50 protein-coding genes (2 of these 50 only partly in view) are annotated in these 57,671 nt (G+C 57.0%); 9 read left to right on the forward strand and 41 right to left on the reverse strand.

Going from position 1 to position 57,671, the window contains the following annotated elements:
• From iolE to A4308_RS21045, 9 genes are all read right to left on the reverse strand, one after another.
• A protein-coding gene (iolE, locus tag A4308_RS21005) for a myo-inosose-2 dehydratase (RefSeq protein WP_045281138.1) crosses the window boundary here: on the reverse strand, positions 1-182 show its beginning. 709 nt of this gene lie to the left of the window's left edge; 182 of the gene's 891 nt are visible here — the first part of the coding sequence; its start codon is at positions 180-182; its stop codon lies beyond the left edge, outside the window.
• An 11-nt stretch (positions 183-193) separates the two neighbouring features.
• Entirely contained in the window at positions 194-2,098 is a 1,905-nt protein-coding gene (locus A4308_RS21010; RefSeq protein ID WP_023331065.1) for a bifunctional 5-dehydro-2-deoxygluconokinase/5-dehydro-2-deoxyphosphogluconate aldolase, read from the reverse strand.
• 12 nt (positions 2,099-2,110) lie between these two features.
• Entirely contained in the window at positions 2,111-3,244 is a 1,134-nt protein-coding gene (locus tag A4308_RS21015) for a Gfo/Idh/MocA family protein (protein WP_014884791.1), read from the reverse strand.
• A gap of 8 nt (positions 3,245-3,252) precedes the next feature.
• The gene (locus tag A4308_RS21020; protein ID WP_014884792.1) at positions 3,253-4,281 is read right to left on the reverse strand and encodes an ABC transporter permease; all 1,029 of its coding nucleotides are present in this window, start codon (positions 4,279-4,281) and stop codon (positions 3,253-3,255) included.
• A gap of 11 nt (positions 4,282-4,292) precedes the next feature.
• Complete coding sequence (locus tag A4308_RS21025) at positions 4,293-5,840, reverse strand: sugar ABC transporter ATP-binding protein (RefSeq protein WP_014884793.1); 1,548 nt, start codon at positions 5,838-5,840, stop codon at positions 4,293-4,295.
• 54 nt (positions 5,841-5,894) lie between these two features.
• A complete protein-coding gene (locus A4308_RS21030; RefSeq protein ID WP_008502118.1) occupies positions 5,895-6,824 on the reverse strand; it encodes a sugar ABC transporter substrate-binding protein in 930 nt (309 codons plus the stop codon).
• Positions 6,825-6,855: 31 nt separating this feature from the next.
• Entirely contained in the window at positions 6,856-7,842 is a 987-nt protein-coding gene (gene iolG, locus A4308_RS21035) for an inositol 2-dehydrogenase (RefSeq protein WP_045281140.1), read from the reverse strand.
• Between the two features lie 300 nt (positions 7,843-8,142).
• A complete protein-coding gene (gene iolD / locus A4308_RS21040; protein ID WP_045281141.1) occupies positions 8,143-10,068 on the reverse strand; it encodes a 3D-(3,5/4)-trihydroxycyclohexane-1,2-dione acylhydrolase (decyclizing) in 1,926 nt (641 codons plus the stop codon).
• Between the two features lie 11 nt (positions 10,069-10,079).
• The gene (locus A4308_RS21045; RefSeq protein WP_045281142.1) at positions 10,080-11,585 is read right to left on the reverse strand and encodes a CoA-acylating methylmalonate-semialdehyde dehydrogenase; all 1,506 of its coding nucleotides are present in this window, start codon (positions 11,583-11,585) and stop codon (positions 10,080-10,082) included.
• Positions 11,586-11,877: 292 nt separating this feature from the next.
• Here A4308_RS21045 and A4308_RS21050 point away from each other — a divergent pair, with 292 nt between their 5' ends.
• Entirely contained in the window at positions 11,878-12,711 is an 834-nt protein-coding gene (locus tag A4308_RS21050; protein WP_023333015.1) for a MurR/RpiR family transcriptional regulator, read from the forward strand.
• Positions 12,712-12,752: 41 nt separating this feature from the next.
• On the opposite strand, the gene A4308_RS21055 is transcribed toward A4308_RS21050, so the two are convergent.
• The 4 genes from A4308_RS21055 to A4308_RS22350 all read right to left on the reverse strand — a co-directional run bounded on the left by A4308_RS21055 (position 12,753) and on the right by A4308_RS22350 (position 14,425).
• Positions 12,753-13,064 (reverse strand): hypothetical protein, encoded by a 312-nt coding sequence (locus A4308_RS21055; protein WP_045281143.1) that lies wholly within the window; start codon positions 13,062-13,064, stop codon positions 12,753-12,755.
• A 342-nt stretch (positions 13,065-13,406) separates the two neighbouring features.
• Positions 13,407-13,628, reverse strand: a complete 222-nt coding sequence (gene yidD, locus A4308_RS23035) for a membrane protein insertion efficiency factor YidD (RefSeq protein ID WP_071890889.1) — start codon at positions 13,626-13,628, stop codon at positions 13,407-13,409.
• Between the two features lie 2 nt (positions 13,629-13,630).
• On the reverse strand, positions 13,631-13,864 hold the full coding sequence (locus A4308_RS21060; RefSeq protein WP_045260197.1) for a hypothetical protein: 234 nt from the start codon (positions 13,862-13,864) through the stop codon (positions 13,631-13,633).
• Positions 13,865-14,161: 297 nt separating this feature from the next.
• A complete protein-coding gene (locus tag A4308_RS22350; protein ID WP_045281144.1) occupies positions 14,162-14,425 on the reverse strand; it encodes a hypothetical protein in 264 nt (87 codons plus the stop codon).
• Positions 14,426-14,686: 261 nt separating this feature from the next.
• Between A4308_RS22350 and A4308_RS21070 the strand changes: the two genes are divergently transcribed.
• Positions 14,687-15,688, forward strand: a complete 1,002-nt coding sequence (locus tag A4308_RS21070) for a hypothetical protein (protein ID WP_045268337.1) — start codon at positions 14,687-14,689, stop codon at positions 15,686-15,688.
• Between the two features lie 224 nt (positions 15,689-15,912).
• On the opposite strand, the gene guaA is transcribed toward A4308_RS21070, so the two are convergent.
• Positions 15,913-17,490 (reverse strand): glutamine-hydrolyzing GMP synthase, encoded by a 1,578-nt coding sequence (gene guaA / locus A4308_RS21075; protein WP_006811514.1) that lies wholly within the window; start codon positions 17,488-17,490, stop codon positions 15,913-15,915.
• A 69-nt stretch (positions 17,491-17,559) separates the two neighbouring features.
• Positions 17,560-19,026 carry an IMP dehydrogenase gene (guaB, locus tag A4308_RS21080; protein ID WP_014884799.1) on the reverse strand — a complete coding sequence of 489 codons (1,467 nt, stop codon included), beginning with the start codon at positions 19,024-19,026 and terminating at the stop codon, positions 17,560-17,562.
• Between the two features lie 159 nt (positions 19,027-19,185).
• On the opposite strand from guaB, the gene xseA reads away from it, so the two are divergent.
• From xseA to A4308_RS21095, 3 genes are read left to right on the forward strand one after another with little or no spacing between them, the layout of a single operon-like run.
• On the forward strand, positions 19,186-20,559 hold the full coding sequence (xseA, locus tag A4308_RS21085; RefSeq protein WP_023331070.1) for an exodeoxyribonuclease VII large subunit: 1,374 nt from the start codon (positions 19,186-19,188) through the stop codon (positions 20,557-20,559).
• A gap of 58 nt (positions 20,560-20,617) precedes the next feature.
• On the forward strand, positions 20,618-21,637 hold the full coding sequence (locus A4308_RS21090; RefSeq protein WP_014884801.1) for a M4 family metallopeptidase: 1,020 nt from the start codon (positions 20,618-20,620) through the stop codon (positions 21,635-21,637).
• Positions 21,638-21,988 (forward strand): protealysin inhibitor emfourin, encoded by a 351-nt coding sequence (locus A4308_RS21095; protein WP_045281147.1) that lies wholly within the window; start codon positions 21,638-21,640, stop codon positions 21,986-21,988. It begins immediately after the preceding gene.
• On the opposite strand, the gene A4308_RS21100 is transcribed toward A4308_RS21095, so the two are convergent.
• The 17 genes from A4308_RS21100 to A4308_RS21180 all read right to left on the reverse strand — a co-directional run bounded on the left by A4308_RS21100 (position 21,985) and on the right by A4308_RS21180 (position 46,306).
• Positions 21,985-22,206, reverse strand: a complete 222-nt coding sequence (locus A4308_RS21100; RefSeq protein ID WP_045281148.1) for a zinc ribbon domain-containing protein — start codon at positions 22,204-22,206, stop codon at positions 21,985-21,987. The genes A4308_RS21095 and A4308_RS21100 overlap by 4 nt on opposite strands.
• Positions 22,207-22,256: 50 nt before the next feature.
• Positions 22,257-23,291, reverse strand: a complete 1,035-nt coding sequence (locus A4308_RS21105; RefSeq protein WP_023331071.1) for a hypothetical protein — start codon at positions 23,289-23,291, stop codon at positions 22,257-22,259.
• Positions 23,292-23,349: 58 nt separating this feature from the next.
• Entirely contained in the window at positions 23,350-24,894 is a 1,545-nt protein-coding gene (locus A4308_RS21110; RefSeq protein WP_023331072.1) for a peptide MFS transporter, read from the reverse strand.
• A 299-nt stretch (positions 24,895-25,193) separates the two neighbouring features.
• Positions 25,194-26,666: a ribosome biogenesis GTPase Der gene (gene der, locus A4308_RS21115; RefSeq protein ID WP_014884806.1), complete on the reverse strand. Its 1,473-nt coding sequence runs from the start codon at positions 26,664-26,666 to the stop codon at positions 25,194-25,196.
• Between the two features lie 112 nt (positions 26,667-26,778).
• A complete protein-coding gene (gene bamB, locus A4308_RS21120; protein WP_045281149.1) occupies positions 26,779-27,957 on the reverse strand; it encodes an outer membrane protein assembly factor BamB in 1,179 nt (392 codons plus the stop codon).
• A gap of 10 nt (positions 27,958-27,967) precedes the next feature.
• Positions 27,968-28,588 (reverse strand): YfgM family protein, encoded by a 621-nt coding sequence (locus A4308_RS21125; protein ID WP_014884808.1) that lies wholly within the window; start codon positions 28,586-28,588, stop codon positions 27,968-27,970.
• 13 nt (positions 28,589-28,601) lie between these two features.
• Positions 28,602-29,876: a histidine--tRNA ligase gene (gene hisS, locus A4308_RS21130; protein ID WP_023331073.1), complete on the reverse strand. Its 1,275-nt coding sequence runs from the start codon at positions 29,874-29,876 to the stop codon at positions 28,602-28,604.
• A gap of 80 nt (positions 29,877-29,956) precedes the next feature.
• Positions 29,957-31,075 (reverse strand): flavodoxin-dependent (E)-4-hydroxy-3-methylbut-2-enyl-diphosphate synthase, encoded by a 1,119-nt coding sequence (gene ispG, locus A4308_RS21135; RefSeq protein ID WP_023337626.1) that lies wholly within the window; start codon positions 31,073-31,075, stop codon positions 29,957-29,959.
• A gap of 26 nt (positions 31,076-31,101) precedes the next feature.
• Positions 31,102-32,094 (reverse strand): cytoskeleton protein RodZ, encoded by a 993-nt coding sequence (rodZ, locus tag A4308_RS21140; protein WP_045281150.1) that lies wholly within the window; start codon positions 32,092-32,094, stop codon positions 31,102-31,104.
• Between the two features lie 292 nt (positions 32,095-32,386).
• Complete coding sequence (locus A4308_RS21145; protein ID WP_045281151.1) at positions 32,387-33,553, reverse strand: bifunctional tRNA (adenosine(37)-C2)-methyltransferase TrmG/ribosomal RNA large subunit methyltransferase RlmN; 1,167 nt, start codon at positions 33,551-33,553, stop codon at positions 32,387-32,389.
• A gap of 169 nt (positions 33,554-33,722) precedes the next feature.
• A complete protein-coding gene (gene ndk / locus A4308_RS21150; protein ID WP_003860625.1) occupies positions 33,723-34,154 on the reverse strand; it encodes a nucleoside-diphosphate kinase in 432 nt (143 codons plus the stop codon).
• A gap of 121 nt (positions 34,155-34,275) precedes the next feature.
• On the reverse strand, positions 34,276-35,151 hold the full coding sequence (locus A4308_RS21155) for a 4Fe-4S binding protein (protein ID WP_045281152.1): 876 nt from the start codon (positions 35,149-35,151) through the stop codon (positions 34,276-34,278).
• A complete protein-coding gene (locus tag A4308_RS21160) occupies positions 35,151-35,939 on the reverse strand; it encodes a dimethyl sulfoxide reductase anchor subunit family protein (protein ID WP_063308764.1) in 789 nt (262 codons plus the stop codon). Before A4308_RS21160 ends, A4308_RS21155 begins: the two co-directional genes overlap by 1 nt.
• Positions 35,932-36,561, reverse strand: a complete 630-nt coding sequence (locus tag A4308_RS21165) for a DMSO/selenate family reductase complex B subunit (protein WP_014884815.1) — start codon at positions 36,559-36,561, stop codon at positions 35,932-35,934. Before A4308_RS21165 ends, A4308_RS21160 begins: the two co-directional genes overlap by 8 nt.
• A complete protein-coding gene (locus tag A4308_RS21170; RefSeq protein WP_045281154.1) occupies positions 36,558-38,936 on the reverse strand; it encodes a DMSO/selenate family reductase complex A subunit in 2,379 nt (792 codons plus the stop codon). Before A4308_RS21170 ends, A4308_RS21165 begins: the two co-directional genes overlap by 4 nt.
• A gap of 88 nt (positions 38,937-39,024) precedes the next feature.
• Positions 39,025-41,352, reverse strand: coding sequence for a peptidoglycan glycosyltransferase PbpC (gene pbpC / locus A4308_RS21175; RefSeq protein ID WP_045281155.1), 2,328 nt, complete (start codon positions 41,350-41,352; stop codon positions 39,025-39,027).
• A gap of 1 nt (position 41,353) precedes the next feature.
• On the reverse strand, positions 41,354-46,306 hold the full coding sequence (locus A4308_RS21180) for an alpha-2-macroglobulin family protein (protein ID WP_045281156.1): 4,953 nt from the start codon (positions 46,304-46,306) through the stop codon (positions 41,354-41,356).
• 287 nt (positions 46,307-46,593) lie between these two features.
• Between A4308_RS21180 and A4308_RS21185 the strand changes: the two genes are divergently transcribed.
• The 4 genes from A4308_RS21185 (at position 46,594) to A4308_RS21200 (ending at position 51,227) form a co-directional block, all read left to right on the forward strand.
• On the forward strand, positions 46,594-48,138 hold the full coding sequence (locus A4308_RS21185) for a PTS transporter subunit EIIC (RefSeq protein ID WP_045281157.1): 1,545 nt from the start codon (positions 46,594-46,596) through the stop codon (positions 48,136-48,138).
• A 12-nt stretch (positions 48,139-48,150) separates the two neighbouring features.
• A complete protein-coding gene (locus tag A4308_RS21190) occupies positions 48,151-49,518 on the forward strand; it encodes a 6-phospho-alpha-glucosidase (RefSeq protein ID WP_023331083.1) in 1,368 nt (455 codons plus the stop codon).
• Between the two features lie 90 nt (positions 49,519-49,608).
• Positions 49,609-50,457 (forward strand): 3-mercaptopyruvate sulfurtransferase, encoded by an 849-nt coding sequence (gene sseA, locus A4308_RS21195; RefSeq protein WP_032635841.1) that lies wholly within the window; start codon positions 49,609-49,611, stop codon positions 50,455-50,457.
• Entirely contained in the window at positions 50,457-51,227 is a 771-nt protein-coding gene (locus tag A4308_RS21200) for a MurR/RpiR family transcriptional regulator (RefSeq protein WP_014884822.1), read from the forward strand. The genes sseA and A4308_RS21200 overlap by 1 nt, the downstream gene beginning before the upstream one ends.
• 16 nt (positions 51,228-51,243) lie before the next feature.
• Here the strand turns inward: A4308_RS21200 and sseB are convergent, their stop codons facing one another.
• The 9 genes from sseB to iscS form a co-directional block, all read right to left on the reverse strand.
• Complete coding sequence (sseB, locus tag A4308_RS21205) at positions 51,244-52,020, reverse strand: enhanced serine sensitivity protein SseB (protein WP_014884823.1); 777 nt, start codon at positions 52,018-52,020, stop codon at positions 51,244-51,246.
• A gap of 96 nt (positions 52,021-52,116) precedes the next feature.
• Entirely contained in the window at positions 52,117-53,403 is a 1,287-nt protein-coding gene (gene pepB, locus A4308_RS21210; protein WP_045281159.1) for an aminopeptidase PepB, read from the reverse strand.
• 53 nt (positions 53,404-53,456) lie between these two features.
• Complete coding sequence (gene iscX, locus A4308_RS21215; protein ID WP_014171178.1) at positions 53,457-53,657, reverse strand: Fe-S cluster assembly protein IscX; 201 nt, start codon at positions 53,655-53,657, stop codon at positions 53,457-53,459.
• A gap of 1 nt (position 53,658) precedes the next feature.
• The gene (gene fdx / locus A4308_RS21220) at positions 53,659-53,994 is read right to left on the reverse strand and encodes an ISC system 2Fe-2S type ferredoxin (RefSeq protein WP_003860652.1); all 336 of its coding nucleotides are present in this window, start codon (positions 53,992-53,994) and stop codon (positions 53,659-53,661) included.
• 1 nt (position 53,995) lies between these two features.
• The gene (gene hscA, locus A4308_RS21225; protein ID WP_014884825.1) at positions 53,996-55,846 is read right to left on the reverse strand and encodes a Fe-S protein assembly chaperone HscA; all 1,851 of its coding nucleotides are present in this window, start codon (positions 55,844-55,846) and stop codon (positions 53,996-53,998) included.
• A 14-nt stretch (positions 55,847-55,860) separates the two neighbouring features.
• Positions 55,861-56,376, reverse strand: a complete 516-nt coding sequence (hscB, locus tag A4308_RS21230; protein WP_003860657.1) for a co-chaperone HscB — start codon at positions 56,374-56,376, stop codon at positions 55,861-55,863.
• A 76-nt stretch (positions 56,377-56,452) separates the two neighbouring features.
• Positions 56,453-56,776 (reverse strand): iron-sulfur cluster assembly protein IscA, encoded by a 324-nt coding sequence (gene iscA / locus A4308_RS21235; protein WP_003860659.1) that lies wholly within the window; start codon positions 56,774-56,776, stop codon positions 56,453-56,455.
• A 13-nt stretch (positions 56,777-56,789) separates the two neighbouring features.
• A complete protein-coding gene (iscU, locus tag A4308_RS21240; protein WP_003860661.1) occupies positions 56,790-57,176 on the reverse strand; it encodes a Fe-S cluster assembly scaffold IscU in 387 nt (128 codons plus the stop codon).
• A gap of 24 nt (positions 57,177-57,200) precedes the next feature.
• Positions 57,201-57,671 carry the final stretch of a cysteine desulfurase gene (gene iscS / locus A4308_RS21245; protein WP_008502157.1) on the reverse strand. 744 nt of this gene lie beyond the right edge of the window, so 471 of the gene's 1,215 nt are visible here — the last part of the coding sequence; its start codon lies off the right edge, out of view; it ends in the stop codon at positions 57,201-57,203.

The raw sequence follows: 57,671 nt of genomic DNA on the forward strand, positions 1-57,671 counted from the left end.
TGGCGCTGTAAAATCGGGCCGAGCAGGCGCGCCTCGCGCGGGAATTTATTGCCCAGTTCGAAACCGGCAAAACCGGCCTCTTTGCCTTCGCTCAGGCAGGTCTCCAGCGACGTCTCCGCGCCGAGAGAAGGCAGATCGTCGTTCGTCCACGTCAGCGGGTTAATGCCCAGTTGTACACTCATTGTCGTCTCCATTATGCGTGTCCGCGCTCGCGCCACCAGGCGATAAGCTGCAGGTAGTTGTCCCGGATGCGCGCCACCAGCTGCGCATCGTCAATATCGTGTTTCAGCCACGCGCGGGAGGCGTCGCCAAACAGCGTGCGCCCCACGGCGAAGCCTTTAACCAGCGTCTGCCCTGCGGCGGCTTTGAAGTCGGCACGCAGCTGCTCTGCCGGGGCATCCAGACCGAGGATCACCACCCCGCGGCAGTGCGGGTCCCGACGTTCGATAATCTCGTTCAGTGCCGTCCAGCCGCTGGCTGAGAGCGGCGGCAGTTTCCACCAGTCAGGGTAAATCCCCAGGTTGTAGAAACGGGAGATGGCGCGCAGGTAGAGCGCGTCGCTGCGCGGCATGCTGGCGGGCAATATCACCTCCAGCAGCAGTTCATGCCCGGACTGGCAGCAGGCGTGGTACACCTCGGCGATTTTCTGCTCCTGCTCAAGGCGCAGGCCGTGGGCATCTTCCGGATGGAAAAAGACCAGACATTTCACCACGTGCTCCTGCGGCCAGCTGATGAGCTGGGTGCCGATGTTACCGTGCTCCATCTCCAGCGGCCGGGAGCCCGGCAGCTCGATGGGACGACCAATCCACCACCCTTCTCCGGTGATAGCGTTTAGCGCATCCTGACCAAAGGTGCCGTCGCACAGCAGACCGGCTTTACCCTCCAGCCCGGCGCGGTTTGCCGCCTCGCGGCTGGCCTGGAGGATCAGTTGCTTCAGTGCCGGAATGCGCCCGATCGACGCACCGCACTGCAGCGCCATCTCTTCCAGCTGGCTGCGATGGTCGAAAGCCATCACGCACAGCTCCGGCCATTCGCGACGGCGGGTCGTCACCCGGTGGAGATGGTTAAGACGCGGGTCAAGATCCGGGCGCGGAACACGTGCGGCGCGGGAAAGATAATCATCCAGCTCTGTTTTGCTCGGCATCGCCGGAGCGCAGCCGTGGCGGGAGACCACCAGCGCACCGCAGGCATTGGCATAGCGGCACGCCTGCTCCCAGCCTTCGTCGTTCAGGTAACCGCGCAGCAGGCCGGACATAAACGCGTCCCCTGCGCCGAGGACATTCAGCACCTCGACGCGCACGCCGGTCACCGTCAGGCCGTCGTCCAGACGAGGCGGAATGGCATCGGTATAGACCGAACAGCCCAGCGCGCCGCGTTTGCAGACCAGCGTAGCCTGACTCACGCCACGCACCTGCGCCAGCGCCTGCAAGGTATCGGTGCTGCCGCCCGCAATGTGGAACTCCTCCTCGGTGCCGACAATCACGTCGAAGAGGTGCAGCACCTCCTGCAGCTCGCGGGTGACCTTATCGGCGGCGATAAAGCGCGTTTCCCCGTCACCTAAGGAGGTCAGCCCCCACAGCACCGGACGGTAGTCGATATCCAGCACCGTGCGCACGCCGTGGCGGCGGGCATAGCCCAGCGCCGTCAGCACCGCCTCGCGGGTCTGGGGATGAGAAAGGTGAGTCCCGGTGATGGCAAGACACCGTGCGGAGGCAATGTAACTTTCGTCCACATCGCTGGCGGTAATCGCCATATCCGCGCAGTTATCGCGATAAAAAATCAGAGGAAAAGTGTCCCGGTCTTTAATGCCGAGCAGCACCAGCGCCGTGAGGCGTTCTTTGTCGGTAATCAGATGGCTGGTATCGCAGCCCACCTGGTTTAACTCTTCCCGCAGGAAGCGGCCCATATGTTCATCGCCGACGCGCGCCAGCATCGACGAGCGTAACCCCTGTCGCGCGGTGCCGTACGCAACGTTGCCGGACGACCCGCCAAGATATTTGGCGAAGCTCGACACATCTTCCAGACGGGCGCCAATTTGCTGACTGTAGAGGTCTACCGCCACGCGGCCCATGCATATCACATCAAACTGCTTTTCCACGTTGAACCCTCTTCAGACAATGTCGTTCACGTTCAGCCAGCGGCCTTCCAGGTGTGAGAGTGCTATCGCGTCCAGCACGCGAGACACCTTCCAGCCCTCTTCGAAGTCCGGCCACATCGGCGCGTCGGCGGCAATCCCGTCCACCAGGTCACGCACCTCCACCGTTTTTTGATCGTTAAAGCCAATCCCATGGCCTGCCCCCATGCAGAACGCACCGTAGTCCGGGTGAGCCGGGCCGACGAGCAGCGTGCGGAACCCCTGACGGTTCACCGGGTCGTCATGCAGATAGAGCTTCAGCTCGGCCATGCGCTCCTGAGTGAAACTGATGGCACCTTTCGTCCCGGTGATGACATACGACAGCCCCATCTTGCGGCCGCAGGCGACGCGGGAGGTTTCAATGACGCCCTGCGCCCCGCCCGCAAAACGCACCATCGCGTGGGCCTGATCCTCGTTTTCGACGGCAATCATTTCTGCCGAACCCGCCTTCGCCGGACGTGCCGGGACCACGATCTTCAGGTCGCCGCAGACCTGCTCGATATCTCCCACCAGGTACTGGGCCATATTGACGATATGCGCCGCGAGGTCGCCCAGCGCCCCCAGGCCTGCGGTCTCTTTGAAGCAGTGCCAGTGAATGGGCGAGAGCGGGTCGGCCATATAGTCTTCGTTGTGAGTGCCGTAGAAGTGGATCACCTCGCCAATCTCGCCGCGCGCGATAATCTCCTTCGCCAGCTGCGCGGTCGGGTTTTTCATGTAGTTGAACCCCACCAGCGTTTTCACCCCTGCCCGCTTTGCGGCGTCGACCATTTCACGCGCGTCATGGGCGTTGAGCGCCAGCGGCTTTTCGGAGTAGACGTGTTTGCCGTGACGGATCGCCTCCAGCGCCATCTCTTTATGCAGATGGTTGGGAGAGCAAATATCCACCACGTCAATGGCCGGGTCGGCCACCAGCGCCCGCCAGTCCCCGGTGGAGCGGTTGAAGCCAAACGCCTGCGCCCGCGCTGCCGCCAGTTCCGGCGTAACTTCCGCCACCATCTCGCGCACCAGCCTGCCGCGCAGGTTGAACACCGTCGGGGCCTGGGCATAGGCGATGGCGTGCGCCTTGCCGATATACCCGGTGCCAATCAATCCAATACGAACCTCTTTCATCATGATCCTCACAGTGCGCCGCGACGGCTCTTGGCGTAGGTGTCAAACGCCACCGCCAGAACGATAATTAATCCGGTGATAATTTGCTGGTAGTAGGCTGAGACGTTCATCAGCACCAGGCCGTTAATCAGAATGCCCATGATGATGGAGCCGATAATGGTGCCGCCAATACGCCCGTAACCGCCCATCAGCGAGGTACCGCCGATCACCACCGAGGCGATGACGCGCAGCTCAAAGGAGATCCCGGCTACCGCCTCGGCGCTTCCCAGACGCGCGCTCAGAATGAAGCCCGCCAGCCCCGCCAGACAGCCAATCAGCACGTAGACGCTGACCAGTACGCGCTTGACGTTCACCCCCGCCAGGCGTGCCGCCTCCGGGTTTCCGCCAATGGCGTAGACGAAACGGCCCCAGCGGGTTTTATGCAGCGCCAGATACCCCCCCAGGGCGACGAGGGCGAATATCCAGATAGGAATGGAGATGCCGAGCAACTCCCCGCGCCCCCACCAGCGGTAACCCGGGTCGAAACCGGCAATCGGCGCGCCGTCGTTAATCACCAGCGTCAGGCCACGCCAGATGGTCATCCCGCCGAGGGTGACTATAAACGGCGGCAGGCGCAGGCGCGTGACGCCCAGACCATGCAGGAAGCCAATTGCCGTGCCCATCGCCAGACAAATCCCCAGCCCAATCAGCCAGCTCATGCCTCCCCAGGCGTTCGGGTCGACGGTGGTGAAGTTGTCGCCCTTGATCACGTACGCCGCAGTCATGGCGCACACCGCCAGAATGGAGCCGACGGAGAGATCGATCCCGGCGGTCAGGATGACGAAAGTCATCCCCACGGCCATGATCCCGTAGATGGAGACTTCAGTTAATATGTTGAAAATATTGCGTTCAGAGAAAAAGTTGCTGTTCTGCGACTGGAAGAAGATCAGCAGCAGGATCATGAAAATCAGCACCCCGAATCGCTCGAAGAAGGCGATGGGATCGATGCGTCCGGCGCGTTTGACCGGGGCCTGCGTTTTAGAAATCATCTGCGTCATGAGAAACTCCGTTATGCCGCGTTCAGGGCGTTGTGGTTGATGGCCATCATCGTCATCAGCCGTTCTTCGTTAGCGTCGTCACCGTGGATCTCGCCGGTCACCCGCCCTTCACTGAGGGTGATGATCCGGTCAGATACCGCCATCACTTCAGGCAGATCGGAGGAGATCACGATCACCGCCACGCCCTTTTTCGCCATCTCAAACAGCACCTGGTGCACTTCCGATTTGGTGCCCACGTCGATACCGCGCGTCGGCTCATCGACAATCAGCACCCGGGGATTGAGCGCCATGCAGCGCGCGAGGATCACCTTTTGCTGGTTACCGCCGGAGAGCTTGCGCACCTCCTGCGCGCTGTTGACCATTTTGATCTGCAGCGCCTGGCGGTAGGACTCAATCAGGTCGTCCTCTTTGCGGGTATTCACGAACCAGCGCCACTGCAGCAGCGAGGAGAGGCAGGAGAGCGACAGGTTGTCGCGAATCGACAGCCCCAGCACCGCCCCCTCTTTTTTACGGTCTTCCGGTACCAGCGCCACGCCCTGATCGAGGGCGTAGAGCGGGTCGCGCGGCTGGTACGGCACGCCGTCCAGCTCAAAGCTGCCGGAGGTAAAGGCATCTGCGCCGAACAGACAGCGCGCCACTTCGGTACGCCCCGCGCCCACCAGGCCAGCAATCCCTAACACTTCCCCGGCGTGGACGTGGAAGCTGATGTCGTGCAGGGCAATGCCGTGGGGATCGAGCGGCGGCTTCTCGCGGCTCAGCCCCTTCACCGCCAGGCGGACGGGTTTGTCTTCATGATGCGTTTCGCTGGCCGGACGACGATTAAAGGCCACGTCGCGCCCGACCATCAGGCGGATCAGCTGCTCAACGTTGGTTTCCGCCACCGCACCGGTACCGGTGAAACGGCCGTCCTGGAAAACGGTGAAGCGGTCGCAGAGCTGGAAAACTTCATGCAGACGGTGGGTAACGTAAATAATGCTCACCCCGCGGTTTTTCAGCTCACGCACCACGCGGTGCAGGCTTTCCACCTCGCTGTCGCTCAGCGCGGCAGAAGGTTCATCCATGATAATCAGCCTGGCGTTGAGGGTCAGCGCCCGGGCAATCTCCACCATCTGCTGCTGGGCGACGCTCAGGCGGGCCACCGGCGTGGTTGGCGCAACGTTCAGCTGCAGGTAATCGAGAATGACCTGCGCCTCCTGGTTAACCGCTTTTTCGTCGACGATCAGGTTACGTTTGCGCGGTTCGCGCCCGAGAAACATGTTTTCCGCGACGGTCATATTGGGCAGCAGGTTAAATTCCTGATAGATGGTGATAATGCCCTTGTTTTGCCGCTCAACGGGGGAATCATCCACCGGCAGCATTTCGCCGTTAAACCAGATATCCCCCCGGGTTTGCGGCTGCGCGCCCGCGAGCGCCTTCAGCAGCGTGGATTTTCCCGCTCCGTTTTCCCCCAGCAGGGCATGGATCTCCCCCGCGCCGACGGTCAGCTGAGCGCTGCTCAGCGCCCAGACGCCGGAAAAACTTTTGGCCAGGTCGGTCACTTTCAGTAAGGGTTGCGACATCGGTCTGCTCCTCCTTTAGAGTGCGCCGCCGCTCGCGCGGCGGCTGCGGATACGTCAGTTACCGGCCTCACCGATACGTTCTGCCTGCTGCAGATTCTCTTTGGTGATCAGCGTCGGCGGGTAGTCGGCCCCGGTGATGGCTTTCTTCTCGCGCACGTTGGCCACCAGCTGGCTCATCGCCGTCTGCACCGCAAAGCCCGGACGCTGATCCGCCGTTACCGCCAGCCAGCCGTCGCGCACGCGGGCCAGCGCTTCCGGTACCGCATCAAAACCGGTGACCAGAATTTCGCCCGGCTTCACGCCCTGGCTCTGCAGCGCTTCAATCGCGCCCAGCGCCATATCGTCGTTAGCGGAGAGGATCACCTGCGGGCGCTTCGGCAGAGAAGGCAGAACGCTTTCCACGATGCGCATCCCTTCCGAACGCATCCAGTTCCCGGTCTGATCGGCGACGATCTTGTACTTATCCCCGCCCGCCTTCAGGCTGTCGCGGATCCCTTTGGTGCGTTCAATATTGGAGGAGGATCCCGGCTGACCGGTCAGCAGAATAATCTCCGCCCCGTCGGGGAATTTGGTTTTCACGAAGTCGCCAATCGCCTGGCCGCCTTTGTAGTTGTTAGCCCCGAAGTGCGGAACTTTTTTCTGGCTGTCGACGGAGCGGTCAAGGGTCACCACCGGCAGCTTCGCATCCTGAATTTCATCTACCGCGCTGGAGACGGCGTTTACGTCATTCGGGGAGACGATAAAGCCCTGCGCCCCACGGGTGATGGCATTTTCCAGGTCAGCCACCTGTTTCGGTGAACTGCCCTGCCCGTCCAGCACCTGAAGCTTCACGCCCATCTCTTTTGCGGCTTTCACCGCCGTGCGCTGCATGTGTACTTCAAACGGCATGGCCAGGTTTGGCGTACTGAAAACAATTTGCTCGTTTTCGGCGAGGGCAGCCCCGGACGTCATGGCGATGAGGGCGGCTACGATCAGTTTTTTCATTATTATGTCTCTCTGTGTAGGGTGGTTGTGTTTAGAGGACGATCTCGCGCTGGCTACGCAGCGACTCCAGCGCTTTATCCGCGAGGTACAGCGCACGTTCACCATCATCACCGCTGCAGTCAGGCACCGCTTCGCCGCGCAGGACCGCAACAAAGTGTTCCCATTCCGCGGCGTAAGCGGATTTGTAGCGCTGCAGGAAGAAGTGTTCCGGCAGCGCGCTGGTGCAGCCCTGTTTGCCGTAGTGCTGCACCTGGTTTTCCAGAATATTGCCCGCGCACAGCAGCCCTTCGGAGCCGTGCAGCTCCAGGCGCTGGTCGTATCCGTAAGATGAGCGGCGGCTGTTGACAATGGTCGCCATCGCGCCGGAAGAATATTTCAGAACGATAAATGCGGTGTCGATATCCCCCGCCTCGCCAATCGCCGGATCGACCAGGTTACTGCCCTGGGCATAGACCGACACCGGCTCTTCGCCCATGATGAAGCGCGCCATATCAAAGTCGTGAATGGTCATATCGCGGAACATGCCGCCGGAGACACGCACGTACTCTGCAGGCGGCGGAGACGGGTCGCGGGAGATAATCAGCAACGATTCCGGCTTGCCGATGCGCCCGGCCTGGGCGTCGGTTTTCACCCGGCGGAACTGCGGGTCAAAGCGGCGGTTAAAGCCGATAAACAGCGGCACGTCGTACTCTTTGACCACTTTCAGGCAGTCGCGCACGCGGGCAAGGTCGAGGTGTACCGGCTTTTCGCAAAAGATGGCTTTGCCATGGCGGGCGGCCATTTCAATCAGGTCCGCGTGGGTATCGGTGGCGGAGGCAATCAGCACGGCGTGAACGTTAGGGTCGGTCATCGCTTCATCCAGGCTCTGCTGACGGGCCTGATACTGCGTGGCGAGACGGGTGGCAAATTCCTGATTCGGGTCAACCACGGACCAGAGCGTGGTCGCGCCGTGGCTGGCGATGTTAGCTGCATGTACCTGGCCAATTCGGCCAGCGCCCAGTAAAGCAATGTTAAACATAACGGCTCCCGGTGTTGGTGAATGCTGTGAACTAACGACCCTATAAATAAAACATTTATTTCATTTTTATAAATAGTGAAAATTATGTTTTTGAGTGCGGGTTAACACTTTTGAGATGAATGAGATAAATTTTGTTATCAATCTCACAACATGGGAGAAGGTGCTGCTAACCCCTCACCCCTGCCCTCTCCCCAAAGGGGCGAGGGAGAAAAGAGTGCACCACACCATCCCCTCTCCCCTTTGGGGAGAGGGTTAGGGTGAGGGGAAAATGAAATGAAAATTTCGTTAAGGCGGGAAAACTTAATACTGGCGGGCTTTTTTCACCTGCGCCTGCGTTTGCAGAGCGGCTTCACGCACGGCAGAAGACGCCGCCACCTGCGCGTCGCCGGTTCGCCACCACGAGGCGTAGTCATGGGTCATGGTCTTCGGGAGCACCTTGATGTCCAGCAGCGTCGGGCCCGGATGCGCGCGTGACGCCTCCAGCGCCGCCAGCAGGCTTTGCTCATCGTTCACCCGCCACGCGCGGCAGCCGTAGCTTTCCGCGTTTTGGGCAAAATCGACCTTCACCAGCGGCCCGTCCAGCCGTCCGGTTTCCGGGTTGCGATGGCGGTTTTCGGTGCCAAAGCTCCCCATGCCATGCCCCATCTGCAGATTGTTAATGCAGCCAAAGCTGGCGTTATCAAACAGCAGAACGGTGACCTTAATCCCCTCCTGCACCGCGGTTTGCAGCTCGGAGTGCAGCATCATGTACGAGCCATCCCCCACCATGGCGTACACCGGCTGGTCGGGTCTGGCGAGCTTCGCACCGATGGCCGCCGCAATCTCGTAGCCCATGCAGGAGTATCCGTATTCCAGGTGATAGCTATCCGGCGTTTTCACCTGCCAGAGCCGCTGTAAATCGCCCGGCAGCGATCCGGCCGCCCCCACCACGATGGCGCTATCTTCAATATGCTGGTTGATCAGCCCCAGCACCCGCGTCTGGGTCAGGCGAGTGTTGAGCGTTTCGCCATATTCCACCAGCTGGCTATCCAGGTGCCCTGCCACTTCGGGCGCATCAGCAGGATGCCACTGGCGATCCCACAGGCGACGGCACTCGTCGCGCCACGCGGATTTCGCCTGGGCGATCGCGTCTCCCCAGCTACTGCGATAATCCCTGAGCGCGTGGGTTAAGGCCTGAAGCCCGGTTTGAGCATCAGCGATCAGTGCGGTGGCGTCCAGCTTCAGGGCGTCAAACTCCGCCACGTTCAGCAACAGAAATTCGACGTCCGGATGGGAAAAGAGCGCCTTGGAGCCGGTGGTAAAGTCCGTGAGACGCGTGCCGATGCCAATCACTAAATCCGCCTGGGGCGCGAGCTGGTTGGCCGCCAGTCCCCCCGTCACCCCAACGCCACCCAGGTTAAGTGGGTGGTCACTTACCAGCGCCCCCTTCCCGGCCTGGGTTTCGGCAAACGGCAGCTGCAGCGTCTCGACAAATTCGCGAAACGCCTCATGCGCGCCGGAATAGCGCACGCCGCCGCCGCACACCACCAGCGGACGACGCTTGCGGGCGATCAACGCCCGCGCCTGCGCCAGACGCTGCGGGTCAGGCGGACGACGTTCGATGTGGTGCACGCGGCGCGCGAAGAAGCTCAGGGGATAATCCCAGGCTTCCCCCTGCACGTCCTGCGGCAGGCAGAGGGTCACCGCCCCGGTATTGGCGGGGTCAGTAAGCGTTCGCATCGCGCTTAGCATGGCGCTCATCAGCTGCTCGGGACGGTTGATGCGGTCCCAGTAGCGAGAGACAGGACGGAAGCAGTCGTTGGTACTGATGCTGAGATCGTGATACTGCTCGATCTGCTGCAGCACCGGGTCCGGCTGGCGGCTGGCGTAGATATCGCCCGGCAGCAATAACAGCGGAATGCGGTTCGCCGTAGCGGTTGCCGCCGCGGTCACCATATTGGCGGCGCCCGGCCCGACGGAGGAGGTGACGGCGAAAATGCGCTGACGGCGGTGCTGTTTGGCGAATCCCGTCGCCATATGGGCAATGCCCTGCTCGTTGCAGCCCTGCATCACCTGCAAATGGCCCGGATCTTGTTCCAGCGCCTGGCCGATGCCGAGTACGTTACCGTGCCCGAAAATAGTCGCCACGCCCTCCACGAAGGGCATTTCGTCGCCATCCACGCTGACGTATTGTTGATTAAGGAATCGGACCAGCGCCTGGGCCATAGTCATACGTTCGGTTTGCATAACGCCTCCTGTCAGCCCAGCGTTGGCATGGAGAACGCAGCGCCTGTCTCCTGCTGCATTTCCGGCCAGCGTGCGGTGATGGTTTTCATTCGGGTGTAGAAACGCACACCGTCGTTGCCGTGGACGTTGAGCGCACCAAAGATAGAGCGCTTCCAGCCACCGAAACTGTGGAATGCCATCGGCACCGGGATCGGCACATTGACCCCGACCATGCCCGCCTGCACCTCTTCGCAGAAGCGACGCGCGCAGCCGCCGTCACGGGTGAAGATTGCCGAACCATTACCATATTCATGGCGGTTAATCAGGTCCACCGCGCTGGCGTAATCTGCTACGCGCACCACAGAAAGCACCGGGCCGAAAATCTCTTCTTTATAGATGGTCATCTCCGGAGTGACGTTATCAAACAGCGTCGGCCCGACGAAATAGCCCTGCTCGTGCCCCTGCACGCTGAAGCTGCGACCGTCCACGCGAAGTGTCGCGCCCTGCGCTTCCCCGCTGTCGATATAGCCCAGCACCTTGCTACGGTGCGCCGAGGAGATGAGCGGCCCCATTTCGTTTTCCGGCGTCTGGTCCAGACCCGGCCCGACGCGCAGGGAGGCAATCTGTTTTTCCAGCCGGGCGCAGAGGTCATCGGCGGTTTTATCCCCCACCGCCAGCACCACCGAGAGCGCCATGCAGCGCTCCCCCGCCGCACCGAAGCCTGCGCCCATAATGGCGTTGGCGGCCATTTCCATGTCGGCATCCGGCATGAGAATACAGTGGTTTTTCGCGCCACCCAGTGCCTGACAGCGCTTTCCGTGGGCGGACGCGGTCTGGTAAATGTATTCGGCAATCGGCGTCGAGCCGACAAAGCTCACCGCCTGCACGCGCGGGTCGGTCAGGAGCACGTCAACTGACTCTTTGTCACCCTGCACCACGTTGAACACGCCGTCCGGCAGGCCAGCCTCTTTCAGCAGCTGCGCCAGCGCGAGCGCCAGGGAGGGATCTTTTTCTGACGGTTTCAGCACGAAGGTGTTTCCGGTCGCCAGCGCAATCGGGAACATCCACATCGGCACCATCGCCGGGAAGTTAAACGGCGTGATCCCAACGCAGACCCCGAGCGGCTGCATCAGCGAGTGGCTGTCAACGCCGGTGCCGACGTTGGCTGAGTGCTCACCTTTTTGCAGATGCGGGATACCGCAGGCAAATTCCACCACTTCCAGACCACGGGTGAGTTCGCCCACCGCGTCGGAGAAGACCTTGCCGTGCTCTTCGCTGATGAGACGGGCCAGGCGATCCATGTTCTCTTCCAGCAGCGCCTTGAAGCGGAACATCACGCGCGCGCGCTTAAGCGGAGCATGACGCGCCCACGCAGGAAACGCCTGCTGCGCGGCGGCAATTGCCTGCTCCGTTTCCTGTGCCGTACTCATCACCACCTGGCGGATCTGCTTGCCGGTGGCCGGGTTGAAGATCGCCTGAACGCGCTGGCCTGAACCGGTGACACATTCGCCGTGAATAAAATTCGCTACCGTCTCCATCCTTAACCTCTCGCTGTTGATACGTGACTGTTACCTGAACACTGTGTACCGAACACTATATATGAAACAAATATTCCATTTTAAGTTGAAATAAAATAAATGATGATTATTGTGATCAAGGATGGATTTTTATGTTAACAGCCAACAATACTGACGCAGCGTGCGCTATTAAGGCATTTCGGGCGTGGGAATGACTGAAGCTTCTGTTTCATTTTTGCTGCCAGATGGATGGCCGACATTTAAAAGACGCGGTTTTGCGTTTAGAATCACAGGACTGTATTTGGGGGATAACATGACGACAGCAACCAGCCTGAACGAACTGCAGCAGCAAATCCGCGATCGCTACGATAGCCTGAGCAAGAGGCTGCAGCAGGTCTCCCGCTATGTGCTGGATAATACGAACAGCGTGGCCTTTGATACGGTTGCCGTGATTGCCGAGCGCGCCGACGTGCCGCCCTCGACGCTGATCCGCTTCGCCAACGCCTTTGACTTCACCGGCTTCAACGAAATGAAACAGCTGTTTCGCATGAACCTGGTGGAGGAGACCGCCAGCTACAGCGACCGTGCCCGGCTTTTCCGCGAAATGGAGAGCGAGGCCGTGCCCGAAACCCCGCTCGACATCCTGCAGGAGTTCGCCCGTTCAAACGCCCAGGCGCTACAGCAGCTGGCCGCCCGCGCCGAACCGGAAATGCTGGAGCGCGCGGTACAGCTGCTGGCCGACGCCGACACCATCTACATCGCCGGACTGCGCCGCTCCTTTAGCGTCGCGGCCTACCTCACCTATGCCCTGAGCCACCTGGAGTGTCGCCCTATTCTGCTCGACGGTATGGGTGGGATGCTGCGCGAGCAGATCAGCCGCATTAAGGCGCGCGACATTGTGGTGTCGATTAGCTTCTCGCCATATGCGGAAGAGACGGTGATGGTCAGCGAAACCGCCGCCAGCGTCGGGGCGCGGCAGATTGTGATTACGGACAGCCAGATCAGCCCGCTGGCGACGTTCAGCGATCTTTGCTTTGTAGTGAAAGAGGCGCAGGTGGACGCGTTTCGGTCCCAGTCGGCGACGCTGTGCCTGGTGCAGTCGCTGGTGGTGGCGCTGGCGTATCGCCGGGATAACAGCGGAAAATAGTTCACGCCTCCGGCCCGGCACGCCGGGCCGCAGACTTTACGTTATTTTTTATATTCTTTTATTTTTGATAAATGTTCGAGCTTCTTTCGTTTCCACCATAAAGATAGCAATGAAGATGCCTCGTCATCAGTCTTATCCATAATGACTGGCTGATTGATAGACATGATGCTTAATGCCGAGGTAAACATAATCAATAAGCACACCGCAGCATTACCTTCATTATACCATGACCTTGTAAAGATCCCCGTGAGGTACAACCCGTAGCAACTACCAAGGAAAAGCATAGCATTAAGTAATAATGCAATAATTCGCCACTTTCCTAATAAATATAATTTAGCTTCAAAATATTCCATAGAGACTCCATGTTATTGGGGAACCAGATGCATCAGGCCACCATAATGTTTGGCTGAATTCTTATCTAGGAACTCTGCTCTACTTTACGCAGCGAGGCGCAGGAAATTCATTCCTGTATCTAAATAACTTTGCATATTGCCTATCCACTTTAGCCCGGCTTTGTTGATTACCGGTGAATGCAATGGCAGCACTTATGAGGTAGATAAATCATCCGTCTAAGTAGTCACCGCCAGCGCAATAAGGCTGCGGGAGAACTTATTTTATTCTTAATCGTTCTGGTACAGCATTATTCATTGTGACCAAAGCGTGACGCTTAGCAGGACATCCGAAAGCTAGCTCACTCAGTGACAACGGTGTGGTGGATAATCGATTCCACCGTTCGGCGGCCTGCAGCGCTGAAAACGCTTGAAGGCAATTTTCCATCCCCGGCAGAAACCAAAGCGCTTGATGCTGACAAACGTATATTTTGAACATGAAGGATGATAGCGACAGCGCCGTCTGACGTTGTCTGGTGCATGTTTGCGGTAAAGCAGTATCAGCCAGAAGCTCAGACTACGCAGCACAGTTACACCTCTTTCCTGAAGGTAATAACATAGTACTGCATAAATTTGACCTTACTGCCGCCAAAACAGCCTGGTCGTTCTTCAATACCGATAGTATCAACTCGCTGAAATTCCCAGCCCTGCGCTGCCCACTCGTTGACCACGTCCTCAAGGTATTGCGCAGCAATACCGATTTTGTTGTCTTTAGCCCTGACTGAAATGTTGGGTGGAACCTGGACCATTTTGTACTGAAACATTAGATTATAACCTTGTTGTTAACGGTGGCTGATTATTCGCTCTGCCAGGAATAGCGACAGAGGCGTTAAATGCCGCTGGACATTTATTGTTTGCATAAGCTGACTCTGTGTACAGTGATTGCTTTACTTAACTCTTCGCACATCTGCTGTAGTACCTTCAACCTGCATTTTGTAACCTGTTCCGCTATTGTAAATTAATGCCTCCGGTCTGTATGAATACTTGTATTCATAGTGGTAGGTGCATTGCTTCCACACCTGCCCGTTAGTGAGAGTGTAAACGGTTTCGCCTTCCCATCCTTAAAATTCGCCATCAATTCGTGATTGGATGACATCAGTGATTTGTCTGACGGGTACAACTTTGTCTTTCCCATCTATCTGCAGATAAAACCGCCCATTCGCTCGTAAGAGATTGACATCAGGTCGATAGGCATAATGATACCAGTACATGTATTGCGCCTGTATCCAGTATGTCCCGTCAACAAACCTGAATAAAACCTCGTCATCAAACCCTTCGAAATCACCATCGATTTTTGTTTTGCGTACAAGTTCATATGTGCTCATGGTCATTCTCCATTGGATATAACTTTTTCTCTACTACAAGCTACTCCTTTATTTGTGGTGATATCAACCGCAAATAGGAGCATGGTCTAAATATTTCGGCAAAATATTCATGACACGAATATTTTATTTTTTAAACATATCTCTTGTGAATTTTTTTATTATGGAATTCGAGGCGCGTCAAATAAATTCTGGTTAGTCCGTTACGATTATTACAAACCTGGCTTATATTGCTACCAGGCAGGGCTAACAGGAAACAGGGCGATGGGTTTAATTGGAAAACTACGCAGTATCTTAGGGCATCAATCTGGCAAGAGAGAACCTTCATCTACGCATGAACGCAACACGGAACTGGAGGGTAAATGGCTTACCGTGGATCACCCTTACTTCTTCGGTCACGCAAATATTTCGCCGGATAAGCGCTGGGTGGTGGGCTGCGATGATTCGGATGGTGGCAGCCTTGGAGGCCACAGGATGAAGGGCAATGGCCGTGTCATTCTTGTCGATTACCCCTCTGACAGGATTGTGTATGAGCTAAAATGTTTTGCACGCCCTGTCGATGCCGCTGTTTCTGATTCCGGTAGTTTCATAGTCCACGATTGTGGTTTCGGTAGTGCACTTAGCGGGGATGTCATCGCTATCAACACCAGCGGTGATGAAATCTATCGTCGGCATTACTGCGCCAATATCTTTAATATTGGTTTGTCCCAATGTGGCCGGTACGCAGCTGTCCAGACAGCAAATGCAGATAATAAAGACAGTAATATTTTGGAGGTTCTCGATCTTCAAAAAAGACAGCAAATGTTTACAGTTCGCCCCGTCGGGACCTGGGCAGATTGCTATTTATTCGATACAAACGCTGACGGAGAGTTATGCCAACTACGCGTCAATCTTCGTGATCTTGGATACTTCCGTTATTCCACCGCTGGTGAGTTCCTTGATGCTGAATCACTACAGATAGCCCAGTTGAACAAGGGTGATTACGCCACAAAGATTATGGCCGCGCAGGAGTTGCTTAAGACGGATACCACCGAGGAAAGCGCCAGGAAAGCTCTGAGCGTCGCTGATACAGCTCTTACGCAGGGAGCCCGAGAACGATATGACTGGGGAGCGCTAGCTCACAGGATCAGAGGGGAGTCGTTTGAATCGCTTGGGCAGTTATCTGACGCTTTGGAAGCCTATGAACAGGCACTTGCAATGAATCCTAAAGTGGGTGTATTGCGCCGGGCAACCACTCTGCGTAAAAAACTTTCTGCAAAGAAATAAAACGCCCTCCTAATACGGTGCAAGTAAAATAAGTAAAGGTGATGAGACGAAATGGCACGAAACTGTGATCATTTTAGCCAGCGCACAAAAACCGAACTGGCTCTTCGGGTCGGCTATCATTATTCAAAATGTAAATGTCCAACTATATGTACAAAAAAGCCCGCAGTTACGCGGGCTAAGAGTACTTTACTGTTTTTGCGCGCTGGCTATTGCCAGTCGTTAAATCATTCCCACTCAATCGTAGCCGGTGGCTTACCGCTGATGTCATACACCACGCGGGAAATACCGTTCACTTCGTTGATGATGCGGTTAGACACGCGGCCTAAGAAGTCATACGGCAGGTGCGCCCAGTGCGCGGTCATGAAGTCGATGGTTTCTACCGCACGCAGGGAAACAACCCAGTCGTACTTACGGCCATCGCCCATTACGCCGACGGAGCGAACCGGCAGGAACACGGTGAACGCCTGGCTTACTTTGTTGTACAGGTCAGCTTTGTGCAGCTCTTCGATGAAGATCGCGTCTGCGCGACGCAGCAGGTCGCAGTACTCTTTCTTCACTTCACCCAGTACGCGCACGCCGAGACCCGGGCCCGGGAACGGATGACGGTAGAGCATGTCGTACGGCAGACCCAGTTCCAGACCGATCTTGCGTACTTCATCTTTGAACAGCTCGCGCAGCGGTTCAACCAGACCCATCTTCATCTCTTTCGGCAGGCCGCCCACGTTGTGGTGAGATTTGATGACGTGTGCTTTACCGGTTGCTGAAGCAGCTGATTCAATCACGTCAGGATAGATAGTGCCCTGAGCCAGCCATTTAACGTCTTCCAGCTTCAGCGCTTCTTCGTCGAACACTTCCACGAATACGCGGCCGATGATTTTACGCTTGGCTTCCGGATCGTTCTCGCCTTTCAGCGCGTCCAGGAAACGCTGCTCGCCTTCCACATGAACGATGTTCAGACCGAAGTGGTCACCGAACATGTCCATCACCTGCTGGGCTTCGTTCAGACGCAGCAGACCGTTGTCCACGAAGACGCAGGTCAGGTTTTTGCCGATGGCACGGTGCAGCAGCATCGCGGTCACGGAGGAGTCGACGCCGCCGGAGAGGCCGAGGATCACTTTGTCATCACCAACCTGCTGGCGGATACGCTCCACGGCGTCGTCGATGATTTTTGCCGGGGTCCACAGCGCTTCACACTGGCAGATGTCGCGCACGAAGCGCTCCAGCATGCGCATACCCTGACGGGTGTGGGTCACTTCCGGGTGGAACTGCACGCCGTAGAAGCGCTTTTCTTCGTTCGCCATGATCGCGAACGGGCAGCTTTCGGTGCTGGCAACGGTCACGAAGTCAGACGGGATAGCGGTGACCTTGTCGCCGTGGCTCATCCACACGTCCAGCAGCGGTTTGCCGTCAGCGGTCAGGGAGTCTTCGATACCGCGTACCAGTGCGCTGTCGGTGACGACTTCTACCTGTGCATAACCGAACTCACGCTCGTTAGAGCCTTCTACGTGGCCGCCCAGTTGCATGGCCATGGTCTGCATACCGTAGCAGACGCCGAATACCGGCACGCCTGCTTCGAACACGTACTGCGGCGCGCGCGGGCTGTTCTCTTCGGTGGTGCTTTCCGGGCCGCCGGACAGGATGATGCCGCTTGGATTGAATTCGCGAATCTGTGCTTCCGTGACATCCCACGCCCACAGTTCGCAGTAAACGCCCAGTTCACGTACGCGACGCGCCACCAGCTGAGTGTACTGAGAACCAAAATCGAGGATGAGGATGCGATGTTTATGAATGTTTTCCGTCATTGACGCTAATTCCGAGGCAAGTGAAACAGATTAAATAAATCGCCCGACACGAGGTCGGGCGAAGAAAAATCAGGAGCCCAGACGATAGTTCGGGGACTCTTTGGTGATCGTCACGTCGTGAACGTGGCTCTCCTGGATACCCGCACCGCTGATGCGTACGAATTCCGCTTTGGTACGCAGCAGGTCAATGGTACCACAGCCGGTCAGACCCATACAGGAGCGCAGGCCGCCCATCTGCTGGTGAATGATCTCTTTCAGACGGCCTTTATAAGCAACGCGGCCTTCGATACCTTCCGGCACCAGTTTGTCAGCGGCGTTATCGGTCTGGAAGTAACGGTCAGAGGAACCTTTGGACATCGCGCCCAGGGAGCCCATCCCACGATAGGATTTGTAAGAACGGCCCTGGTAGAGTTCGATTTCACCCGGGGATTCTTCGGTGCCGGCCAGCATGGAGCCCACCATCACGGCAGCAGCGCCCGCGGCGATGGCTTTCGCGATGTCGCCAGAGAAGCGGATACCGCCGTCAGCGATAACCGGAATACCGGTGCCTTCCAGCGCTTCAACCGCGTCAGATACCGCGGTGATCTGCGGAACGCCCACGCCGGTGACGATACGGGTAGTACAGATAGAGCCTGGACCGATACCTACTTTCACCGCGCTGCAGCCGGCATCCGCCAGCGCACGAGCGCCTGCGCCTGTTGCCACGTTGCCGCCGATGATCTGCAGGTCCGGGTACTTAGCACGGGTGTCACGAATACGCTGCAGAACGCCTTCGGAGTGGCCGTGAGAGGAGTCGATCAGCAGGACGTCAACGCCCGCAGCCACCAGCGCATCAACACGCTCTTCGTTACCGGCACCGGCACCCACCGCTGCACCGACGCGCAGACGGCCATGCTCGTCTTTACAGGCGTTAGGTTTACGTTCTGCTTTCTGGAAATCTTTCACGGTGATCATGCCGCGCAGATGGAAGTTCGCATCCACAACCAGCGCTTTCTCAACGCGTTTTTCGTGCATTTTCGCCAGCACTACGTCGCGGGTTTCACCTTCGCGAACGGTCACCAGACGCTCTTTTGGCGTCATGTAGACGCTGACAGGCTGGTTCAGATCAGTCACGAAGCGCACGTCACGGCCGGTGATGATGCCAACCAGCTCGTTATCTTCGGTCACAACCGGGTAACCGGCGAAGCCGTTACGTTCGGTCAGGGCTTTCACTTCGTGCAGAGTGGTGGTTGGCAGAACGGTCTGAGGGTCAGACACAATGCCGGATTCATGTTTCTTCACGCGGCGAACTTCTTCCGCCTGACGCTCGATAGACATGTTTTTATGGATAAAGCCAATGCCGCCTTCCTGTGCCAGGGCGATAGCCAGGCGCGCTTCAGTCACGGTGTCCATTGCCGCGGAGAGCATAGGAATGTTCAGACGAATGGTTTTCGTCAACTGCGTGCTGAGGTCGGCAGTATTCGGCAGAACGGTGGAATGAGCGGGAACGAGGAGGACGTCGTCAAACGTCAGTGCTTCTTTAGCGATACGTAGCATGGGCAATATCTCTGACCTGGGTGGTTAAATATTGCCGTGGCATTATACAGAGCGTAACCGATTGCATCTACACTTTTTTAAAAAAAATGCTTGCGATTGCCTCTCAGCAGGTTACTATCGACTGAATAACTTGCTGATTTAGAATTTGATCCCGCTCACATGTTATCCTCTCAATCCCCCTCAATTTATACCGTCAGCCGCCTGAATCAGACGGTGCGTTTGCTGCTTGAGCAGGAAATGGGGCAGGTCTGGATCAGCGGTGAGATCTCTAACTTCACGCAGCCCTCTTCCGGCCACTGGTACTTTACCTTAAAAGACGACACCGCCCAGGTGCGCTGCGCGATGTTCCGCAACAGCAACCGCCGCGTGACGTTTCGTCCGCAGCACGGCCAGCAGGTTCTGGTTCGCGCCAATATTACCCTGTATGAACCGCGCGGTGATTATCAAATTATCGTCGAGAGCATGCAGCCTGCGGGCGAAGGGCTGTTGCAGCAGAAGTATGAGCAGTTAAAAGCAACGCTTTCTGCCGAGGGGCTTTTCGACCAGCAGTTTAAAAAACCGCTGCCCTCTCCTGCCCACTGCGTTGGGGTTATCACCTCAAAAACCGGTGCGGCACTGCATGACATTTTGCACGTCCTCAAGCGTCGCGACCCTTCCCTGCCCGTCATCATCTACCCGACCGCCGTGCAGGGCGACGATGCGCCGGGCCAGATTGTGCGCGCCATTGCGCTGGCGAATGCGCGCCAGGAGTGTGACGTGCTCATCGTCGGGCGCGGAGGCGGCTCGCTGGAAGATCTGTGGAGCTTTAACGACGAGCGCGTGGCGCGGGCAATCTTTGCCAGCCTTATCCCCGTCGTGAGTGCCGTCGGGCATGAAACGGACGTAACGATAGCCGATTTTGTCGCGGATTTACGTGCGCCTACGCCTTCCGCGGCGGCAGAAGTGGTGAGTCGTAACCAGCTGGAGCTGCTGCGTCAGATCCAGAACGGCCAGCAGCGCCTTGAAATGGCGATGGATTACTTCCTCGCCAACCGTACCCGTCGCTTTACCCAGCTTCATCATCGTCTGCAGCAGCAGCACCCGCAGCTGCGCCTGGCGCGTCAACAGACGGTGCTGGATCGTCTGCGCCAGCGCATGAATATCGCGCTGGATACTCAGCTGAAACGCGCCGTTTCGCGCCAGCAGCGCGTGACGCAGCGCCTTAACCAGCAAAATCCGCAGCCGAAAATTTACCGCGCGCAAACGCGGATTCAGCAGCTGGAGTTTCGTCTGGCGGAGACTCTCCGCGCCCGGCTGAGTACCACCCGCGAACGTTTTGGCAATGCGGTGACCCATCTTGAAGCGGTCAGCCCCCTCTCCACGCTGGCGCGCGGCTATAGCGTCACCACCGCGACGGACGGGAAAGTGCTGAAACAAACCAAACAGGTCAAAGCCGGGGATGTGCTGACCACCCGCCTGTCTGACGGCTGGGTAGAAAGCGAAGTGAAATCAATTAAACCGGTGAAAAAGACGCGTCAGCGCAAAACCGGATAATTCTTCGCCGGTTACTTACTATACTGCAGCTATTCCCTTTTTTGATAAGGAGAGCTGCATGACCCATCTTTATAGCGTTATTCCCCCTTATATTCTGCGTCGTATTATCGAAACGGGCTCCGAGCCGCAGCAGCGCTGCGCCCGTCAGACCTTAACCCACGTGCAGACGTTAATGGCCCATATGCCGGGCAAGCCCGCCGCCCCGCACGTGAATAAAGCCGGTCAGCTTGAGCGCGATATTTACGATGCGAAGCAAACCCAGGAGCTGCCGGGTACCCAGGTGCGTTATGAGGGTCAGCCGTCGAATGGCGATGTCGCGGTCGATGAAGCCTACGCGTATTTAGGGATTACCCATGATTTCTTCTGGAAAGAATATCAGCGCGATTCACTCGATAATAAAGGGCTTATTTTGACCGGGACCGTTCACTACGGCCGGGAATATCAGAACGCCTTCTGGAATGGTCAGCAGATGGTATTTGGCGACGGCGACGGGGAAATATTTAATCGCTTCACGATTGCCATTGACGTGGTGGCGCACGAACTGAGCCACGGCGTAACCGAGACCGAGGCCGGACTTATCTATTTTGAACAGTCGGGCGCGCTAAACGAGTCTCTCTCTGACGTGTTTGGCTCGCTGGTGAAACAGTATCATCTGAAGCAAACCGCCGATAAAGCAGACTGGCTGATTGGTGAAGGGCTGCTGGCCGCAGGAATTAACGGCAAAGGGCTGCGCTCGATGTCTGAACCCGGCACCGCCTACGATGACCCGCTGCTCGGCAAAGATCCGCAGCCCGCGCACATGAAAGATTTCATTAAAACGCGCGAGGATAACGGCGGCGTGCATCTGAACTCCGGTATCCCCAATCGGGCGTTTTATCTGGCCGCGACGGCGATCGGCGGTCACGCCTGGGAAAAAGCGGGTTATGCCTGGTACGACACAGTTTGCGATCGCAATCTGGCGCAGGATGCAGATTTTGAGGCCTTCGCAAAACTGACGATCGCGCACGGAGAGAAACGCTCCGGTAGCGACGTCGGAGCGGCCATAAAACAAGCCTGGGAACAGGTGGGAGTGCTGTAAATGCAGGTTCCGGAACTGACGGATGACGCCGTAGTTGAGCTGGCCCGGGAAGGCGGCGTCGCTTTTATTCCTAAGCTGAGCGGTCAGCGCACCATCGCGCTGTCCTCGCTCAATGAGGCCCAGCGCCAGCGCCTGGTGAGCATCCTGGAGCAGGCGTTTCCACGCGGCCAGCCGCCCGGGCAAGCCACGTCACCCGGCAGCGGTGACCAGCGCTATTTCCGCATCCAGATTATCTGGAACGGGCAGAATCAGGCACATTATGCTGATATCATCGTGCTGGTGCCCGAGCAGGAAGCACCCGAGTCGCTGGTCGAACTGTGGCAGAAAGGCGAAGGCTGCGTGTGTGATTAACGTTCTGCCGGAATAAACTCCACGCGCTTTTTAGAGATTAAGCCGTGGCCGTTCTGGCAGAAATAATCCACCGCGCCACAGGCTTTTAAAACCTGGAGCGGCTGATGGCACTCCGGGCAACGGGCTTCAAGCGCAATGTCTTTGTTACAGTTCTCGCACTGCGCCACCCCATTCTGGGGCTCCAGCGTTGCCTGGCAATCCGGGCAGGTAATCGTCATGGTGACTCCTTCAAAGCATTCAGGTCTGGGGTAATTTTACCACGTTGCGTTCAGTGCGGACCACGCAACTGTTGCTGCAAGGTCAGCAGCAGCGCAACTTCCTCGATCCGACGGCGCGTGGTACGGCTCACCTCCTGCGGATCCCGCTCAAACAGACTTTTATCGCCAAGAATATGTCCCGCAAGACAGTGCTCGTAGATTGTGCCGGGGAGAGACCAGCGCTGGATATCATCCCCCTCAATGACCTCCAGCACATCTTCCGCGCCGCGCCGGTCATGACTGATGGTGCGCCCGTCACGTAGATGCAGACGCAAGCCTTTTTGCCCGCCCGCAGGTCCTGCGTATTTGTTAAGCCAGATGTCCACCGGTACGCCGCTGATGCTTCCCTGAAGATGCGCCTCACCTTCCGCCGTGGTCAGGTCTCCTTTTGCAATAGCGCGGCCCAGACGGTCTTTAGCGGCAACGACCTGTAGCGTCATCTCGTCATCGCCCCCCAGAAAGCACATCGTTTCACGCAGCATCGCCAGCACATGCGTACCGATATCCAGAATCACGCCATCAGGGTGACGAAGCGTTCTGGTATCCGGTTCACCGGTGGAGAAATTAAGCGCGATGGGTTCGCCGACAGCGTTATACCCGCTTGGCTCCTGCAAAAAGCCTTCAATTCTGACGACGTCAGAAAAATGATCGACCAGCGAGCGCTTCACCGTTTCGATGCGCGCCATCCAGTGGTCGAGCGCCAGCACGCGGGATGCCGCACCGGGCGTGGCCAGCAGCGCATTAAGCTTATCTATTTGGGGAAGCGTGGCGACAATCGGTTTTTCTATCACAATCCGGGAGATCGGTGAGGCGATTGCCTGCTCAAGCACCTCAAGATGGTGCAGCGATGCGGTAGTGATAAAGAGGGTATCAAGCGGGGTGGCAAGCAGTTCCGCAAGCGAGGCGCAGCGCATCACGCCTTCAGGGTGCTTTGCCGGGAGAACATCAAACCCGAAACAACGAACCGGGCGGCCATACAGGTTACGCAATGCGGGCAGATACGCTGTCTCCACTACCGCACCAAGACCAACAAATCCTAACTGCATATTTTCACCTCAGGGAATAACGTGCCGGGGCGTAACGCCAGCCCCGGCACGCTGAGGTTTATGAGGCGCTAGCTGCTGGTTTCGTTTGCGCATTTTCCAGCATACGACGCACCGGAACAATGAGGACGATCAGCACCGCGGCACAAATCAGCAGCGCGATGGAGCAGCGGGCGAAGAGATCCGGCAGCATATCCAGCTGGTCGGCCTTCACGTGGCCGCCGATCAGGCCAGCCGCCAGGTTACCCAAGGCACTGGCGCAGAACCACAGACCCATCATCTGGCCGCGCATTCTTTCCGGCGCCAGCAGGGTCATGGTCGCCAGACCGATCGGGCTCAGGCACAGTTCACCCAGCGTCAGCATCAGGATACTGCCCACCAGCCAGAACGGCGACACCCCCGCCCCACCGTTGCTCAGTACATTCTGTGCCGCCAGCATCATCAGGCCAAAGCCCGCTGCCGCACACAGAATACCGATCACGAATTTGGTGATACTGCTCGGGCGGATGTTCTTCGTCGCGAGTTTCGGCCATGCCCAGCTGAACACCGGGGCCAGCAGGATGATGAACAGCGCGTTAATCGACTGGAACCAAACCGCCGGGATTTCAAAATCACCGATCATGCGGTTAGTGTAGTCGTTGGCAAACAGGTTGAACGAGGTTGGCTTCTGCTCAAACGCAGACCAGAAGAACGCCGCGGAGACCAGTAGAATAAAGCACACCAGCAGTCTGGCGCGTTCTTTACGGTTCAGGCCAGCAAAAACAAACAGATAAATAAAGTAGAGGGCAACAGACGCCGCAATCACGTAGACCAGCACGCTGGCTACCGCGACCGGGTTAATCACAATCACGCCCTGCGCAATCAGCGTCACGAGCGTTGCCACACCTGCCGCCAGCACCAGCAGCCAGATGCCCACGCCATTACGCTTCACCACCGGACTGTTCCAGGTGGAATCCAGACCGACTTCGCTGTCGTAGCGTTTCATCGCCGGAACCGCAAACACGCGGAAGATAATCAGCGCCACCAGCATCCCGATGCCGCCAATACCAAAGCCCCAGTGCCAGCCGTGGGTTTTAATCAGCCAGCCGGAAATCAGCGGGGCAATGAACGAGCCCATGTTGATGCCCATATAGAACAGCGAGAAACCGCCGTCACGACGCGCATCGCCTTTTTTATACAGAGTCCCCACCATGACCGAGATACAGGTCTTGAACAGGCCAGAGCCGAGCACGATGAACATCAGGCCGATAAAGAACAGGTTGTCACCCATGATGGCCGACAGCGCAATCGACAGGTGGCCGAGCGCAATCAGAATTGAACCGTACCAGACGGCTCTCTGCTGCCCAAGCCAGTTATCCGCCAGCCAGCCCCCCGGCAGCGCGGCCAGGTACATGGTCCCGGCAAAGATACCGACAATCGCCGAGGCGTTTTCACGGGCCAGGCCCATCCCGCCGTCATAGACGGTGGCGGCCATAAACAGGATCAGTAACGGACGAATGCCGTAAAACGAGAAACGCTCCCACATCTCGGTGAAAAACAGTGAACCGAGCGGATACGGATGGCCGAAGAACGTTCGGCTCTCTTTTTGATTAACAGAGGATTGCATAATTCTCCCGAAAGGTATGTGTCGTGCTTGTAAACACCAGCAAGTACGCCGGCCAGTTACGTATCTGACCGATTTTTTACATGCGGCGAAAAGTTAGTTAACCATTTGATAACCAGATGCTAGTTTTGTCTAGTACCGGGCCCGGGACTTTAAGACGAAAATTCGACGATTGTCTACTTTCTTAGTTTTAAACATGGTTAAAAGTGAATAGTGATTGACATCACACAGAGAAAACCGGCGGTATGATTGGGCAAAAAAAAGCCCGCGACATGCGCGGGCTTTTGTGAGTTCAGCAAAGCTTATTTGCTTTTCTTAATGTGCTTAATCAAACGCTTACGCTTACGCATCTGGTTCGGCGTAAGGGTGTTGCGCTTGTTAGCGAACGGGTTTTCCCCTTCCTTGAACTGGATGCGGATAGGCGTGCCCATCACGTCCAGCGATTTACGGAAGTAGTTCATCAGATAGCGCTTGTAGGAATCCGGCAGGTCTTTCACCTGGTTGCCGTGGATCACCACGATTGGCGGGTTATAACCCCCGGCGTGAGCATATTTCAGCTTCACGCGGCGACCGCGTACCAGCGGCGGTTGATGGTCTTCCGCAGCCATATTCATGATGCGGGTCAGCATGGCGGTGCTCTGACGGCGGGTGGAGCTGTCATAGGCTTCACGCACGGATTCGAACAGGTTACCGACGCCACTGCCATGCAGGGCAGAAATAAAGTGCACGCGCGCAAAGTCGATAAAGCCCAGACGGAAGTCGAGGGTCTCTTTCACCTGCTCGCGCACTTCATTGCTCAGGCCATCCCATTTGTTAACCACGATAACCAGTGAGCGCCCACTATTGAGGATAAAGCCGAGCAGAGAGAGATCCTGATCGGAGATTCCTTCACGCGCATCAATGACCAGCATAACGACGTTGGCATCTTCAATCGCCTGCAGGGTTTTGATAACGGAGAATTTTTCCACCACATCGGTGATTTTCCCGCGCTTACGTACCCCGGCGGTGTCAATGAGGACATACTCACGTTCATCGCGCTGCATCGGGATGTAGATGCTGTCGCGCGTGGTGCCAGGCATGTCGTAAACGACCACGCGCTCTTCACCCAGAATACGGTTAGTAAGTGTAGACTTACCTACGTTTGGACGCCCCACGATAGCCAGCTTGATTGGCAGATCCTGCGGATTGAAGTCGTCTTCAGGCTCTTCTTCGCCCTCAACGCCCTCTTCAAACTGCGCCCAGTATTCAGCGTCTTCGTCCACCTCTTCCGGCGGGTTAACTTCATCAACCCATGGCAGCAGAACGGTTTCCAGCAGGCTGGTCACGCCGCGACCGTGCGATGCCGCAATGGGGTAAATTTCACCCAGGCCTAAAGACCAGAAGTCTGCAACGGCCTGATCGGCATCGATACCGTCAGTTTTGTTCGCCACCAGGAAAGTAGGCTTTTCACGCGAGCGCAGGTGTTTGGCGATGGCGGAGTCTGCCGGCATCAGGCCAGCGCGCGCATCCACCATAAACAGCACCACGTCCGCTTCTTCAATCGCCAGCAATGACTGTTCCGCCATGCGGGTTTCAACGCCGTCCTCTGTACCGTCAATGCCACCGGTATCAATACAGATGAACTCGCGTCCTTCCACCTCTGCACGACCGTACTTACGGTCACGCGTCAGCCCCGGGAAATCCGCAACCAGCGCATCACGGGTGCGTGTTAAACGGTTAAAAAGAGTGGATTTTCCAACGTTAGGGCGCCCGACAAGCGCGACCACAGGTACCATGTTTGAAGCCTCATAAAATTCAAATAAACGTCGCATTCGCGGCGTTTTTAAAAATGTCAAAACGGCTCCTGAGTGAACAGGAGCCGTTTAGTATACTACAACCGCCGGGTAATTAACGCGTGATCGCGTACAGCGTACCGTCTTTTGCCTGAATCAGCAGTTTGCCGTCAGCCACAACCGGATCGGTCAGGAAACCAGAGCTGTCGACTTTTTGCTGTGCAACAAAGCGGCCGTTATCCGGATCAATCCAGTGCATATACCCTTCGCTGTCGCCTACCACCAGGCTACCGTTGTACAGTGCTGGCGCGGTCAGCAGACGGTGCAGCAGATCGCTTTGCGTCCACAGGGTCACGCCGCCTTCAGTGCTCAGCGCCAGCAGACGGTCGTTCTGGTCAACCATATAGATACGGTTACCGTCCACGATGAAATCATTTACAGAACCCAGTTCACGTTTCCACATGATCTGGCCGCTGCGCAGATCCAGCGCGGTGAGGTTACCGTTATAGGCCAGCGCGTAAACCACACCGTCTACGATGACCGGCGTTGTGTCGACGTCGCTCAGACGGTCAATTTCCGTTGAGCCTGTAGCCTGAGAGATACGCTGCTGCCAGATCATCTGACCCTGCTGCATCAGCACGGCACTCACGCGACCGTTATCACCGCCTACAATTGCTGCACCGAATGCGGTAGCAGGCGCAGATTCACCGCGCAGAGAGAGCGCAGGCATGTCAAGGTTAACGGTCCATTTCACCAGACCGTCCGCTTCGTTCAGCGCCTGCAGCTGGCCGTTGCTGGTATGAATCAGCACCAGGCCGTCGCTCACGACCGGGCGAGACAGGGATTCACCGGCCACGGTAGTTTGCCAGGCAACGGAGCCGTCGCTGGTGTTCAGGGCATAAACCTGCGCCTTTTCGCTACCCACGTAGACATGACCACCGGCAACCGTCAGGCCGCCAGACAGCAGTGCAGGTTTACGGGAGAACCAGCCATCTTTTTCCGCCAGGTTAACAGACCAGACTTCTTTTCCGTCATCAGCATTGACCGCTTTCACGGTACCTTTACGATCGGCGGCATAAACAACGCTGTCCGCAAAGGCCGGATGAAGGTTGGAATAAAAGTCACCAATACCATTACCAACGGAGACATCCCACGCGGTAGAAGGGGTAAACTGGTTTTCAACCGTCGGCAGTGGGGACATTTTTACAACGTCTTCTTCGCCACTGAACAGTGAACAACCACTCAATAACGTAACAGAAAGCAGTCCTGGCAGAAGTAATTTACGCAATTGCATCGGGTCCCTCTCAGACGGACAAATTATTTATTTTCATCTGCATCATTTCGCTCAGCGCAGGTGAAGCTTTGCTATCCACGCCAGCTTGCCACGCTTTACGCGCGCCCGCTTTGTCACCTTTGCTCAGCAGCGCTTCACCGCGCAGATCGGCAACGATGGCAGCAAAACCTTCGCCTTTAACGGTATCGAGCGTTTTCAGCGCATCGTCAGCTTTTTTCTGCTGAACCTGAATACGTGCCAGGCGCAGATTAATCACTGCTTTCAGGTTTTCATCGCTGGCAGCAGCAAGACCCTGAGTCAACTGAGCAACAGCTTTATCCAGTTCGTTCTTATCAACGTACTGCTGAGCCACTTCCAGCGCAGCCAGCGCGCCGTAGGTGTTTTTGTTGTCAGCAGCAAATTTCTCTGCCGCAACCAGCGTTTGTGGCTGATCGGCACGGATCGCACTCACGGTATTTTCATAGGTCAGAGACGCGCCGCGCGCGGTATCCGCCTGATGATTGTTCCAGTAACGCCAGCCAATCAGCGCGCCCACACCTAAAATCACCCCAACAACCAGCGCTTTGCCGTTCTCAACAAAGAAGCGTTTAATCGCGTCGACCTGATCGTGTTCGTTCTCGTAAATTTCCACGCAGTCTTTCTCCTTAGCCCAATAGAGTGCGCAAATGCGCCGCAACGCCGTCCTGCGTTACCGTTGTTTGCTCACCAGAGCGCAGGTCTTTAACTACCACTTCGCCGTTAGCCACTTCGGACTCACCCAGCACCAGTGCAATACTTGCGCCCCACTTATCGGCACGAGCAAACTGTTTTTTGAAGTTGCCGCCGCCATGATTGGTCATCAGCTTAACGCCCGGCAGCGCATCGCGCACGCGTTCGGCAAGCTGCATCGCCGCAGACTGCGTTTCCGCGCCTGAGGCCACCAGGTATATATCGACAACGGAATCTGCTTTAAATTCCGGATTAACAGCCTGAACTAACAAAACAAGTCGCTCAAGGCCCATCGCGAAGCCAACGCCAGGTGCTGCACGGCCACCTAGTTGCTCAACCAGACCGTCATAACGACCGCCGGCACACACGGTGCCTTGTGAACCGAGGCTGGTGGTCACCCACTCAAACACGGTGCGGTTGTAGTAGTCCAGGCCGCGCACCAGACGCTGGTTCACGGTGTAGGCAATGCCCGCCGCTTCAAGCAGCTTGCACAGGCCGGTAAAGTGTTCGCGAGACTCGTCGTCCAGGTAGTCACCCAGTGCAGGTGCATCATTCAGCAGCGCCTGCACATCGGGGTTTTTGGAATCCAGCACGCGCAGCGGGTTGCTGTACATGCGGCGTTTGCAGTCTTCGTCCAGCTTGTCTTTATGCTGTTCCAGGAATGCAACCAGCGCATCGCGATAGTTCGCACGCGCGTCCAGAGAACCGATAGAGTTCAACTCCAGCGAAACGTGCTCAGCAATACCGAGCGCGCGCCACCAGCGGGCCGTCAGCATAATCAGTTCGGCGTCGATGTCCGGACCCTGCAGGCCAAACACTTCCACACCCAGCTGGTTGAACTGACGATAACGACCTTTCTGCGGACGTTCGTGGCGGAACATCGGGCCGATATACCACAGGCGCTGCTCCTGATTGTACAGAAGACCATGTTCGATGCCGGCGCGTACGCAGCCCGCCGTCCCTTCCGGACGCAGAGTCAGGCTGTCGCCGTTGCGGTCCTCAAAGGTGTACATCTCTTTTTCAACCACATCGGTCACTTCGCCGATCGCGCGTTTGAATAACGGGGTCTGCTCTACAATCGGCAAACGGATTTCGCTGTAACCGTAGCTGCCGAGCACCTGCTTCAGTGTGCCTTCAATGCGCTGCCAGATGGCGGTTTCGCCAGGCAGGTAATCGTTCATGCCGCGGATGGCTTGAATGTTTTTTGCCACGTTTATTCTCTTTCTATATACAAAAAAAACCCAAAGAATGGGTTCAATCATACATGGGAAGCGGCACGCTTCCCATCACGTTATTTTTCAACCTGCTGAACGCTGATACGCTGTGTCTCGTCCATCATCGCGGCTTTAGCGCGGATGCGAGCTTCGAGCTGGTCGATCATGTCACTATTATCCAGACGATCTTTACGAACGCCATCTTCATAGAGACCACTTTTCTTGTTACCGCCGGTCACGCCCAGTGTGGACACCAGCGCTTCACCCGGACCGTTCACCACGCAACCGATGATGGAGACGTCCATCGGGGTGATGATATCTTCCAGACGCTGCTCCAGGGCATTCACCGTACCGATCACATCAAATTCCTGACGCGAGCAGGTTGGGCAGGCAATGAAGTTGATCCCACGCGCACGAATACGCAGTGATTTCAGGATATCGAAACCGACCTTGATCTCTTCTACCGGATCGGCCGCCAGCGAAACGCGCAGGGTGTCACCGATCCCTTCAGAGAGCAGCAGTCCCAGACCGATCGCGGATTTGACAGAACCGCTACGCAGGCCACCCGCTTCGGTGATCCCGAGATGCAGAGGCTGATCGATCTGTTTTGCCAGCAGGCGGTACGACTCCACCGCGAGGAATACATCGGACGCTTTTACGCTAACTTTGAACTGATCGAAGTTAAGACGATCGAGATGATCGACATGGCGCATCGCGGATTCGAGCAGCGCCTGCGGCGTGGGTTCACCGTATTTTTCCTGCAGATCTTTTTCCAGCGATCCCGCGTTGACACCGATACGGATAGGGATATTTTTGTCACGGGCGCAGTCCACCACCATGCGGATGCGCTCTTCGTTACCGATGTTGCCCGGGTTAATACGCAGGCAATCAACACCGTATTCGGCCACTTTCAGCGCGATACGGTAGTCGAAGTGGATATCCGCTACCAGCGGAACGCTGACCTGCTGTTTGATCAGCTTGAACGCCTCTGCGGCATCCATGGTGGGCACGGAGACGCGAACAATGTCCGCGCCTACACGCTCTAATGCTTTGATTTGGTTGACCGTTGCTTCCACGTCCGTGGTGCGCGTGTTGGTCATCGACTGAACGGCGATGGGTGCTCCATCGCCGACTGGCACATTCCCAACGTAAATCCGTTTCGATTTTCTACGTTGAATCGGAGCCTGGTTATGCATGAAAAATCTCCCGCGTTGCCCGTCTGTTACTGTGCTGCTGATTGTTCGGCATTAACGGTAAGACGTGCAACCTGGTTAGTTCTGATAAAGCGGCTCAGGTCGACAGGTTTTCCTTGATACTGGATCTGTACCGCTGCCGGAGCGCCGATTTTAAGTTTGTAAGGTGCCTGACCCGTTAGGTTTAACGTGCCATCTTTCCGCTGCAGGCCGCTAAACAGTTTTTTACCTGTCGCGTCAGTGACTTCCAGCCAGCAGTCGGCAGTGAAGTTCATCACCAGCGCGTTTGGATCGGCTGCTGGTGCGGCAGTAGCCGCCGGGTCGGTTGGCAGGGATGCCGCGGTATTGTCCGTTGGCTGAGTCGCCGCAGTATCAACATTCGCCTGAGAAGGGGCAACGACCGCGTTCTGATCCTGAGCCTGAGGCGCAGCGGTGTTAGCCGTGGCTGCCGGAGCCTGCGCCGCATCGGTTGCCGGAGCCGTTGTTTGCGGCTCGCTTGAGGTGGCTGCACCGTCGGTGTTCAGCGGGACGCTCTGAGCGCCACCATTCCCTGCCTGATTGAGTTCAGCAGAGGATTGATCGGCCATGGTGGTGATCTCTTCCTGCTGCGCCTTATGGTTTTGCCACCACCACGCGCCGGTCAGGCCGATCACCACAAACAGCACCAGCCAGGTAAAGCTCATCAGCCAGCCATCACGTTTTTTACGACGTTTCCCCAGGGAGAAAGTTTGCATCGGCGCCACTTTCGCTGCGCGAACCGGTGCCTGCTTCTCCATCATTGGCAGTAATTCGTTTTCGGGGATGTGCACCAGTTTTGCGTAAGAGCGGATATAACCGCGCAGAAATGTTGAAGCCAGATCGGCAGGCGCCTTATCTTCTTCAATATCGCGAACCGTGGAAACCTTCAGGCACAAGCGTTCTGCAACGGCTTGCTGGCTGAGTCCGAGTTGTTCACGGGCGTTGCGAAGACGAACGCCAGTGGAGAGTGCTTCATGTTGGTCGTGAGTGGCTTCAGTATTCATTCGCTACAACTACTGGTACGTGAAAAAAAGGGTTCAGGTGCCGGTGAGTCACAATGCCACCCGCACCGCGAAACTTCAGGTCAGTTAACCTTGAACAGACAGTATAAGACTGTCAGCCCGGAGATGACAGTACAGCCCTGCCCGAACGGCTAAACTGTTGTTACGTCGTTACATACTGCCCGAAAGTCGGATGAAACGCACCGTAATTATTGATCAGTCTTCACGAATCTGACTGATTATTCAGTAAGATTATGCATCACGGCGCAGATAATGCGCCGTGGGTGCATAATAATCAAACAGCTTTGACCGCAATCGTCTCACCCTGCATGCGTTTACGCAGGGTACGTTTGGTTCGGTCAATGACATCGCCAGCCAGTTGTCCACACGCTGCATCAATATCATCACCACGGGTTTTACGCACGATAGTGGTGAAACCATACTCCATCAGTACCTTGGAGAAACGGTCGATACGGCTGTTCGAACTACGGCCATACGGCGCCCCCGGGAACGGGTTCCATGGGATCAGGTTGATTTTGCATGGCGTATCTTTCAGCAGCTCAGCCAGTTGATGCGCGTGCTCGGTACCGTCGTTAACGTGGTCAAGCATCACGTACTCGATGGTGACGCGGCCCTGGTTGGCGTTGGATTTCTCCAGGTAGCGGCGCACGGCAGCGAGGAAGGTTTCGATATTGTACTTTTTGTTGATCGGTACAATTTCGTCACGAATTTCATCGTTTGGTGCGTGCAGGGAGATAGCCAGCGCAACGTCAATCATGTCGCCAAGCTTATCCAGCGCAGGGACAACGCCTGACGTCGACAGCGTCACACGACGCTTGGACAGGCCGAAACCGAAGTCATCCAGCATGATTTCCATTGCCGGTACCACGTTAGTCAGGTTCAACAGCGGCTCACCCATCCCCATCATCACCACGTTGGTGATAGGACGCGTACCGGTCACTTTTGCCGCCCCGACGATTTTCGCCGCACGCCAGACCTGGCCGATAATTTCAGAGACACGCAGGTTACGGTTGAACCCTTGCTGTGCGGTAGAGCAGAATTTGCACTCCAGCGCGCAGCCCACCTGGGAGGAGACACACAGCGTGGCGCGGTCTTCTTCCGGGATGTAGACGGTTTCAACGCGCTGATCGCCTACGGCAATCGCCCATTTGATGGTGCCATCGGCAGAGCGCTGCTCTTCCACCACTTCCGGGGCGCGGATTTCAGCCACTTCTTTGAGCTTGTTACGCAGCGCTTTGTTGATGTCAGTCATTTCATCAAAGTTGTCGCTGCAGTAGTGGTACATCCATTTCATCACCTGATCGGCACGAAACGGCTTCTCACCCATATCTTTAAAGAACTCGCGCATCTGCTGACGGTTCAGGTCCAGCAGGTTAATTTTTCCATTTTTATTGGGAACCGCAGGAATGGCGACTTCGGAGGTATTCACTAATTCAGACATAATATTTTCCGGCCTCGTTGTTACACGTTGTGGCCCCTGGAGGGTTGAATAGAAACGCCCCGGACAGCGGTCTGCTCATCCGGGGCGTTGCATTGTACAAAGTCTGGCGCAGGGATGCCACGTTTGCACGTGGCATTTACGAAATTAATGTGTAAACGAAACCGTTAAATTAACGGGTGCGTGGACACACTTCGCCTTCTGCGAAGAAGAAGGCGATTTCGCGTGCAGCAGATTCAACGGAGTCAGAACCGTGGGTGCCGTTCTCGGTGAAGCTGTCCGCGTAGTCAGCGCGCAGGGTACCGGCCAGCGCGTTGTCCGGGTTGGTTGCACCCAGCAGATCGCGATGGCGCTGTACTGCGTTCTCGCCTTCCAGCACGGATACGACGATAGGACCGGAGGTCATGAACTCAACCAGACCGTCAAAGAATGGACGGCCTTCGTGCTCAGCGTAGAAACCGCGAGCCTGCTCAACGGTCAGGTGCAGCATTTTGGTGCCAACAATTTTGAACCCTGCTGATTCAAAGCGAGCGAAGATGCTGCCAATAACGTTTTTTGCCACCGCGTTTGGTTTGATGATGGAAAAAGTACGTTCAATAGCCATGATAACCTCTGTCAATGTTCTGTTGTTTTGCATACCTGAGTATGGTGTGGCGCGGATTATAATGAGCAATAGCGCCATTGCCTATGGTTCTGCATAACATTTTTTTAAAATGAGACGAAGATTAGCAACAGGTCGAATCGCGCATTGCGAAGTGATGGCGTGAACAGAGGGGGCAGTGCTTTTCATCCATCCTGAATGACCAGAAATGACGATGACACGTCAGGCAAACAGCCTCACAGGCAGGCGTCACGCTGCTTTTCGCGCTCTGTTCTGTCTGCGTTATGCTTATCGCGCCATGCTGACACACCGCTTCGCACCCCCCACACCCGGTACAGCGTCCGGTTTCCACCACCAGCGTGGCATTCTCAAAACGAATTGCGTTTTCCGTGCAGCTTCGCCAGCATGCCCCACACAACATACATTTTCCGATGTCGAGAACGATATCTGACTCACTAAATCCTGCGAATGCCCTGCGCAGCTGACGCTGGCCCGGCACGACGTTACAGCGGCGCACATCCTCCCGCGGAACATACATAAGCGCACGGCGGGCAATATTCACCTCGTTGATCGGGTCAGGCTTAAAAGCCCATACCGCTTCACCCCGTCGACGAAGCACAAGATTGAGCCGGGCAAGCGCCAGTAACCAGGCCGGGTAGTGTTCCGCTTCAATACTGATAAAACGCACGCCGTGTTGCGCGTGCCATAGCAGCAGCTCATTCACCCCTGGGGCATGTTCAGTAAAAGGCCCAACGAGGGTATCGCCACGCAGAAAGCGTTTTCGCGGCGTGATGTCGGTAATGGCCTCGGTGGGACAGACGAACAGGCAGTCACCGCAGCCTATACAGCGCTGTTCATCAACCGAGATGCCCATTTCAGTAAAAGAAAAAACCTGCGCGGGACAAACGTCCGCGCAGGCACTGCAGGCAGCATGGCGAAAACGGCGACGCACGCACGCACGCGTCACCTCTATCGCCGGGGATAATGACAATTCGCCCATCAGCCAATACTGAAGAAAACGAAGCGCAGCATAAGCTCACCCACGATCAACAGCGCACTGCCCAGCAGCATTGGGCCTCGCGCCGCTTTCAGACCGCCCGCGGCAAAGCACAGCATACCCGCAACCGAAACGCACCAGCTCAGCAGATGTACCGTGCGCAGTTGCTCCAGCATCTGCAACGGTGCGTGAGGGAACGTCACCACGGTGTTATCCATGGTCGCAATGTCTGCCAGCCAGACGGGCTGCATGACCAGCCGCACAAGCACCAGCAGCGCGACAATGACAACCGCCGCACGCACGTAAGTTTGGCAGCGCAGCCCAACGGCCATGCAGGCTGAACCTATGATCCCCACTGAGCCGATGAACAGCACCAGAGTGTTAATGTGCTGCCAGGTCACCACCGACGTATGCATGTAGATCTGCGCCATGCAGAACACATCCACCAGCCCGGCAACACCGGCCACAACCAACAGCAGCTTCCAGCCTGGTTTTTTGGCAAACATCAGCAGCGTCGTAAGGCCCAGTGCCGCAAGGTAAAGGCTGGCAAAGACGATCTCACGGCTCAGCCAGGAGCTGGAAACGTGGCGCAGCGCGTTAAGGGCGTTGAGCGGATAGCCCATGTGCAGCGCCGAGGAGATAAGCCCCAGACTGGCCAGGACAAACGCCCCGGCAGCGGGCAGCAGCAGACGAGACTGCGATGCGCGCGCCTCGCCAAACGCCAGCCAGAGGGTCACGCCTACCGATCCCTGCAGGAACAGCGTAAATATCAGCAACGGTAACTCATGCATGACGCTTCCCCTCTTTCTCTGCACCCTGATGCGCTTTGACTACCAGGTTCGGTTGTGTGATGGAAGAATCAGGCAAACCTTTCACATCGCAGACCGCGCCGTATTTCTCCCGAAGTTCATCAATGGGTCCGAATTTGATCGCTTCGAGTGGACAGGTTGCCACACAGACTGGCTGCTCCCCCTTTGCCTGGAGATCCACGCAAAAATCGCATTTCGACATCTGTCCGGTCTGCTCATTGAGCTGCGGCGCGCCGTAAGGACATGACCATGCGCAGTAGCCGCAGCCAACGCACTTGTCCGTATCGACGCGCACGATGCCGTCGCCCGGACGCTTGTGCATCGCGGTAGTCGGGCAGTTTTTGGTGCAGACCGGGTCCGCACAGTGGTTACAAGAAATAGAGAGCGTGTAAGCAAAAACGTTATTGCTGACGCCCCCCTGCCCGGTTGGAATGAAATTTCCGCCGTTGACTTCATAAACGCGGCGGAAACGACGTCCAACCTCAAGGTTATTTTTATCTTTGCACGCCACCTGACAGGCCTTGCAGCCCGAACAGCGGGAGGAGTCGATATAAAAACCCAGCTGTTTATCGCTCACCGGCGCGTAGTGTTTAAACTGACTCATGCTTTCGCTACCTCCACCAGCATGGTTTGATGAGAATTCCCTTTCGCAAGCGCGGTAATACGGGCTGAACTGAGGACGTTCGCGCAACCGCCTTTATCAATACCCTGCTCGTCCGGCTGCCACCAGGCACCAGCCTGCATGGCAACGACGCCTGGAATGATGCGCGGCGTCACCTCGGCCGGGATTTCACAAATGCCGCGCGCGTTATGGATGCGCACGGTATCGCCCTGTGCAATGCCGCGCTTTTGCGCATCCTGCGGGTTAATCCACAGCTTTTGCTGCTGGGCTTCAATTAACCACGGGTTAGCATATTGGGTTGAGTTGGCACGGTTTTTCCCTTTCCAGGTAATCAGCTGAAGCGGGAAAGTTTTCGCCAGTTCATCTTCCGGGCCTTCATGAGCGGGAACGTAGTGCGATAGCGCCGGAATTTCCGGGTGATGCATGTCGTACAGACGCTTCGAGAAGATCTCAATCTTCCCGGACGGCGTCGGGAACGGATGATTTTGCGGATCGCGAATGTTGTCTTCAAAGGCAACGTACGGCGCGCTTTTGAAAAGATGCTGACGCGTTTTCTGTAGCGTCGTGAAGTCCGGCAGATTTTCCTCCGGCATCGCCAGCCGCGTCTGCTCCCAGATGTGCTCAATCCACGCTTTTTCGTCACGGCCCTCGCTGAACGCGGGTTCAATGCCGAGCTTAGCGGCAACCTCACGCAGCCAGTCGTAATCTGAACGGCGCTCAAACTCAGGCTCAATCAGCTTTTCCGACAGGATCAGATAGCTCGCGGTCCCCCAGGTTTCGCCAATATTCCAGCGCTCCATAAAGCTGGTTTCCGGCAGAAGAAGATCGGCGTATCTGGCGCTCGGCGTCATAAACAGATCGCTTGCGACAATAAATTCGATTTTCGACTCGTCTTCCAGCACGCGGGTCGCCTGATGGAGATCCGGGTTCTGGTTAGCCAGGTAATTGCCGGCCAGCGAGAACAGGATGCGGATATTGCTGTCCAGCTTGTCTGCGTCTTTCAGACCGACTTCAGCCGTCACCTGAGAAGCATCGTCGGCGGCCTGCACCCAGTTCATCACCGATATTTTGGCCTTTACCGGGTTATCCGGCATTTCGGGCCCTGCCGCAAATTTGCGGTTAGCGCAGCCGCCATAGCCTGCCGCCCAGCCGCCTTTTACGCCGACGTTACCCGTCAGCGTCGCCAGTAACGTTGAGCCGCGCGCGGTGCGCTCGCCGCAGTTGTGACGCTGCGGCCCCCAACCCTGGATCAGTGCGGCAGGTTTAGTATTTGCGTAGTCGCGAGCCAGCTGACGGATAGTCTGCGCAGGCACATGGGTAATTTTCTCGGCCCACTCAGGGGTTTTCGCCACGCCGTCTTTTGCCCCGCTCAGGTAAGCCATCAGGGATTCATTGGCCGGAACGCCTTCCGGCATTGATGCTTCGTCAAAGCCCAGGGTATAGCGCTGAATGAAGTCGCGATCGTGCAGGTTCTCTGTGACGATCACGAACATCATGGCATCCATCAGGGCGTTATCGGTGGCAGGAAGCAGCGGGATCCACCGATCGGCAAGGGAGGAAACCGTGTCTGAATAGCGCGGATCGACAACGATAAAGCGGGTGCCGTTTTGCTTCATCTTCTGGAAGAAGTAGTTGCTGTGACCAAAAATCGTCTCCGTCGGGTTATGGCCCCAGAGGATGACCAGTTTCGTATCAAGCAGTGTATCCAGAGAACTGCCGCTGGCGGCGGTACCATAGGTATACGGCGTGGCTGCCGCCGTGTTGCCCATACTGACCGAGTGATAGCTTTCGAGGTAGCCGCCCGTTAAGTTGAGCAGACGACGAACCATTTTATCGCCGGAAAACGTTCCGCCAGAAACTGCGGTGCCCACATGAACATAGCGTGAAGCCGCACCGTATTTTTGCGTAATCGTTTTTAATTGATTCGCAATCAGCGTCGTGGCTTCATCCCAGGTAATACGTTCGAATTTTCCTTCGCCACGTTTACCTGTACGCTTCATTGGATATTTAAGCCGATCGGGATGATAAACAAATTTCCGATACGCTCTGCCACGAACGCAGGCACGCATAACCGGCATCTGCGGATCCAATGCATTATCCGGGCGCGTGGAAATACGGGTGACAACGCCTTCGCTGACGTGAGCTCGAATATCACACTTCCCCCCGCAGTCAAACGTGCTGCAGGTTTGCACCACTTTTTCTTCCGGCGCCGCACGTGTTGCCGCGGCGTCCTGCGCCTGCACGGTGCGGGTTGTCACAACAAGCGGAAGGGCGGCGAGCGCCGATCCTGCCTGAATAAATTGACGCCGGGATATCTCGGGAATAAAACCCTCTCCCTGATTTTTATTTTTTTTCATTGCTCGTTCCTTCAAATAAAAACGCATTCTCGTTTTTTTTCAGGAACGAATGTTGATAATTATCAAGCTAACGCTTTAGGGGTAAAACTTAACGGCCCAGCTCGAAATTTACCGTCGCCGTTTGTCCTGCCTCATCCATCACAAATAATTGATAATTACCCGGCAAATATAATTTTAATGAATAATTATAATTCCGTCCTTTTAACGGTTCTCCGTTTAAAAACCACCAGCGCTCACCTTCTCCACCTGTCGTACTGACAGAAAGCGTCACATTTCCTTCACCCGGGAGTCGCTTAATCACAGCTCCCTCTCTGATTCCCGAAATCATAAGCGGTGCCGCATTGTTATTATCCAGAGGCGGACAGACTGTTGATTTCGCAGGAAGACGCGCCGCCCTTTTTTCTGCTGCTGGCAGCCACGACTCCAGCGGCAGCGGCCAGACATCGAGGATTTTCTCCGTGGCATCCGGGCAATCTGCTGCAACACGCTTACCCGTTTTATCAAGCCAGACCGGGAAACGAATGCCGCGAATACCTTCCTGTTCCGGTAAAAGCAGCGTAGGCGGCTCACTTCCTTCCAGCAACCATGTGGAAAGGCGACGCCGACAGTTTTCACTGCCTTCCGGCAGCGACTGACCGCCAGGCCAGCAGATCACACCCTGCCCGACGCTCTCCGGACGCGGATCGCGCGGCAGGCGGGCTTCGTCTACCGTCGAGCGAGACTGAAGCAGGTTATTTACCTGATTCAGGAGCGGCACCGCGCTGGCAAAACCAAACTGCCCGGCCACGGGCGTACCGTCCGGTCGTCCGGTCCAGATGCCAATGACGTAACGGGCGTTCAGACCTATTGCCCAGGCATCACGGTAGCCGTAGCTGGTGCCGGTTTTCCACGCCAGCGGCGCAATTTGCGGTAGCGCACTGTCCGGCAGCGGCTGCGCCTCGTTGGCGAGAATACGGCGAATAATCCACGCTGAACCTGCCGATAACAGCGGGCGTTCAACAAGCGCGTCGCCAGGCTGGAAGCGCAGCCTTCCCGCCTTGCCGTGTCGGGCAAAGGCGCTGTAGGCAGCGGCGATATCGGCCAGCCGCGCGCCTGCACCTCCCAAAATCAGCGACAAATTCGGTTGCGCCCCCGCAGGCAGGATCAGCGGCAGCCCGGCATTGCTCAGCATTCCGGCAAAACGCTTTGGCCCGTAGGCTTCCAGCACCTGCACCGCCGGCAGATTGAGGGAGCGTACCAGCGCTTCACTCATGCTGACCGGCCCGTGGAAGCCGCTGTCGAAATTTCCGGGGCGATAATCACCGGTTTTTCGAGGAACGTCCTGAAGCAATGAGGCGGGATGGATCAGGCCATCATCCAGCGCCATACCGTAAATAAAGGGTTTCAGCACCGATCCCGGCGATCGGATCGCATTGACCATATCAACATGGCTAAATCGACTGTCGTCGTTAATATCCACCGAACCGACCCAGCCGCGCACTTTCATATCCGTATGATCCACGACAATCATCGCCAGCGAGCTGCGTGCCGGCAGGCGGGATTTCCAGTTCATCGCCAGCTCTTCCAGCTGTCGTTGTAGTCCGGCATCCAGCGTGGTGACAATTTTTGTGTCGCGGCTTTTGCCGAGCATCATGCGAGCAAAAAGCGGCGCCAACTGCGGCATCTGACGGGGAGCCAGCCATACCGGCTCTTCACGGGACTCTTTTACCTGTTTTTCTGACCAGACGCCCTGGGTCATCATGCGGTCGAGCACTTTATTGCGTGCCGCTTCGGCCCGCTCCGGCCAGCGGTCCGGGCGCAGACGACTTGGTGCCTGCGGCAGTACGGCCAGCAGCGCTGCATCGGAGTAGCTAAGCTGCGAAGGTGGTTTCCCCAGATAGGTCCAGCTTGCTGCCCCTACCCCCTGCAGCGTGCCGCCAAACGGGGCACGGTTGAGATACAGCGTAAGAATATCGCGTTTGGAGAGATGCCACTCCAGCTGCATCGCCCGCCAGAGCTGACGGATCTTTCCACCGAAGGTGCGCGGATGCGGATCCAGCAGGCGCGCCACCTGCATGGTAAGCGTACTTCCACCCGAGACCACTCTCCCGGAGGTCAGATCCTGCCAGGCGGCGCGCATGACAGAGAGTGGGTTTACGCCGGGATGATCCCAGAACCAGCGATCTTCATACTGGATTAGCGCCTCAAGATAGCGGGGAGAGACCTCTTCAATGGTCACCGGATAGCGCCAGATGCCCTCCGCGTCAGCAAAACGCCACAGCGGCGTGCCGTTCTCATCCACCACCACCCGGGCGGGGTTAACCTCTTTCAGAGGTAACGGCCACAGGCGGTCGGCGGCGAAAACCAGCCCCCATAAAATGAGAAGCGCTCCCGCCAGCCAGAGCCAGCGGGAGCGTGTCAGACGTGCTTTCAGCATATTACGGAACAACAATCAGCGGGCCGCTGGCCGCACCCGTTGCCCGCCACTGCGGAACGTACATAGACTCCACCATCGGGACCGGCACCTGGTAAGTTCCCGGTGTGACGGCGCGCGCCAGGTAAACCAGCGTGACCGGCTGACCTTCGTTGACCGGCACAGCGGCCACAAAGCGGTCGTCGCGGAACTCCATATGCTGAATATCCGCCTGCTGCATCTGGCTCAGCAGGTTTTGCACCTCGCTGCCGCTGTCCTGCAGGCTGGCGCTGCTGCTCGCCAGGTTCTGGTTTTCCAGCTCCAGACCCGCCGGGAGAAGATCCACCACCAGCGCATCCGGCACGTTCTGGCTGGCTTTCACCTCAAGCCACACCAGTACCAGTTCACCACTCTTCAGAGATGAGAGCGATTTACTGCTGCCGTCGGTTGCCAGGATATGACGTTCAATCTGCAGCACGTTCGAGCTCGGCTGAGGCGCATATTCCGGATAACCCGTGCTGTCCAGGCGAACCCACAGTGGCGAAGTGCCGGTATTGGTCACCTGCAGCGCACCAAGCTGGTCGCCGTTGACGTTTTGTACCAGCGATGTATCACCGCCTGAGGCGGTATCAGACAGCGAGGTTTTCGCCTGCCATGCACCTGACAGAGTTTGCAGCGAACGTCCGGCCAGGAAGAGGGCATTACTCTCCTGAGTAGACAGCCAGCGCTGGCTGAAAGCCTGTTCAGACAGCGCATTCAGCAACGTATTTTGCGCATTCGGCAGCAGCTTGTACTCTTCCAGCAGGGAGAGCATCAACGCGTTATCGCGCAACTGACTACCGTAATCGGCCATCCAATTTTTGCTGTCGTTACGCGGCGTTTTGAGCGCCAGGTCCAGTGCCTGCTGGCTGCGTGGGGCATCGCCCATCAGTTTGAGCGCCATACCCAGCTGCATCAGCGGCAGCCCGGAAGCAGCCTGAGCGTGACGATCCCAGATTTCGCGCAGCGCACCCAGAGGTGCTTTTTGCTGGCGCGCCAGCACCAGAGCGGCATAAGCCTGTACGGCAAATTTGCTGGCCTGGGTGTCGTCGCTGTAGCGAATGGACATCATGCCCGGATCCTGCAGGTAGCGCAGCAGGCGGCTATTGGCGTTATTTACGGCTTCGGCAGGCACGCTGTAGCCTTGCTCGCCTGCACGCACCAGGAAGTCAGTGACATAGGCGGTTAACCAGTACTCTTCCGGGCCGTTTTTATCCCACAACGCAAAACCGCCCTCCTCGCGCTGCATCTGCAGCAGACGCGAGATCCCAATATCAATGGCAGCACGGCGCTTGTCATCCGTGTCGCCCTTAATACCAAGCGCGGTGAGCTGCGCCGCGTTGGTGTAGAGCGACGGGAACAGGCCACTCGTGGTTTGTTCCAGACAGCCATACGGATACGCCTGCAGTTCACGAATATAGCGCGCCAGGTTTAGCGGTGGTTTACCGCTCAGCAGGAGTTGCCCCTGCAGAGTGGCTGGAGAGAAACCGCTACTATGCTGCGCCGGTGCGGTCCAGGATTCACCCGGGTTCAGCATCGTTCCGGTATTGACCGTCTGTGCCGGGAATGCCGGACGTACACCGATTTTCCAGCTTTTCTGCTGCGGTGCGAAGGTTTCGCCCGGAAGCTGCAGGCCGGTAACCTGTGCCGTCACCTCACCGTCGCCATAGCCTTCCAGCGCACGTACTGGAATAAACAGGGTGCTACGCGCGCCCGGCGGCAGCTGAACCGGCTGCGGCGGCGCGCCCTCCAGGGACAGTTTGCCTGTCGCAGTCAGGGCAACGTTCAGCGTTTGCGGCTGGTCGGTCAGGTTGGTCAGATCCAGCGTCAGGCGCGAGGTATCTCCACTCGCCAGGAAACGCGGGGTGTTCAGCTCGGTAATGACCGGTGCGGCCACCACAACCTTGCTTTCACTGCTGCCAAAATCATCTTCCGTCCAGGCCTGTGCCATCAGGCGCAGCTCGCCGTTGAAGTCTCCAATCGGCAGCGTAACGGTACCTTCCCCGTTAGCATCCAGCGTAACCGGCTGAGCCTGCTGGGCAATAATGGTGACGTGGTTCACCGGCGGTTTGCCGCCGCGCTTCAGTTCATCGCCATCACCGCCGAAGCGCAGCGCCGCCATGCGGCCCTGCCCTTCAATGACCTGGCCGTAGATATCGTAGATATCCGCGCCGTAGCGCTTCTGGCCGAAGAACGCCTGCCACGGATCTGGCGTAACGTAATCGGTAATGTTCAGCACGCCGCTGTCCACTGCCGAAACCAGCACGTTCACTTTCTGTGGAACCGCCCCCTCTTTCACGCTGGCTTTCACCTTCACAGAGAGCGTCTGATTTGGCCGCATTTTCTGCGGGTTATCGAGCGCAATGTTCAGGCGACGATTTTCGTCTCCCATCGGCAGATGCAGCAGACCAACCGCGCGTTTCGGCGTAGCGGATTTCGATTTATCCCCAGGGCGCACCACCAGTGTGCTGAGGTAGAGATCGTGACGTTTCCAGGCTTTATCGACCGGAATCGAGAGATCGAGCCCGTTTGCCGGTACGTCGATCTCTTTCCACCACAGCGGCCCTTCGCTGGATTCGATCATGGCATAACCCTTGCCTGCGGCGGGTGCAGCGATATGCAGCTGGATGGTATCGCCTGGCTGATAAGCGGGTTTATCCAGCTTCAGCGTCACGCGGTCAGGGCGTGCTGCCCCCGTGCCATCGCTGTTATCCTGCCAGCTGTATCCCGCCCAGAAGCGCACGCTACTGACCATCTCATCAGGCGCTTTCACCTCCAGACGGTATGAGCCCCACTCCACCGGGAAAGTGACCTTGCCGGTTTCATCGGCCTTGAGGCTAAGCTCCTGTTCACCTTCAACCAGATCCTTTTGATCGAACTGAGACTGCCAGCCTTCGCTCTCAGACCAGTTCCAGAAGTAGTCGCGGCGCTCGCGGATCAGGCGCACCTGTAAGCCGGATACCGCTTTTTTCGCCCCGCTGGCATCGGCATAAACGATGTCAAAGCTGGCATTACCGTTTTCGTCAACAATGGGTTGGTTGACGGTGGTATCCGTGCGGTAGTCGTATACGGCCTTGCTGGCGAACTGAGGACGGATACCCGGCAGTTCAGCCGCCGGCCAGATGGCCTGCTCAGCGCGACGCGTCACCGGGCGACCGCCCGACTCCAGCAGGCTGGCCTGCAGGATCAGCTGTAGCGGCGAGTGCACTTCTTTCCACTGGCTTTCAGTCGTAACCTGCCCGCGCCCCTGTTCGTCCAGCGTAAGCTGCACTTCATCCAGACTGCGGCTCAGGTTTTCCTCAGCGATGTCCCCAAACTGGAAGCCTGGCAGTGCAGGCACGGCCTCACGCAGTGGGCGGAGGAAAAGCTGGCCCTGCAGTGAATTCCCATTAGCCGGCGCACCGTACAGGTAATAGCCTACTACGTTAAAGTCCACGTCATCCTGCGGGGAAACCGGTGCTTTTTGACCTGTCAGATTCAGCGCCATACGCTCAGGCATGAAATCTTCCACGTGGAAATCCCACAGACGCTGCTGGTTATCACCTGTGTTCGCGCGGATATGCCACATGCCGGTCTGCGCACCGCTATCCAGCGGATAGTTAAAACGATAGAGCCCGTTTTCTGGCTTAACGACCATCGTGCGCGCCACCTGTCCATCCGGACGCAACACGTCAAGCTTCACAGGCTGGTCGGGGAGCGGCTTTCCGTCGCTGTCGCGCAGTAAGCCGTTGAGGATCACGGTTTCACCCGGGCGATAGAGATCGCGCGGACCAAACATAAAGAACTGCTTGCTGTAGCCCGGATTACCGGCGATATCAAACTCCGCCAGATCGAGCGCCGGAAGTTTGAGATCAAGCAGCGTGGTCTGGCCATCTTTGCTCGCCAGAATCAGCGCGGCCTCTTTGTCGGTTTCAAGCGTTGCATGACCGTCCGCATCGCTTTTCGCCTCGGCAAGGGTCTGCCCTTTGTCATTCAGCAGCGTGACGGTGACACCGGACTGCGCCGCACCGTTTTCCAGACTCTGGGTAAAGATGTCCAGGCGGTTGTGGTAACGGTGAGCGGATAACCCGACATCGCTCAGGGTAAAGAGGGTTGCGGCATTGCTGTAGTTGTAGTGCCCGGCCTGGTTCATGACCGCGATATAGACGCCAGACTGCTGGAGCGGCTTGATATCCTTGAGCGGCAGAAGCAGTTTTTCACGGGTATTGCGCGCCGGATTGAGATCAAAGCGACCGGTATAAACCAGTTCCGCCATCTTCAGCAGGTTGTCGGATTCCCAGTTGGTCAGGGAGTTACGGTACTCCCACTGACTGACAAAGGAAGCCAGCGATTCCGGCTTCACGCGGTAGAAATTAACGTCCACATTGTTGACGTTGAGCGCCATCACCGGCAGCCCTTCCACCACTTTGCCCGGCAGCAGCGATCCGCGGCTGGCAAAACCGACCGTCGGTTCGACATCCCGGGTGGTGATCGCTTTTTCATAATCAATGTCGAACGTTGCTTTGTTCAGCGCCTGTAAACCACGTTCGACGGTGACAACCAGATTACGGTTGGGCTCCAGATGACGCAGGCGAAGCTCTTTCAGGTTAGGCGCAAGTTCCCACGCCCCGTCAACCTTGCCACTTTTCTTATCCACGACATGCACTGTTTTCGCGAAATCCTGGTCGGGATTCAACGGAACAGAGAAGGTCAACACCAGAGTGGCGGCGCCGTCCAGCTGTACTTCAGAGGCATCCAGTAGGGTTAATGCTTTGCCCTGGCTCTGTGCCGCCAGTTTTGCCAGTTTTTCTGCATCAGGCTTTTCAGCCGCTTTCGGGGTTGATGTGGTGGATGCTGCGGGAGCCGCAGTCTGAGATTTATCGTCGCTGTTGTCACAGCCGACAAGCGTAAATGTGGTAAGCAGCGCGAGAGAGATCGCGGCTAAGCGAAACGGTTTCATCCTTTGTCCCTGGCCTGAGGGGGCCTGTTGGTCGTCGTCCGGATAAGTATTATCCGCAAGTTTCGTTAATACAAAAAGTCCAATTTTAGAATCTGGAAAGCGCCTCGCAGAATCGCCATGTCCGGCGGCGTGGAGGTGGAACCGCGATCACAGAGCATAACGTCACATGTTACCTTTCACGTCATTTGTTTTTAAAACAATAAGATAGCTGGATAAAAGCATCAGGAGCCTGCTAGTTTTATGACCATGACGCACCCCGAGTGCGCGGTTCAATAAGAGAGAAAGCCATGAAACGAGCCGTGAACGCCCTACAAAATTTCGGAAAATCATTGTACGGCCCCGTACTTATCTTACCGATCGTCGGTCTGTTTATCGCCTTTGGTAACGTATTGGGTAACGGCAACCTGGCCGAGTACCTGCCGTTTCTTGGCCATCCGCTCATTCAGAGTATCGGCCAGCTGATTTCCAAATCCGCCGTGTCGGTGCTGGTCAACCTGGCGCTGGTGTTTGCCGTCGGGATCCCGATTGGGCTGGCAACGCGCGATAAAGGCTACGCGGCGCTGATTGGTCTGGTGACCTTCGTGGTGTTTATCAACGCCATGAACGTAACGTTACAGCTTCAGGGTGAGCTTGCGCCTGCCGGGCAGATGAAAGCCGCGGGTCAAAGCATGGTGCTGGGCGTTCAGGTGCTGGAGATGGGTGTTTTCGCCGGGATCCTGACCGGGGCGCTCTCCGGCTACCTTTACAACAAATATTCCGGCGTACAGTTTAACGGTGCGATGGCGATTTACTCCGGCCACTGCTTTGTCGCGATTGTGATGCTGCCCGTCTCCATGCTGCTCGGCGTGGTAATGAGCGAAATCTGGCCGTACGCTCAGCACGGGATTAGCGCGCTGGCGCTGGCCATTAAAGGCTCAGGTCCGTTCGGCGTAGCCATTTACGGTTTCCTTGAGCGCATTCTGGTACCGACTGGCCTGCATCATCTGGTTTATACCCCGTTCCTCTATACCGAACTCGGGGGGACGCAGGAGGTGTGCGGCGCAACCTATCAGGGCGCGCGCAATATCTACTTCGCCGAAATGGCCTGCCCGGAGGTGAAGCAGCTCAGCAGCACCGTGGTGTGGGACGCGCGCGGCATCAGCAAAATGTTCGGCCTGCCCGCCGCCGCGCTGGCGATGTATATGACCGCAAAACCGGAACGCAAAGTTGTTGCGAAAGCCATTTTGATCCCGGCAGCGCTGACCTCGCTGCTGGTCGGCGTCACCGAGCCGATTGAGTTCTCCTTCCTGTTCGTCGCGCCGCTGCTGTTCGTGGTTCACGCGGTGCTGACCGGCATCGGCATGATGCTGTTCTCGCTATTTGGCGTTCACGCCATCGGTGCCAACGGGATCATTGATTTCATTCTCTACAACCTGCCGCTCGGCACAGAGAAATCCAACTGGCCAATGTACATCCTGGTAGGGCTGATCATGTTTTCCCTCTACTTCACGGTGTTCCGCTTCCTTATTCTGCGCTTCAACATGAAGACCCCAGGCCGTGAGGATGAGGATCAGGAGACACGTCTCTACAGCAAGCAGGAGTACCAGGCGAGGGGCAATAACGACGGGCTGGGTGAGTCCATCGTAGTGGGCCTCGGCGGCAGGGAGAATATTGAGGTTGTGGATAACTGCTATACCCGCTTACGCGTCACGGTGAAGGACGTCGACATCATCGACGAGCCGCGCCTGAAAGCGACCGGCGCGAAAGGGGTCATCAAACAAGGTAACAACGTTCAGGTAGTCTACGGGCTGCATGTCAAAAAAATGCGAGAAGCCGTTGAGACGTTTCTCTGAAAGGAGCTAAAGATGTTTACACCCCCCTTTATTCTGTCGATTGCCGGTGGCGGCAGCACCTACACGCCGGGTATTGTGAAAAGCCTGATGGTACGTCTGCATGACTTCCCGCTGGCCGAAATCCGCCTCTATGACATCGACGAGGCGCGTCAGAACACCATCGCGCCGGTGGTTGAGAAAGTGATTCGTGACCACAGTGAAAGCATCAAATTCACCGTCACCACTGACCCGGAAGTGGCGTTCAGCGGCGCACATTTCGTCTTCGCCCAGATGCGGGTCGGTCAGTATAAAATGCGCGAGCAGGATGAGAAGATCCCACTGCGGCACGGCGTGGTCGGCCAGGAGACTTGCGGTCCCGGCGGCCTGGCGTACGGACTGCGCACGATCCTGCCGATGGTAGAGCTTATCGATCGGGTGGATCGCTACGCGCATGAAAAAGCCTGGATCGTGAACTACTCCAACCCGGCAGCGATCGTGGCGGAAGGCGTGCGCCGCCTGCGCCCGAACGCGCGGGTGCTGAACATCTGCGATATGCCCGTCGCCGCAATGCGCAATATGGGCGCCATTCTGGGCGTGGATCGCCACAAGCTGGAGGTGGACTATTTCGGCCTGAACCACTTCGGCTGGTTTACCCGCGTGCTGGTGGACGGCGAAGACAAGCTGCCCGAACTGCGCAAACATATCGCGAAGTTTGGCCTGTTGACGGAAGACGCCGCCAAAACCGATCCGCAACATTCCGATCCCTCCTGGGTGAAGACCTGGCGCAACATCAAGCCCGTCATGGATAACTTCCCGGAGTACCTGCCGAACCCGTATCTGCAGTATTACCTGATGCCAAACCAGATTGTGGAGCATCAGAACCCGGACTATACCCGCGCCAACGAAGTGATGGACGGGCGTGAGAAAAAACTCTTTGCTGCTGCGCAAGAGTACAAGCGCACCGGGATCCTGCCGGATGCCTTCCACGTGGGCGTCCACGGCGAGTTTATCGTCGACGTGGCCTGCTCGCTGGCCTTTAACCTGCGCAGCCGCCATCTGGTGATGGTGGAAAACCGCGGGGCGATTACCAACCTGCCATACGATGCGATGGTGGAAGTGCCCGCCTATATCACCTCCGAAGGACCAGAGCCTGTGCGCATCGGTCGGGTGCCGCTGTTCCATCAGACCCTGCTGCAACAGCAGCTGGCATCCGAACAGCTGCTGGTGGAGGCGACCATCGAAGGCAGTTATGAGAAAGCCCTGCAGGCCTTCACCCTGAACCGCACCGTGCCGACCATGGCGCACGCGAAAGCAATTCTGGATGAGATGATCGAAGCCAACCGCGACTACTGGCCCGCGCTGCAAAAGGCCTGGCAGAATGGCGAAACGGTGAAAAAATAGGGGCTTGCTCGCGAGTTGAACGTGGTTTGCTTGTCGGTGTCATAAAAAACACCGACAATCCTTTTTTACGGAAAAGAATGGAGGCATCCCATGTCCACCTCATATTTTGTCGCCGCCGACTGGCTGATTGAGCACGGCGACGACCCGGAAGTCCAGATTATTGACGCGCGGATGGCCCCAGCCGGGCAGGAACATCTTCGTGATATGCTCGCTGAATACCGTGCCGGCCATCTGCCTGGCGCGGTATTTTTTGATATTGAAGCCCTCTCCGATCACAACTCTCCCCTGCCGCACATGCTGCCGCGCCCGGAAGCCTTTTCCGTGGCGATGCGCGAGCTGGGCGTGAGCCGCGACAAGCATCTGGTTGTTTACGATGAGGGCAACCTCTTTTCCGCACCGCGCGCGTGGTGGATGTTAAAACAGTTTGGCGTAGAGAAAGTGTCAATTCTGGCAGGCGGTCTGGCGGGCTGGAAGCGTGATGACCTGCCGCTTCAGCAGGGTGATGTCACGCTGCCGGAAGGCGATTTCGATGCCACGTTTGACGCACACGTCGTCAAACGTTTGACTGACGTACTGGTCGTTAGCCACGAGAAGACGGCGCAAATTGTCGATGCCCGTCCTGCTCCTCGCTTTAATGCCGAAGCGGATGAACCGCGTCCGGGCCTGAAGCGTGGACATATTCCGGGCGCGCTGAACGTGCCGTGGGGCGATCTGGTTTTTGAAGGGGAGCTGAAAACCACCGATGAACTGCGCGCCATTTTTGACCGTGCGGGTGTGGATTTACATCGTCCGATCATTGCCAGCTGCGGTTCCGGCGTAACGGCCTGCGTGGTGATTCTGGCACTTGCCACCCTCGGGGTTAACGACGTCACTCTTTACGACGGCGCCTGGAGCGAATGGGGTGCGCGAGACGATCTGCCGGTTGAACCGGCAAAATAATGGATAACCGCCTGGCCACGCTGTTAACGCGCGGGGCGTCACTGACCCGCGCGGAGTATCGCGTCCTCGCCCACCTCACGGAGCATCCGCTGCTGGTGGGCAATATCACGGTGCGCGAGCTGGCGCAGGCGACATTTGTTTCTACCGCCACCATTATGCGGCTGTGTCAGAAGCTGGGGTTCAGCGGTTTTAGCGAGTTTATCTGGCACTGCAAGCAGCTGCTTTCTGACACGCCGCATATCGCCGTGCAGGGGCAATCGCTCCCTGAGCTACCTGCCCTTTTTAATCAATTCATCGCCAACTATCAGCAAACTTTTCAGTGGGTCACTCAGGACAAACGCCAGCAGTTTGCCAACCTGCTGCGCCAGAAAGAGAGCTTTTTTCTCTACGGTGCCGGGTTTTCCTATCTGTTTGCCGAGTACCTGACCAAGAAATTGCAGGTGTTGGGCAAAACGGCATTTATTTCCGGGCCAGGGGACAGCCGGAACATTTTTCTCAGCAACGCCGCCCGCTATCAGGTGTTCATTGCCGTTTCACGCAGCGGCGAAACGGAGCAGGTGCTGGATAAAGCGCGAATTGCCAAAAACGTCGGGATGACCGTCGTCGCGTTTACCCGCGCCTCGGCCAATACGCTGGCGGGGATGGCGGACGTACACTTTGCCCTCTATGACGAAGCGGTGCATTTCGCTGCTGAAGCAGCAGGCGTGACGTCATTTGAGTCGAATCTGGTACTGCTGATGGATTTACTGCTGCTGGAAGCAACGGGGTGAAGTTCACCCCGCGTCATCAGATAATGCGGTTGGTTTTGAGATCGCGCAGGAACCCGCCCCAGCGACGCTCATAAAACGGCGTGATGTGCTCGGTAATAAAATGGCTGATGCCCTTCTCACCTTTCGTCACCTGGCAGATATCAATCGGCTCGTCGCCCGGCAGCGTGTCGGTCGCCACGCTTCCCGCCGCCTGAATGATGTCGTCGATATCGCCATCTGCTTCAATACCGATCAGCAGCACCGGTTGCTCGTCGGCATTCTCTTTAATGGAGCAGAGGAATGCGCGCCTGACGGGCTTGAGCGTTTTGAAGAGCGTGGTCAGGGAATCAATCATCTGCGCGGGCGGCTCGGCCACTTCTGAGAGTAGCAGCGTTTCGCCCCCTTCCAGCACTTCCTGAGTGCTGAGCGGATTGCCCTCTTCACCCATCAGATGACTGATTTCACGCGGGGTGAACTCTTTCCCGGTTGGCAGTTTGGCGTTGAGGAACAGGGTCTGGCCCAACGTCATTTCAAACAGCGTACGCACCGGCATCACCACGAATGCCTGTTCATCTTCCACGGCTTCCTGCAGCGCTTCCAGTGAGGTAAAGAACGGGATCACTGAAGAGCCGTCGTCTTTCTCCCAGTGCAGCAGATCCAGCGCGCTGTCTTCCACAACCTGCTCACCTTCCGCCGCGGTGCCTGGCACCCAGACGGTAGATTCCAGCAACGTGCGGAAAAATGCCGGACGGTGAGCGGGCTCGGTGGCCGCCTGTTCCAGCAGAGTTTCTAATTCGTTTTTGGTTTCGGACATAGTTTGGCTACTTCACAATTGCCCGGCGGCGCTACGCTTGCACGGGCCTACGGGTTTTGTAGGCCGGGTAAGCGTAGCGCCACCCGGCAAAAAAGGTTACTCAGCCGTCAGCAGGTTCGCCACGGTACGCACGCCCAGACCGGTCGCACCCGCGGACCACTGTTCTACCGCTGCTTTACGGTAGGTTGCGGAGCAGTCGATGTGCAGCCAGCCTTCGTGATAGTTCTCAACGAAGTGAGACAGGAAGCCTGCTGCGGTACTTGCCCCTGCCGGATACGCCGCGCTTGCGGTGTTATTCAGCTCGGCAAAGTTGGACGGCAGCTGGCTGCGGTGGAACTCGGCCAGCGGCAGACGCCAGAATGGCTCGTTTTCCGCCGCGGCGCTTGCCAGCAGGCGTGCGGCCAGCTTGTCATCGAAGCTGAACAGCGCATGGTAGTCGTTCCCCAGGGCGGTTTTCGCCGCACCGGTCAGGGTCGCCATGTCGATAATCAGCTCAGGTTTCTGCGCAGAGGCGTCAATCAGGCCATCAGCCAGCACCAGGCGGCCTTCGGCATCGGTGTTCATCACTTCAACATTTTTGCCGTTGCGATAGCGAATGATGTCGCCCAGCTTGAAGGCATTGCCGCTGACCATGTTGTCGGCGCAGCACAGGTAAAGCTTCACGCGCTTGTTCAGGCCGCGGGTAATCGCGAACGCCAGCGCACCAGTAATGGTTGCCGCGCCGCCCATGTCGGACTTCATGGAGTCCATGAACGCGCTCTGCTTCAGGCTGTAGCCACCAGTGTCAAAAGTAATGCCTTTGCCGACCAGGCAGGCAAAGACAGGCGCTTCTTTATCGCCGGTTGGGTTGTAATCCAGCGCCAGCAGGACCGGAGGGCGCTCAGAACCACGGCCTACGGTGTGGATACCCATATAGTTCTGCTCGCGCAGGTCTTCACCTTTGGTAATACGGTAGGACATTTTGTCGCCCGCCACGCCGCACAGCAGGTCAACGGCGCGCTGCGCCAGCTGCTCAGGACCTAACTCTTCCGCCGGGGCGTTGATGGTGTCGCGCACCCAGTCGATGATCTGCAGGCGGCTTTCCAGCTCTTTCTGACCGGCGTCGTCGAGGTTTGCCCACTCAATTTTGCGGGTGCCTTTCGGACCTTTGTACCCCGCCCAGAATGCCCAGCTGCGGTCGGTGTCCCAGCCTTCGCCTTCCAGCGAGACATGTTTGATCCCCAGACCGTCGATTTTGCGCGCGGCGCGCTGGATCAGGCCCAAATCATCGTTGCCCGTCAGGTGCAGGGTAATACCGTCGTTATTGATGCTGTAGCTGGCTTTCTCGCCCCAGCGCGCGTCGGCAGGCTGCGTAGAGAGCGTAATCTTCATCGCTTCGGTCATTTTATTTATCCTTATTAGCAAACGGGCCGCCTGAAGGCAGCCCGTTAAGTGATTTACTCTGCTTCATCTAACCAGACTAACAGAATCGCCTCCAGAATTTTTTCATTGGATGCGTTTGGATCGTCGTCGAAATCATCTAAATCGCAGATCCACTGGTGCATGTCGGTGAATCGTACGGTTTTCGGATCGAGATCCGGGTTCGCGTCGTAGAGCGCTTCGCCGATCTCACGGCTGTCTGTCCACTTCAGTCCCATATTAATGCTCGCGTGCGTGGTTGATGGTGTAGCGTGGGAATTCCACGACCAGATCTTCGTCGGTCACCGCGGCCTGGCAGCTTAAGCGGCTGTCTGGCTCCAGACCCCATGCTTTATCCAGCATGTCGTCTTCGTCTTCGGTGCTTTCGGCGAGCGAGTCAAAACCTTCACGCACGATGCAGTGACAGGTAGTGCAGGCACAGGATTTTTCACAGGCGTGTTCCACTTCGATACCTGCGCGCAGGGCAACATCGAGAATGGTTTCGCCGGTCTTCGCTTCCAGAACAGCGCCATCCGGACAAAGGTCCGCATGAGGCAAAATAACAATCTTTGGCATATTAAACCTCGTCCACGGACTGGCCTTTCAGCGCGACGCGGACGGATTTGTCCATGCGGCGAGCGGCGAAGTCCTGGGTTTGTTTATCAACGTTTTTAATGGCTTCTTCTATTGCGTCAGCATCATTGCCCATGGCGACAACGCTTAAGTGCGCGGCAGCCTCGTCAATCACCTGACGCTCAGCGGCGCTTAACAGCGCGGCATCGGCATTGAGTGCCCCGGTCAGGCTTTCCAGCACGCGTGCGGCTTCCACTTTCTGTTCCGCCAGCATACGCGCCTTCACATCCTGCTCGGCGTAGCTCATTGAGTCCTGAATCATGGAGGCGATCTCGCCATCGGTCAGGCCGTAGGACGGCTTCACCTGGATGGACGATTCCACGCCGGTGGATTTTTCCATCGCCGTGACGCTCAGCAGGCCGTCCGCATCAACCTGGAAGGTAACGCGAATATGCGCCCCGCCCGCTGGCAATGCCGGGATACCGCGCAGCGCAAAGCGCGCAAGAGAGCGGCAGTCCTGCACCAGTTCGCGTTCGCCCTGCATGACGTGGATGGACATCGCAGTCTGGCCGTCTTTAAAGGTGGTGAACTCCTGCGCGCGCGCCACCGGAATGGTGGTGTTACGCGGAATGACTTTCTCCACCAGGCCACCCATGGTTTCTAAACCAAGGGACAGCGGGATAACGTCCAGCAGCAGCATTTCACTGTCCGGCTTGTTGCCGACCAGAATATCGGCCTGAATGGCCGCGCCCACGGCAACCACTTTGTCCGGATCGATGGCGGTCAGCGGCGTGCGGCCAAAGAACTCACCTACACGTTCGCGCACCAGCGGCACACGGGTAGAACCGCCGACCATGACCACTTCCAGCACCTCGTCAGCCTCAACGCCCGCATCTTTCAATGCGCGACGGCAGGCCAGCAGCGTGCGTTTCACCAAAGGTGCGATCAGATCGTTAAACTGGTCACGGGAGATTTCACCCTGCCAGCCCGCCACGTTCACGGTAACCGTCTGCGCATCGCTGAGGGCAATTTTGGCGTCGATGGCGGCATCCAGCAGTTCACGCTGGACGCGCGCATCGCTGCGATCGGCAATCCCCGCCTGCTCACGAATGTAATCCGCCAGCAGATGGTCGAAGTCATCGCCGCCCAGCGCGGAATCCCCGCCGGTCGCCAGCACTTCAAATACGCCACGGCTTAAGCGCAGGATGGAGATATCAAAGGTACCGCCGCCGAGGTCGTAAACGGCAATCACCCCTTCCTGACCGGAGTCGAGGCCGTAGGCAATGGCCGCCGCCGTCGGTTCGTTCAGCAGGCGTAATACGTGCAGGCCCGCCAGACGGGCGGCGTCCTTGGTGCCCTGACGCTGTGCATCGTCAAAATAGGCCGGAACGGTAATCACCACGCCGTCGAGATCGCCGCCGAGCGTCGCCGTAGCGCGCGCTGCCAGCGCCTTCAGGATGTCCGAAGAAACACGGATCGGGTTCAGCAGACCAGCCTCGGTCGCGATCATCGGCAGGCCGTTTTCACTGGCCTGAAGCTGATACGGCAGATGCGGGTAACGGGTCTGAATATCGGCCAGCGAACGGCCCATCATGCGCTTAACCGAGCTGATGGTGTTGGCCGGATCGCGCGCGGCGTTGGCGCGCGCGTCGTAGCCTACCGCGTGACCCTGCTGCTGGTAGTGGACCACGGAAGGCAGCAGATGGCGGCCCTGCTCGTCAGCCAGCGTTTCCGCCTGGCCGCTACGCACGGTCGCCACGAGAGAATTGGTGGTGCCCAGGTCAATACCCACCGCCAGACGACGCTGGTGCGGTGCGGCACTTAAGCCAGGCTCACTAATTTGTAATAAGGCCATAATTGCTTCCGAAATTAAAAATCGAGCAGCTTTTCTTCGAGTTGTTCAGCACTGCTTCGCAGTTTATCGAGAAAACGGAGTTTGCGCACAGTGTCTGCCGCCACGTCCCAGGTCTCGTTGTTCAGTTGCTCCACCATCTGCTGATGGCGGGTATCAAACATACCCTTCACGCGCGTGATAAAGCTTTCCAGCCGCGCTTCGTCTTTGGCCTGTTCAATCTCATCCAGCTCTTCGCGCAGCTCCAGCTGTTCCATCAGAAACGCCGTATCGCGAACGGTATGCTGTTCGCTCGCCAGATCAAAACCGTGGAGCGAGAGCAGATATTCAGCACGCGCCAGCGGATGACGCAGCGTCTGCCAGGCCTGATTAATGGTGGCAGAGTGCGAAACTGCAGCCAACTGCTCGGCCTGCGTCCCGCTGGCGAATTTATCCGGATGGTACTGACGCTGCAAATCCTGAAAACGGACCGTCAGCGCCTGAAGATCGATCGGGTATTGAGCGGGTAGTCCGAAGAGAGTGAAGTAATCCATAACAATCTCAGGGGTAGCCTGTTAGAACAAACCCCACGCGCAGCAAAGCCACGGTGGGGTTTCGGATGACGCGCGGTTAAACGTGGAAGCTTTCGCCGCAACCACACTCGTCTTTGACGTTCGGGTTCGTGAATTTGAACCCTTCGTTCAGGCCTTCTTTGACGAAGTCCAGCTGAGTGCCGTTGAGGAATTGCAGGCTTTTGCCATCGACCACCACCTTCACGCCCTTGTCTTCAAACACGGTGTCATCAGACGCCGGCTCGTCAACAAACTCCAGTACGTAAGCCATACCAGAACAGCCGGAGGTACGTACGCCCAGTCGCAGGCCAAAGCCTTTACCACGGTTCGCCAGAAAAGAGCTTACTCGCGCGGCAGCGCTGTCGCTAAGGGTAATCGACATACTCAAACCTCAATTATTTTGCTTCACGTTTGCTTTTGTAATCCGCAATGGCGGCTTTGATCGCGTCTTCTGCCAGAATAGAACAGTGAATTTTCACCGGTGGCAGTTCGAGTTCTTCAGCAATATCCGTGTTCTTGATTGCCTGTGCTTCGTCCAGAGACTTGCCCTTCACCCATTCGGTGACCAGGGAGCTGGACGCAATGGCAGAACCGCAGCCGTAGGTCTTGAAGCGCGCGTCTTCAATGATACCTTCATTGTTGACTTTAATCTGCAACTTCATCACGTCGCCGCACGCCGGTGCACCCACCATGCCGCTACCAACAGATTCGTCGCTGTTGTCAAAAGAGCCAACGTTGCGCGGGTTTTCGTAATGATCGATGACTTTTTCGCTGTATGCCATGATTGAATTCTCCTTATGTACCGATTAGTGATGTGACCATTCAATGCTGTTCAGATCCACGCCCTGCTTAAACATTTCCCACAGTGGAGAAAGGTCACGCAGACGGCCGATGGAGTTACGAACCAGCTTGATGGTGTAGTCAATCTCTTCTTCGGTAGTGAAACGACCTAAAGAGAAACGGATAGAGCTGTGTGCCAGCTCGTCAGTCATACCCAGCGCGCGCAGCACGTAGGATGGCTCCAGGCTTGCAGACGTACAGGCAGAACCGGAAGAAACGGCCAGGTCTTTGAGGGCCATGATCAGCGACTCGCCTTCAACATAGTTGAAGCTGACGTTGAGGATGTTTGGCGCGCCCTGCTCGAGATCGCCGTTCAGATACACTTCTTCCATATCCTTCACGCCGTCCCACAGACGGTTACGCAGCGTGCGCAGGCGTGCCATCTCGGTTTCCATCTCTTCTTTCGCAATGCGGTATGCTTCGCCCATGCCCACGAT

This window comes from Enterobacter sp. ODB01, assembly GCF_001623605.1.
Lineage (GTDB): Bacteria > Pseudomonadota > Gammaproteobacteria > Enterobacterales > Enterobacteriaceae > Enterobacter > Enterobacter kobei.

What these genes read in the sequence shown, in the direction of transcription:
- A4308_RS21015 (WP_014884791.1), bottom strand. Translation starts at nt 3,244, where the DNA reads ATGAAAGAGGTTCGTATTGGATTGATTGGCACCGGGTATATCGGCAAG.
- A4308_RS21020 (WP_014884792.1), bottom strand. Translation starts at nt 4,281, where the DNA reads ATGACGCAGATGATTTCTAAAACGCAGGCCCCGGTCAAACGCGCCGGA.
- A4308_RS21025 (WP_014884793.1), bottom strand. Translation starts at nt 5,840, where the DNA reads ATGTCGCAACCCTTACTGAAAGTGACCGACCTGGCCAAAAGTTTTTCC.
- A4308_RS21030 (WP_008502118.1), bottom strand. Translation starts at nt 6,824, where the DNA reads ATGAAAAAACTGATCGTAGCCGCCCTCATCGCCATGACGTCCGGGGCT.
- iolG (WP_045281140.1), bottom strand. Translation starts at nt 7,842, where the DNA reads ATGTTTAACATTGCTTTACTGGGCGCTGGCCGAATTGGCCAGGTACAT.
- iolD (WP_045281141.1), bottom strand. Translation starts at nt 10,068, where the DNA reads ATGCAAACCGAACGTATGACTATGGCCCAGGCGCTGGTCCGATTCCTT.
- A4308_RS21045 (WP_045281142.1), bottom strand. Translation starts at nt 11,585, where the DNA reads ATGGAGACGGTAGCGAATTTTATTCACGGCGAATGTGTCACCGGTTCA.
- A4308_RS21050 (WP_023333015.1), top strand. Translation starts at nt 11,878, where the DNA reads ATGACGACAGCAACCAGCCTGAACGAACTGCAGCAGCAAATCCGCGAT.
- A4308_RS21055 (WP_045281143.1), bottom strand. Translation starts at nt 13,064, where the DNA reads ATGGAATATTTTGAAGCTAAATTATATTTATTAGGAAAGTGGCGAATT.
- A4308_RS21060 (WP_045260197.1), bottom strand. Translation starts at nt 13,864, where the DNA reads ATGTTTCAGTACAAAATGGTCCAGGTTCCACCCAACATTTCAGTCAGG.
- A4308_RS22350 (WP_045281144.1), bottom strand. Translation starts at nt 14,425, where the DNA reads ATGAGCACATATGAACTTGTACGCAAAACAAAAATCGATGGTGATTTC.
- A4308_RS21070 (WP_045268337.1), top strand. Translation starts at nt 14,687, where the DNA reads ATGGGTTTAATTGGAAAACTACGCAGTATCTTAGGGCATCAATCTGGC.
- guaA (WP_006811514.1), bottom strand. Translation starts at nt 17,490, where the DNA reads ATGACGGAAAACATTCATAAACATCGCATCCTCATCCTCGATTTTGGT.
- guaB (WP_014884799.1), bottom strand. Translation starts at nt 19,026, where the DNA reads ATGCTACGTATCGCTAAAGAAGCACTGACGTTTGACGACGTCCTCCTC.
- xseA (WP_023331070.1), top strand. Translation starts at nt 19,186, where the DNA reads ATGTTATCCTCTCAATCCCCCTCAATTTATACCGTCAGCCGCCTGAAT.
- A4308_RS21090 (WP_014884801.1), top strand. Translation starts at nt 20,618, where the DNA reads ATGACCCATCTTTATAGCGTTATTCCCCCTTATATTCTGCGTCGTATT.
- A4308_RS21095 (WP_045281147.1), top strand. Translation starts at nt 21,638, where the DNA reads ATGCAGGTTCCGGAACTGACGGATGACGCCGTAGTTGAGCTGGCCCGG.
- A4308_RS21100 (WP_045281148.1), bottom strand. Translation starts at nt 22,206, where the DNA reads ATGACGATTACCTGCCCGGATTGCCAGGCAACGCTGGAGCCCCAGAAT.
- A4308_RS21105 (WP_023331071.1), bottom strand. Translation starts at nt 23,291, where the DNA reads ATGCAGTTAGGATTTGTTGGTCTTGGTGCGGTAGTGGAGACAGCGTAT.
- A4308_RS21110 (WP_023331072.1), bottom strand. Translation starts at nt 24,894, where the DNA reads ATGCAATCCTCTGTTAATCAAAAAGAGAGCCGAACGTTCTTCGGCCAT.
- der (WP_014884806.1), bottom strand. Translation starts at nt 26,666, where the DNA reads ATGGTACCTGTGGTCGCGCTTGTCGGGCGCCCTAACGTTGGAAAATCC.
- bamB (WP_045281149.1), bottom strand. Translation starts at nt 27,957, where the DNA reads ATGCAATTGCGTAAATTACTTCTGCCAGGACTGCTTTCTGTTACGTTA.
- ispG (WP_023337626.1), bottom strand. Translation starts at nt 31,075, where the DNA reads ATGCATAACCAGGCTCCGATTCAACGTAGAAAATCGAAACGGATTTAC.
- rodZ (WP_045281150.1), bottom strand. Translation starts at nt 32,094, where the DNA reads ATGAATACTGAAGCCACTCACGACCAACATGAAGCACTCTCCACTGGC.
- A4308_RS21145 (WP_045281151.1), bottom strand. Translation starts at nt 33,553, where the DNA reads ATGTCTGAATTAGTGAATACCTCCGAAGTCGCCATTCCTGCGGTTCCC.
- ndk (WP_003860625.1), bottom strand. Translation starts at nt 34,154, where the DNA reads ATGGCTATTGAACGTACTTTTTCCATCATCAAACCAAACGCGGTGGCA.
- A4308_RS21155 (WP_045281152.1), bottom strand. Translation starts at nt 35,151, where the DNA reads ATGGGCGAATTGTCATTATCCCCGGCGATAGAGGTGACGCGTGCGTGC.
- A4308_RS21160 (WP_063308764.1), bottom strand. Translation starts at nt 35,939, where the DNA reads ATGCATGAGTTACCGTTGCTGATATTTACGCTGTTCCTGCAGGGATCG.
- A4308_RS21165 (WP_014884815.1), bottom strand. Translation starts at nt 36,561, where the DNA reads ATGAGTCAGTTTAAACACTACGCGCCGGTGAGCGATAAACAGCTGGGT.
- A4308_RS21170 (WP_045281154.1), bottom strand. Translation starts at nt 38,936, where the DNA reads ATGAAAAAAAATAAAAATCAGGGAGAGGGTTTTATTCCCGAGATATCC.
- pbpC (WP_045281155.1), bottom strand. Translation starts at nt 41,352, where the DNA reads ATGCTGAAAGCACGTCTGACACGCTCCCGCTGGCTCTGGCTGGCGGGA.
- A4308_RS21180 (WP_045281156.1), bottom strand. Translation starts at nt 46,306, where the DNA reads ATGAAACCGTTTCGCTTAGCCGCGATCTCTCTCGCGCTGCTTACCACA.
- A4308_RS21185 (WP_045281157.1), top strand. Translation starts at nt 46,594, where the DNA reads ATGAAACGAGCCGTGAACGCCCTACAAAATTTCGGAAAATCATTGTAC.
- A4308_RS21190 (WP_023331083.1), top strand. Translation starts at nt 48,151, where the DNA reads ATGTTTACACCCCCCTTTATTCTGTCGATTGCCGGTGGCGGCAGCACC.
- sseA (WP_032635841.1), top strand. Translation starts at nt 49,609, where the DNA reads ATGTCCACCTCATATTTTGTCGCCGCCGACTGGCTGATTGAGCACGGC.
- A4308_RS21200 (WP_014884822.1), top strand. Translation starts at nt 50,457, where the DNA reads ATGGATAACCGCCTGGCCACGCTGTTAACGCGCGGGGCGTCACTGACC.
- sseB (WP_014884823.1), bottom strand. Translation starts at nt 52,020, where the DNA reads ATGTCCGAAACCAAAAACGAATTAGAAACTCTGCTGGAACAGGCGGCC.
- pepB (WP_045281159.1), bottom strand. Translation starts at nt 53,403, where the DNA reads ATGACCGAAGCGATGAAGATTACGCTCTCTACGCAGCCTGCCGACGCG.
- iscX (WP_014171178.1), bottom strand. Translation starts at nt 53,657, where the DNA reads ATGGGACTGAAGTGGACAGACAGCCGTGAGATCGGCGAAGCGCTCTAC.
- fdx (WP_003860652.1), bottom strand. Translation starts at nt 53,994, where the DNA reads ATGCCAAAGATTGTTATTTTGCCTCATGCGGACCTTTGTCCGGATGGC.
- hscA (WP_014884825.1), bottom strand. Translation starts at nt 55,846, where the DNA reads ATGGCCTTATTACAAATTAGTGAGCCTGGCTTAAGTGCCGCACCGCAC.
- hscB (WP_003860657.1), bottom strand. Translation starts at nt 56,376, where the DNA reads ATGGATTACTTCACTCTCTTCGGACTACCCGCTCAATACCCGATCGAT.
- iscA (WP_003860659.1), bottom strand. Translation starts at nt 56,776, where the DNA reads ATGTCGATTACCCTTAGCGACAGCGCTGCCGCGCGAGTAAGCTCTTTT.
- iscU (WP_003860661.1), bottom strand. Translation starts at nt 57,176, where the DNA reads ATGGCATACAGCGAAAAAGTCATCGATCATTACGAAAACCCGCGCAAC.